This is a genomic window from Legionella santicrucis (assembly GCF_001468135.1).
Lineage (GTDB): Bacteria > Pseudomonadota > Gammaproteobacteria > Legionellales > Legionellaceae > Legionella > Legionella santicrucis.
Genome location: NZ_LNYU01000054.1, coordinates 91,086 through 148,136 on the forward strand (window position 1 = coordinate 91,086; position 57,051 = coordinate 148,136).

The window sequence follows — 57,051 nt, forward strand, 5'->3', positions numbered from 1 at the left end:
TACCACCATTTGTACGATAGAGGTTGCTGCACCACACAAAGCGGAGGTAAGGGTAAACCCTATAATTGATAAAAGAAGGTAGGCTTTTCGGCCAAACCTATCTGTAAAATAACCGGTTAAAGGCATGAAAATGGCAGAAGCTACTAAATAACTGGTTAAGGTCCAGGTTATTTCATCGGGGCTTGCGCCTAATGAACCCTGCATATGAGGCAGTGCGACATTAACTATGGTCGTGTCCAATACTTGCATCAGGGTAGCTGCCATGATGGCTACGGTAATTATCCAGCGTTGTGAGGCGGATAAAGAGTCCGAAGGATTATTCATGAGGTTTTACTCACTTGCTTGGACTGTAAATCGATGGATACCTTGGCTGAAGTGCCCAGGCGCAAAGGATATTGGGAGTCCGGTTTGATGATTTGCACGCGGACAGGGACGCGTTGTGTTACTTTGACCCAGTTTCCAGTGGCATTTTGTGGTGGCATTAATGAAAACGCCGTGCCGCTTCCACCGCTAATGCTGTTGACCACCCCAATGAATTGTTTATGGGGATACATGTCGATTTTAATGGTTGCTCGTTGATTTGGTTGGATGTGTTCCAGTTCTGTTTCTTTAAAATTAGCATCCACCCAAAAGGTGGTGTCATCAATCATCGCAAACAGGGGCTGGTTTTCTGAAACGACATTGCCCACCCTGAGAGACAGGTTGCTCACCCAACCACTTGTTGGAGCGAGCACACGGGCATAGGATAGTCTCAATTTGGCTTCTTTGAGTTTGGCTTCTGAAAGTCTCAAAGCTGCTTTGGCGCTTTTAAGTTTTGCTTTAACATCATCTCCGGCTTGACGAGACATCACTTCGCTTTTGACTAACTCTCGGGTTCGAATGGAAGTGGCTTCGGCATGTTGCAGATTGGTCTTATCAATGAGATATTGGGCCTCAGCTTGTTCCACTGCGACTTCAAAAGGCGTGCGGTCTAACTCAAACAGCAGTTGCCCTTTTTCAACAAATTGATTGTTCTCCACATAGAGGTGTTTTACCGGGCCGGTTACTCGGGATGCAATTTGGACTACATTTCCATTAATATAGGCATCTTCTGTACTGACATACCGTTGAGCAAGAGTCCAGAAATAAATGCTGGCTAAGGTGATTAATGTGAGACTTAAGACGATTAGAAAACGTTTCCATGAATGCGTTTTATTGCGCCACTTGTGCAGGATTGATTTCTTCAGAAGGGTTGGGTTATTCATAAGATTCCTCGGCGGTTTTCTTAATTTTTTGTAGTGTGGCAATACATGCTTCTAATTCTGCTTCAGATAAAGGAGCAAGTAATTCCTTAGAAAGTTCCTCTGCGGTATTTTGTATCTGGTCAAGAGTCAATGTGGCTTTTTCAGTAAGGCAGATGACTTTGACGCGGCGATCGTAGTCTGCATCTTGTCGAATCACCCATCCTTCTTTAGTGAGGCGATCGATTAAACCGACAATAGTCGGCGCCTCAATGCCTAGCTTTTTAGCAAGTTGGATTTGTGTCAATGGGTATTTCGTCATGGAGAGAAGGAGCAATGCCCGCCATTTTGCCTGGCTAAGGCCTAATGGTTTTAAGCGTTTATCAAGTAAATTTCGCCAAGTGGCTGCGGTTTCATATAATACCATAGGGAACGCGTTCATATTGTATAGCCCGTTGTTAACTAATGATTTGTAACTCATTTCATTTAATTCTAAAATTTTCTCTGACTTAGTTAAAAAAGGAAAAAGTATTTCAATTCATTCACAGAGCGAATGACCCCCATTTTTTGCACATTCCTTATTTTTGCTAGTTCATTAATCCACCTCATTGATTCCTAATAAACAAGGTGCACGAGGTTTAAGGATAGAGCCCTCCACCTAAAGCAAGATACAGTTGAATGGTGTCTTGATACCTTTGTGCTTGAGCATTGACATAGCCCAAACGCGATTGAGCATACAATCGTTCCGCATCAAGCACTTCTAAAACGCCAACCACGCCTGCAGTAAAGCTCAATCTGGCCACACGTAGAGACTCTTTGGCGGTCAGCACCGCTTTTTTCTGTAATGCAAGTTCCTCTGCATCGTGTTTTAAGGCATACAACAGGTCGCTCACTTGATAAAATGCTTTAAGTACTATGTGTTGGTATTGAGCCAAAACCGATTGGTAGGCATGGATGGAGGCTCGGCGTTGTGCACGCAATGTCCCTCCAGAAAAAACAGGAGTTGTTAAATTACTCAAAAGACTCCATGCATTAGGAGAAATACTTGATAGAGCGCTGGGAATTACTCCCTCCTGTAAGAGTGTGGCAGAAAGGGTGATGTTGGGATAAAGACGTGCCGTAGCGATTCCAACATCCGCACTGGCTGCATGCAAACTCGCTTCCGCAGCGAGGATATCCGGCCTTTTATGAGCAAGCGTTGATGGCAGTTCTAATGGCAGTTTTTTAGGCAAAGTAAAGTCTTTTAACTGAAAAACTAAATCCTTCTGTGAACGCGGTGGCAGTGTACCTAAAAGAACATTGAGTGTGTTTTGTGCAACACGAAGTTGTTGATAGAGAGAGGGCAATAAAGTTTCATCATTGGTTAACTGGCTTTGCGCGCTTAAAACATCACTTCGAGAAGACGAACCCACACTAAAGGATTTTTGAATCAGCTGTAGATTTTTCTTGTCATCCTGGATAATGTCCTTAAGTACATCGATGCGTGCTTTTATTGTCGCAAGGGTTAAAGACGTTGTGGCGATGTTACCGGTTAATGTCAAAAATGCGGCATCCAGCTCATGTTGTTGATATAAAGCTAATGCCTTTTGCTTTTCAATGGTGCGACGTGTTCCACCAAAGACATCGAGCGTATAAGAAGCATTAGGACCTATTTGATAATAGGAAAAGGGTTCAATTCGGAGATTAACGGGTCCAAATGTGGCAGGACCATATTGTTGCCTTCCGACGGTCGCATTGAGCCCGGCTTGAGGCCATAACTGGCCTTGGGAGGCCGCAACCAACTCTTTGGCTTGTGCCAAGGATTCTCGCATGGCCGCCAGAGAATAATTATGCTGGATGCCTTGCTCCATCAGGTGATTGAGCGCTGGGGAATGAAATTCTTTCCACCAGGTTCGTGACGTTTTATTCTTCAGTGCTACGTGTTGATTGCCCAATTGATATGTTGATTTAGAGGTGTAGGCTTGGTTTCTTAATGGTGAGGGTCTTACAAAATCAGGCCCAACAGTGCATGAGCATAAAGCCATTGCCCCTGTTAACCCAATCAACTTGTGGTAAGCGGATTTCATATGCTTCTCCATTTCAATCTGGAGGACACAGGGTGGATAGGGATTCTCTTACAATCAAGGGATGTTGCCCCAGCAGGTTTTAAGTACGATTTATTCATGACCTGCCCTACTCTGAGTCGCTTAATTGACGTCTCAAAGAGGGTAGGATGCTGCGTAAGGAGCAATGGATTTTTTACCCTTAAGAAGGGGAATAGCCAGGCTCGATGGGCCTGACCAAAATTCAACTGTTTTGAGATTGTATCGAGCAAATAGAGCCAACCAAGGCTAATTTCATGCACTAACAGAGTGAAGCGCCTCATTTCCAAAAACCAATTAACAAACTAATAATTAGCATGCTAACATAAATTAAAATCAAGCGATAGAGGATAAGCGCTTAAAATATTATCTCAATTAGTGAATTAGAGCGGATGGCTTCTTCTTTCTCCGCAAAGCTTTATTTATTTGGATTAAGTAAGCTATGATGCAAGGTGGCTGCGATTAGAGAATTTATTCACAAGTTGCAGTGATAGAACAAGAATTAACTCTTTATTTTCTCGAAAAGGCAACACCTAATTCCATTGCTGGAGCAACAAATTGAATATTTTTCTGGCCATAGGGCTCTTTATCATAGGACTTCTATTGGTGATTTGTTTTGCTGAGAAACTGGTGAAAGGAGCCGTGGGAACTTCGGCCAGTTTTGGAGTTTCTACTTTTTTCATCAGCGTTGTTTTTATTGGTTTCGACCCAGAAAACTTAGCCATTGGAGCCGTCGGTGCGTTTAACGAAATGGCAGGCATTGCCTTAGGTTCAATCATCGGTGCCACCATGGTCGCGATTGCACTAGCCTTTGGCATCACCGCATTAATTGCACCGATGACATTTAAGCAAACACCAAAACGTATTCTTATTTTACCTAACCTAGCTATTCTTCTATGGGGGCTATTCGCATTAGATGGGGAACTTTCGAGAATCGATGGCTTGATTTTATTTGTAAGCTTTATCCTTTCAGTCTTTTACCTCTTATGGCTCCATAAAAAAGGGTATGACATCAAGCCATCTCATGAACTTTCTGAAACCATAGACTCGGTCAAAAAAGAAGAACGGTGGAAATCTTTAGGATTACTTCTCTTCTCTCTAGTAGCCATTCTTGTGGGGAGTGAGCTCATCGTTATGGCATCTAAAACCATGATTCGATATTTTGGACTTTCCGGCACCTTTTTCGGAATGATTATTCTTGCTTTTTTAGTCAGTATTGAGGAAATAGCCAGGGAATTGCCTGCAGCACTTAAAGGAAGAGCGGAAATTAGTTTTGGTAATGTGGTCGGTTCAATTTTTGCATTTTTTTTATTTAATGCAGGTATTATTGCCATGATAAAACCCGTGAAGGTCAATCAGCAAACATTAATTTTCTATCTGCCTTTTTGCTTGTTCACCATGGTCATAATCTCTCTTTTTATGTTAACACAGCGGATATCACGATGGATGGGCGGCGTCTTGGTTTTTTTATATCTCATCTTCGCTGTAGGAGGATATTTTCTTTTTTAAATTTCTACTTGATTATTAATCAATGTTATTTGTCATGGGTTATCAGTCAAGAAATGAAGAGGTCATGTTGTCATCGACCCAAATGGTATTGCCATGATTTTTTTTAGCCTTGTAGCAGGCGTCGTCCGCTTTTTTTAGCACGCTATTGATGGATAACGAGTTCTTGGTTAATTGGGTGATGCCCACAGAACAACCAAGTGATGAATGATTAGGGAGTTTTTCTTTGGTAATCCGAGAAGTCGTTTGAATGATTTTCTGTCCGATAGACTTGGCTTTAGTTAAGGGGATGTTTTCAACCAATACCACAAATTCATCGCCACCATAGCGGGCAATGATGTCTTCTTCTCGAAGTTGTTGTTTTAATAATTGACCAAAGCGCTGTAAGATTTGGTCCCCGAAATCATGGCCATATTCATCATTGATTTTCTTAAACCCATCTAAATCAACAAACATGACCGTTAACTGTCCAGTGTTTAATTTGATTTTTCTAAAGCGATTGTCCAAAATTTCCATTAAATAATGACGATTGAAGCATCCGGTGAGTTTATCGTGTTCTGCATTATAACGAATTTTTTCATATTCTAACTTCAAATTATCCATGGTTTTGATTTTTTCAATCGTTTTTGAACTCAAATAACTCATCCAAAACACATAAAAACCCCCTAATAAAAAAAGGGTGGCGTAAAAATAATTCGTAAAAAACTCATTAATCAAAAGGGTGTAGACAATGACAAAAAGAAAACTGCCTATAAAAAAACAAATAAGCACAAGATTGGCTATCCATTGGTAATGATAATACGATGCTTTTTTGATAAGCGGCCAAACCACGATGGCTCCTCCTAAAAGGAAAAAAATCCCTATAATAATCATAATGAGTGTAAAATACATTTGTCTTAAATCATTAAGTGAATTAATTTTAATATAGCAAAAATAACTTAAATCAGTTTTATGCCAAACAACGTGCGGACTTTGGAATGCACCTCATACCGGTACATTAAAAGAGATTATTGAAAATAAGGATGAACATGGCCGTCGGAAGGAAACAAAAATGGTTATGGGGAATTGTTATTGGCGGTTTATGCCTTATGCTAATACCCATTTTTTGGTATTATTATCACCCCAATCCAATGGGAGAAGGTTTTGCCAGTGGTAATGGGCGTATTGAAGCCGTAGAGATTGATATTGCAACCAAAATTCCTGGACGAATAGAAACCATCCTGGTGGATGAAGGTGACTTTGTAAAATCAGGTCAAGTTCTGGCTAAAATGGATACGGAAGTATTAGAAGCACAGCTTAGAGAAGCCAAAGCACAGAATAAAGAAGCCAAGAGCAAAGTCATTAGTGCCAAAAATCAGGTCATTCAACGAAAAAGTGAAAAAGAAGCCGCATTAGCTACCGTTGCTCAACGCGAAGCAGAGCTCGATTTGGCGCAAAAACGCCTTTCCCGTACTGAAAAATTGGTCACTAAAGGGGCTGCGTCACTGGATAGTCTTGATGAGGCCCGTGCTCATTTCTATAGCGCACAAGCCACTCTCCATGCTGCCAAAGCGCATGTTGCTTCCGCTGATGCATCGATTGCAACTGCTGAGGCAGAAGTTGTCGCCGTAGAGTCCTCTGTCGATGCGACCCAAGCGACCATCGAGCGTATATCAGCAGATATCAACGACAGCACTTTAATCGCTCCCTGTGATGGACGTATCCAGTTTCGGGTTGCGCAACCAGGAGAAGTGCTCAGCGCAGGAGGCAGAGTATTGAACATGGTTGACTTAAGTGATGTGTATATGGTTTTTTTTCTTCCAACAGAGCAAGCAGGTAAAGTACAAATCGGCGCACCAGTTCATTTAATTCTTGATGCGGCACCCAACTATGTGATACCGGCTAAGGTGACTTTTGTCGCCAGTGTGGCGCAATTCACACCTAAAGCCGTAGAAACGGCCAGTGAACGAGAAAAACTGATGTTCCGTGTTAAAGCCCGTATTGCACCTGAATTGCTGAAAAAATATATCGCCTTAGTCAAGACAGGGCTGCCAGGGATGGCTTATGTTCAATTAGATCCCAAAAGCAAATGGCCCGCGGCGTTGGAAGTTAAAATAAATGTCAAATAACAAGGCCTCCAATAATGGGGTTGAAAAACCGGTTTGTGAAATCAATAACCTGAGTTTGTGGTATGGTAAAACTTGTGCCCTGGATAACATTACTCTTAAACTGCCTTCTGGTTGTATTGTTGGCTTCATTGGGCCAGATGGTGTTGGAAAATCCAGTCTGTTTTCACTCATTGCTGGAGCCCGCGTCATTCAACGCGGACAAATTTTTGTTCTTGGTGGCAATATGGCGAGTAGCTCTCATCGTGAAGCCCTCTGCACGCGCATTGCTTATATGCCTCAAGGCTTGGGGAAAAATCTGTATCCTACCCTTTCAGTATTTGAAAACATCGATTTCTTTGGGAGTCTTTTTGGCCATAGCCGTGAAGTGCGACAATACTACATTACCCGTTTGTTGGATAGAACAGGGTTATTCCCTTTTCGAGACAGGCCAGCAGGTAAGCTGTCTGGAGGGATGAAGCAGAAACTTGGATTATGTTGTGCTCTGATTCACACTCCCGATCTGTTAATTCTGGATGAGCCTACGACAGGAGTGGATCCCCTTTCAAGGCGTCAATTCTGGGAGCTCATTGAGACGTTGCGTGCTGAAATGCCGAAAATGAGTGTTCTGGTGGCCACTGCATACATGGAGGAAGCGGCGTGTTTTGATTGGCTGGTTGCAATGAATGCTGGAAAAGTCTTGGCTTCAGGGACTATGAGTGACCTGTTGAGGCAAAGTCGTACTCATTCTCTGGAAGAAGCGTTTGTTGCCCTCTTACCCGAGCAGCAGCGACAAATGCACCCCATGGTAATAGAACCCCGCTCATCCACTCAAAAATCGGAAGTAGCTATTGAAGCAACCGGTTTGACCAAACGCTTTGGTGATTTTGTCGCAGTAGACCACGTCAATTTTTGTATAGAGCGTGGCGAAATTTTTGGGTTTCTTGGCTCGAATGGTTGTGGCAAAACAACGGTTATGAAAATATTAACCGGTCTGCTTCCTGCCAGCGAGGGTCAAGCTTCGCTATTTGGACAATCTGTTGATTCAAACGATCTGATGATACGTCAACGCATTGGCTATATGTCCCAATCTTTTTCGCTGTACACGGAATTAACGGTTCATCAAAATCTCATGTTGCATGCCAAATTGTTTCGTTTGCCCGCCCATAGCATTCCCAAACGCATCAAACAATTGCTCGAAAAATTCTCTTTGTCTGACTATGAAAATGAACGGCCTGACTCATTACCACTAGGTCTTCGTCAAAGGCTTTCTCTTGCTGTAGCCATTATCCATCAACCCGATATACTCATTCTTGATGAACCGACTTCTGGTGTTGATCCGGTTGCTCGCGATATATTTTGGCAATTAATGCTTGATTTATCCCGACAGGATAAAGTAACCATTTTTATTTCTACCCATTTCATGAATGAGGCAGAACGTTGCGATCGCATTTCGCTGATGCATGCCGGTAAAGTATTGGTTAGTGAAAATCCAGTCAAACTCATCCAACAAAGACAAGCCTCTTCGCTAGAAGAAGCCTTTATCAGCTATCTAGAAGAGGCCATGAAGAAGAAGGAGGTGAATCCTTCAGGGCAACATCCTGCAAAACCAATCATGAGCTCTTTATCTGAACACCCCAAAATCATTCCTGCAAAAAAATATTTCAACATCAGACGCATGTTCAGCTACAGCCGTCGTGAAGCGCTCGAACTGATACGCGATCCAATTCGTGCAACTCTTGCGCTTTTGGGAAGCATTCTACTGATGATCATTATGAGTTATGGAGTTACTCTGGATATCGAACAGTTAACCTTTGCAGTTCTTGATCGGGATCAAACGAATGCCAGCCACGCTTATGTTCTTAATATAGCCAGCTCGCACTATTTTAAAGAACTCCCTCCCATCTTGGATTATAAAGAAATGGATCAACGTATGCGAAGCGGAAAATTAAGCTTGGCATTGGAAATCCCAAGTGGGTTTGCCCGTGACATCAATAAAGAGACTCCCGTACAAGTTGGGGCATGGATTGATGGAGCAATGCCTACCCGTGCAGAAACCATTCAGAGTTATGTGTATGGAATGCATCAGCATTGGTTAGTGAATAGTTGGCCTTATTTGACTCATCAAAAATCGGAGGAGTTCTTCAATATTGAGCCTCGTTTTCGTTATAACCCGGATGTGAAAAGTTTACCTGCCATGGTTCCAGCCGTCATTCCTATCCTATTGATGTTAATCCCGGCGATGTTGATGGCACTTTCTGTGGTGCGAGAAAAAGAGCTGGGATCCATCGTTAATTTATACGTGACGCCCATTACTAAACTTGAGTTTCTTTTGGGAAAATTGATACCTTATGTGATTTTGGCCGTATTTAATTTTCTATTGCTAATCGCCTTGTCCATTTATTTATTTGATGTACCGATCAAAGGAAGTTTTTCCATCCTTTTCTTTAGTGCTTTAATCTACGTTACTCTTTCCACTTCGATGGGATTTCTAATCTCCACTTTTATGAAAAGCCAAGTGGCGGCATTGTTTGGAACTGCAATACTGACGCTTCTTCCAGCCACCCAGTTTTCTGGCATGATAGAGCCGGTATCCTCTTTGGAAGGATTGGGAGCAATGATAGGCCAAATCTATCCGGTAACGCATTTTCTTACGATTTCGCGAGGTACTTTTTCCAAGGCACTGAGTTTTCAAGATTTGCTCCATCCTTTTTTATATTTACTCATCACCTTGCCGGTATTGCTTGGGTGTTGTCTTTTATTTTTAAAAAAACAGGAGCGCTAAGTGACAATAAGTAATATTGTGCAACTTGGGTTTAAGGAATATCGAAGTTTGCTTCGTGACCCAATTATGATAGCACTGATCGTCTTTGCATTTACTGTACAAATCTATACAACAGCCACAGCCATGCCCGAAATGCTGCACAAAGCACCGATTGTCATTGTTGATCTCGATCAATCCGCTGTTTCACAACGTATCAGGGATGCTTTTTATCCCCCACAATTTATAAAATACGTGACCACCTCACAAGCAAAGATGGATTCGGGCATGGATGAAGGCTTATATACCTTTGGTTTAAATATCCCGCCTGATTTTCAACGGAATCTTTTGTCCGGGCGAAAGCCAACCCTTCAACTGAATATTGATGCTACACGCATGAGTCAGGCGTTCACAGGAACAGCCTACATTCAAACTATTATTGAGAGGGAGATCAATGAATTTGTCGAACATTATCGTTCTGTGGAAACTCCGCCTGTTGATCTTGCAGTCCGCGTTCGATTTAACCCGACATTAACTAAGATCTGGTTTGGTGCCTTAATGGAGTTGATTAATAATGTAACGATGTTATCCATTGTGCTAACGGGTGCCGCATTACTTCGGGAGCGCGAACATGGAACAATTGAACATTTATTAGTGATGCCAGTCACGCCATTTGAAATCATGGCCAGCAAAATTTGGGCAATGGCTTCCATTGTACTCATCGTTTGTGCTGTTTCGCTTATTACAGTGGTACAAGGGTTACTCTCTGCCCCCATTGAGGGTTCAATTCTTCTGTTTTTGCTTGGTGCGGCAATCAATTTGTTCGCTACAACGTCAATAGGTATTTTTATGGGAACCATCACCCGCTCCATGCCTCAATTTGGTATCTTATTGATTCTGGTACTTCTCCCGCTAGAAATGCTTTCAGGTGGATTGACCCCTCGTGAGAGCATGCCTGAATTTGTCCAGACCATGATGCTGGTTGCGCCTAACACTCACTTTGTGATGCTTGCTCAATCGATTTTATTTAGAGGGGCAGGGTTTGGTATCGTGTGGCCGCAATTTCTGACGCTTGCAATAATAGGCTCTATTTTTTTCATGACCACATTAATGTATTTTCGCAAAAGGATTGTCCTTCTTTCTACATGAAATAACATTGCATTTTTTCCAATAAAAATTTGGGTTAATGCCATGTCCTAAGGACAATCCGCGCTTGCGCGCCATGGTTATTGGTCCATGATTGCCTTCTTTGAAATAACAATCAATGAAATTTGATAATTCGATTTTTTACATCTCCTGACATACAGCTGTATCAATACTACCTGTTCCGATGGTAACTAAAGCAACTTACTCGTCCATTTCTTCCTACTTGATTATTTCAAATGATAAAAAATAGATTTATTCACCACAAGGCTTGAATATTTTCATGTCTATTGGCCAATTAGAAACCCTGAGACAAACACCTGCTAACCAAATCAAATATAATGTTACAGGCGAAACTCGACTTGAAGCTAACCAAAGATTCCCTCAAGAATTACAAAGAAACGGGTATAATGTTGAGTTAATATCACTACCAAGTGGGCATAATGAATTATCAACAATTCATGTTATAACTAACCAGGCACTTCCATTTGTTTGCGCTGATAAACCATACAATAAAGATGAGCAAAGTCAGTTGTCATCGGTTACACTGCAACCATCAGAGGAAGAATTATTAGCAGCACGTGAAAGAATGCAAAATTTTAAAACAACAATGCGACATAACGCTCTTGATCTTACTGCAAATCAGGAGGAAATGAAAAAAGATGATAGTTCTACCCCATTGACAATCACACCAAAGCCACCATGGGAGCAGTAATAGTTTACTCTAATTTTTATCTTAAAAACCATTTCTATGGCAAAAGGCTACAACCCATACACGGCAAGGGTTATGGGTCTCTATAAAAATGAAGTGACCCATTTTGCACACGTATCCTGACTTACCCCATACTGCATTCTCAATCAATCTGCGAGCTCTTGACTGGTTTGTTAAACCGCCGATTCCTTGACGAATATCTGATTAAACAAATAGGACAAGCAAAACGTATCAAAACATCTCAACGAGCACCCCAACTAGGCTATAATTTATAATAAGATTTTGCTTAAAAGAAGGTCTTTCAAGATGAAATTGTGAAATGGATTTATTGAGCAATATCTTGAATGGAGAATGAGATATGAATCAACAATATACCGCACGAATTTATTCCAATGAGAAAATAATACAATATAAGTCTGGCGATGATATTGAGAAATTATATATTTGGATGTTAGCCGAAGTTAGTGATACACCCGGCGACATTAGAGGCGAAATAATTGACAATGCGACGACAAAGGTAGTTCGACATTTTAAAAAAGCACCCGTAGAATAATGAACAAATGCCTATAGTCGCCTCAAAATACGCCACATTTGATCTTTCCTCGAAAAAACAGGACACCAACATTATGCAACCAACCCAAAGTCATTCGGGGTCTGAAACCCTAAAGTTGAATGGATGCGCTGACGATTGTAAAACACTTCAATGTAATCGAATAGAGCTAATCGAGCATCCTTTCTAGTTTTATATTGTTCCCCATAAATCATTTCGACTTTCAAAGTATGATAGAAACTTTCCATAACTGCATTGTCATAACAGTTACCCGAGCCACTCATGGAGCAAATAAAATCATGTTCTTTGAGAAGCGATTGATAAGCATTACTGCAATATTGAGATCCTATATCAGAATGATGAATAACGCCATTAGGTGGGTTATTGCGGTGAATCGCCATGATAAGAGCATCTTCAATAAGGCTTGTAACCAACCGAGTTCCCATGCTCCAACCGACAATCTGTCGATTGAATAAATCTATGCTAGATAAAGCCAGCCCTCATCAGTTTGAATGTAGGTTATATCAGACGCCCAAACGGTGTTAATAGCAACAGGATTAAATGGTCTTCCCAAGATATTTTCGGCCACATGCTTTGAGTGGCGACTATCTGTTGTCACTTTAAAACGCCTTGCCGCTTTAGGTTTGAGTTCTTCCTGCTGCATTAAGCGTTTGATCCTCGCTTTCCCATGATATTTACCCAACTTACGCAATGCCTGTTGTAATCGCTACTGGATACGCCTAATGCCTAACAAAGCTTTTGTACACGATGAAAAGCCGATTGTTCTTTTATTACCGCATATTTCGCTGGCCTTCCTTGGCGAAAAACGCTGCCGCCTTTTTTAAGATTTCTCGCTCTTCTTCCAGCTCCGCTACACGCGCTTTCAATCGCTTTAATTCTAAGTCTTTTTCATTTAATTGAGATTGATTTGGGAATACTTTCTCTTGTTTGAGAAGGTATTGTTTGCGCCAGTTATATAGGTTATTTTCTGCTACAACAAGCTCTCTGGCTACTTGTCTTAAGGGCTTATTACTTGATTCCAGTAGTTCAATAGCTTTAATTTTGAACTCTTTTGTATAAACTTGTCTTACCATGATTACTCCTTGTTGATGAGATTATATCTCTTAAACAAGGTGTCCGGCTATTCGAGAGAAGATCACTTTCACTCTTAGTGATCATAACATTCACTCAGAAGTACAAGCATATTAAAAATAAATCAGGGGCTTCTAAAATATCAATATGATGTGGGAAGTTATTTAGAAGTCCTTAAAAATAAGTTCATAAAATAATTTAAATTTTTTAATATTATTTGTATATCGTATTAGATATCACATGGAAAATAAAAAGAACTTATTGGCCTTCGCATAATTAATTCTGCAACAGTTAATAAATAAAAATCTCTCAAATACATCAATAAATATAAGAAAAGTAAGGTAATTGAGTTTCTTGTTCTTTTCTGATGATGTTTTCTTTGAGATTTGTTGATTTCTAGATCAATAAGGAAGAAAGGATAATTTCTCTTTATAAGGAAATTCTTATGAGCAATACAAATCATGCAATCATTGAACGCATTGGCAATGAAAAAAAATAAATGTCAATTTTCTAAATAAAAACCAAGACGTCGATGAAAAAAGCAAATATATGTATACTGCACTGGAAGAAGAGGAGTATGATGTAATCCGCTCAAGGTGTTGCCCTGTTAGCTACAGGGCCAATAGACTACGCTTTTTCTACTTTGATATCACGAGTACTTTTTTTAGCCTCTTCTTTTTTCGGCAACTCAATGCAAAGTGTTCCTTTTTTAAAAGTTGCCTTAGCCTTATCAACATCTATTGTTGAAGGCAATGAAATAGAACGCTCATACTTCCCATAGCTAATTTCTCGAGAAAGATATTTTTTGTCTTCATTCTTTTTAGAAGTCGACTTTTCACCAGAAATGGTCAATATATTATCCGCTAAAGAAACCTTGATATCTTTTTCATCCATACCGGGCATCTCAAGCTCAATACTGTAATGATCTTTATCTTCCACAACATCCATTGATGGGGCAAGATTTAGATTATCAAATTCCCAATTGAATCGAGAGGGCGAAAAAAAATCATTAAAATCATGAAATACACGATCTATTTCATTTTGAAGTCTTAAGAACGGATTATGTGTATGCTCAATGGCAATCGGGGTTTCTTTTTTCCATTTTATTAATTTACTCATCGTTTCACTCCTTAAATTGATACGTTTGTCATTTCTGACTGATTATAAAGTTGGACTCACAACCTCATTTTGTCAAGTCAATTACATTACAAAACAATCATCTGCAAAATCGATATGTGGCGTTACAACGCTTAAAATCTCAATCCCTTAGAGTATTGAAGATGTCGAAAGTGATTTTTTAAATGTCACAATTAAATTTGAATCTTTCACTTTTGAGCTCATAGAATTGGGATCATAGCCCTGTGGTAATTGGAATGTTTGACTGTAATTACTCTGAGAATAGCTTACACTTTTACTATTATCCTGTTCACGAGTGATTTTTTGCGTTATATTTGAACTAACCACTAATTGTCCCTCTTTAACAGAAACATCAACTTTACTATCCCCACCTTTAGGTAATTTTATTTTATAAACAAGCTCATTTTTACTTTCTTTAATTTCAACATTATTTGTATTACCAAAGAGCATTTGATTGGGTTGTTTTAGAAGGTTAGTGTGCATTTGTGAGAATTGACTCTTCATAAACTGGTCCATAGCCTGTTGCATTTTTTCCATTTGCTTCAAAACATCATAAGGTGATTGAAAAAAGGGATCGTTATCAAATGGATCTAAGGCTAATAAATCTTTACTCTTTTGTACTTGATTATTTTGTTTCGCTTCAAGTGCTATGGCTCCTGCTGACATCATAGTGATAAGAGGAACAGAGATTAAAATAGGAAGTAGTTTCTTTTTCATCTAAATCTCCTTTCAAGATTGGCTTATCAAAAACTCTAGTCACCGTTTTACACAAAGTTTCATAGCTCTAATTTTATTACTTAATAGCCAATATCGGGGCAAATTACGCAGTTTTCAAGGCGCTTCGCTCAGAGCCAAATGCGTTGGCAGGGGTAAAGAAGCATTGGAGTTCTAATCATCATAAGACCGTAAATTATTATTCATCTCTCAGCGCAATAAAATCCTTCTTTAGAATTCATTACAAAATGACATTATAAAACTGTTCATACAAAGGATGCTTTTTAATTGCTTCATTGAACTCATCAGGATCAATAAACCCACATAATCCGATGTTTACGAGCCGTCTTATTTTTTCATGACAACATTAGCTTGTGACTTGCAAACGCCCTATAGAATCATAACCAGTCCAGGTATAAGATGCAAAGTCATCACCAAAGTCTATTTTACATATGGAGCAGCGCCCTTGATTTTTTGCATGGAGTTTATCGATTTGCTTTTGTGGTTTCTTTTGAGTCTTCATTATAGAGCGATTAAGGATAGATAGATGAATGATTATATCAGGATAATTTATTAAGAGGTTGGCCTTTGTAAATGCTTTATGCTGTAAGTAAAAAAGAGTTGGACTGCGAACAAAAGAGAAGCCTGAAGGACTTGTTGCTCAAAGATAACTCCTGGTATCACTATTTCCAGAAGTATAAAGACACGCTACGCCATGAGGTTTTGGAAACAATCTCGAACATTTTAAGTTGCGGGAGCACCTTGCGAGGATTTTCCTGTTATGACTGCCCCAACCCTAAATGCACTCATAGCAAAAAAGTTGCGTTTACCTGCCATAATCGGTTTTGCTCGAAGTGTGGGAAGAAAGCCACCGAGAATTGGATAAGCAAACAAATTCATCTGTTACCCAGTTGTGACTGGCAGCATATTACGTTTACGATGCCACGGGAATTATGGAGGTTTTTCAAAGAAAACTGGATTTTGTTAGGTTGGCTGCTGCCAGTAGCAGCTTCTATTTTGCTGCGGTTAGCGAGTCATAAAGGAGTCTTACCCGGAATGTTTGCAGCGCTTCATAGCTTTGGCTGAGATTTAAAGTTCAATCCGCACGTGCATATCTCGACTACCCAAGGAGGGATAAATGATAAAGAGACACGTTTTGTCACGTTCTACTTCAAAAAGAAAGTGATTATGGAGATGTGGCGTTATCGTGTGATACAGATGTTGAAAAAAGCCTATAGAGAAGGAGTTCTTGTTCTTCCTGAAGTATTAAATGCCCTATGCCCGACACAGGGTCATTTTAGCGCTTGGCTCAATCGTAGACTCAACAAACCGTGGATAGTTCATGTGGCCAAACCACAAAAAAACCCACAGGCGTCAATTAATTATCTTGGGCGTTATATTCGTAGGCCACCGATTGGCCACAGCAGGTTACGGCATTACAATGGCCAAAATGTAACCTTTAACTTCCTGAATCATAAGACGAATCAACACGAAGATTTTCACTGCTCTACGGAGGAGTTTATCCGTAGACTGGTACAACATATCCCTAAAAAGCATTTCAGGATGTTGCGCTATTATGGATTTCTTGTAAATAGAGTACGGAGAGAGAAATTACCATTAGTTCGTGCTTTATTGGGGTAAGAACCTGAGCCCAAAACCTACAATCTCAAATACCCATAGTTGATGCAAAAGACCTTTGGGATTAATCCTAAGGAATGCATTCTATGTCATAGCGAAATGGAACTTGCTTATCGCAAAATTGGTGCTAACGCTGCGTTTTTTATGAAAATCACGAGAAACTGGCACAAAGAAAAAGGCTGGTTGCATAGGCGTTCCCAGGATAGATCTATCTAAAATTTGGAATTATTTTATAACTTTAAGCGTATTGACTTAATTTAATCCGACATAGTGTGTCTCGAAATAGCATCCAGTGTCACCTTAGCACCTTGGTTGTTTATATTTTACCAACACTCCTGTCCCGATTTAACATTGAGATTCCTAAGTATGAACAACAATTTGATTTTGTCTTATTCAATACAGTATTGTGTTTTTTGAATTTACCTTTAGTAGCACTTCTTGAAGCAAAACGGGTTTTAAAGCCCAATGGTAAGCTTATTATTGGTATGATTGATAAACATTCGATGATTGGACAGCAATATGAGGCCACCAAGCAAGATAATCTGTTTTATCGATACGCTCATTTTTATTCGGTACAGGAGGTCTTTGAATTGCTTCATGAAATTAATTTTAAAGAAGAAGCAATTTATCAAACTTTATTCTCTCCTGTTGATACTATATTAACGCCAGAGGAGAGTAAACCAGGCTATGGGGAAGGAGGGTTTGTTGTTCTTTCTGCTTATGTTAAACCCAATCGATTTTCCTATTTAGATTTTATTTGATAGACGTTCTAGTTAAATCAAGTAAGCCGATAATTGAGCAAACTATTTAAAATTTAATTACTCTGTATATTAAGATTGATTTTCTTAACAGTTACACTAGGAAAACTCTAATTTGCAGTGGCGTTGAGATAAATTACCTATTTTTTAAATTGCCTGATTGCTTGATGAGTTCTCCCGACTTGCTATCAATTTTTCTTGGATTCAAGATGTGCTTTATGAGTTTCACCCAGAATTTCAAATGTTTCTTTTATTACATACAGAGCACCTTTCTATCTGCTCCGATAGCAGCTTGATAGCATTCGCAACCCATGTCATTTCCTTTTAAGTGGTTGCTTAGAATCCTTATCAGTCTCTCTGGTATTGGTGCAAGGTTATTTTATGAGTTCATGACAGAATAACGGCGTAACATTAAAGGTTTGGAGTAGATTAAGTTTTAATCAAAGGCATAAAACTTGTCGTAACCCATCATCCAAGGCATTTAAATCTTTATCTGAAAGGTTTCCTGCCACTTTTTTTAAACGACTTTTATCAATCGTTCTTATTTGATCACAAACTGCGGTAACTTGTTTGCCAAGACAAGAAACAGTGATGGTAATTGGTGGTCTGGCTGTAGCAGAGCTTGAAAGAGGAACGACGACAACAGTGCGTCTTGCTTGATTAATCGGTGTTGCTCCAACTAAAACGCAAGGTCTGAGTTTGTTGATTTCAGAGCCTGTAGTAGGGTCGAGGTTTACCCAATATACATCACCACGATTCATCAGTTAATCCATCTTGAACCGTTATATCCCAATCGTTCATTTCATTTTGTAAACCATGATCATTTTCAACAGCTAAAGCGCATTCATAGAGCGCTTTTTCACGTCGTTCAATTTCTTTTTCAATAAGATGAGCAATCACCTTGCTGCGTTGTCGCTGAGGTATTGCTGCTCTCATTCTAGAAGCGATTTGATCGGGTATTGATATTAAAACTTTATTCATCATTATCTCCATCTATATATAATATAATATATCCTATATCTAAAGACAAATTATTCTGATTGTGGAAAATAATTATTCTCTTTTTTTATAATTGGAAGGTGGTACTCGTTAAAAAATAAGCAGCATTTGCTGAGAGTCCTGAGATTGGGATTGAATGGTTGAGTTTTGATTCAGCAATGATCGAACTTGCTTTTTCCGAGGTCTCTTTTTCATAGGTGCTGGATCCTCCATAAAGCAGGCCCATGGTAGTATTTGTTGGTATAGAACATCATGGGTTTGATAAGAGATCAGATAATAACCGCGTTGGTTTCGTTCTTTCACCATGACGCAAAAGTGCTTCAAGGCATCAGAAAAACTTGCAAAGGCAATAATATGGCTTTGCCCAAATCTGGACTTGATACGTCCATTGGATGCGCAGAGTGTCCAGTCACCCAATAAATCCTGTTCCAGGCGAATGACGTAATAGCGCGTTGCCTTTTCAAAACGGACGGCATGATAACATTCCTTGGGTTTAAAATTAAGGTAATGAACCCATGGCAGGGTGGTGAACCAGGGGAATCATCACCAAGATTTACCGGTTGCAGGTTCCGTGATACTCATTTCTGTAAATCCATTGCGACAGCCGGCAATCGATTCGGCTTCATGCATTAAGTCATAGATAGTTTCATCCAGATCCTTATCACTGGTATAGGGAATTTTAAGACTGTATTCCCATCCATCCTTGTCTTTTTTCACCATATCAAAGGCTGAAAAGCAGTATTGCTCGATTTGCCGCCTGGATTCATTTTTTCCACGCACAAACTTATTGTTGTTTTCTACGCGCAGCCAAACTTCAACCACGGCAATTTTTTGAGTTCCCTGGCTGCCTGGAATTGATTTTTCTGGATTATCCTGTCGTTGGGTTTTAAGAATACGATAAACACTGGCAATACCCATATTAAGTTTTTTAGCAATAGCGGTGCGTGTGTATCCCTGATTGATTAACTCCATGACCTCATTAGTTTTTGAGCGTGCTGTGGGTTTTCTCCCTTTGTATTTGCCTTCGCGTTTTGCGCGCTCAATACCTTCCAGTTGCCGCTCACGGCGAAGGTTGGTTTCAAACTCAGCAAAGACACCCAGCATATCCAAAAAGAATTTACCTGAGGCATTAGAGGTATCCACAGGTTGCTCCAATGCTTTTAGGTGGATCTCTTTCTCTTTTAAATAATGCAGTAAAGTCTGTAAATCCAGAATACTGCGGGTTAAGCGGTCAATTCGTGTAACTACCAAGGTATCGCCTTCACGAATATACTCCATGCATTCATCCAGTGCGGTTCGGTTTTTTTTTGAAGTACCACTTTTTTTCTCGGAAAAGATCTTTTTACATCCAGCGCATTTTAAAGCATCAAGTTGAATGTCCAAATTTTGGTCAATTGTAGATACGCGGGCATAACCAACAAGCGCCATGAATTTTCCTATCAATAATATTTAAAATTAGTGATAGTACATTATCATAAATAAAAATCAGATTCTATTGATATGAAAAACAAGGGATTTAAAGGCAAGGCAAAATTTATCACAAGGGTGTACTTTATTGATAGCCCATATAAAATAGAAAAATTGAAAATGTAATGCATTTGTTATACAATTAAAATATCAGTATTTTGGGAGTTACTAAGATGAATAAGGCGGCAACAATTAATGCTCGTATTGAGCCTGCTCTTAAAATGCAGGCAGAAGCGATTTTGCATAAGGTAGGCTTATCTACAGCCGAGGCGATTCGACTGTTCTATAGCCAGGTCTGTCTCCAAAATGGCCTGCCTTTTGAGGTAAAAATACCGAACAAAGAGACAAGAGAGGCCATGGCAGAGCTGGAATCAGGAAAAGGCGAGCGATTTAAAACAATGAAGGATGTATGGGATTCTGTAGATAATGCTTGAATTAGAGTTGGCGACACAGTTTAAGCGTGATTTGAAAAAGATTACGAAGCAAGGGAAAAGAAGGACGCTCTTAGACTCTATTGTAGAGCAATTGCAAAAGGAAGAACCCCTGGATCCAAAGCATAAGGATCACAGTCTTTCCGTAAATTGGGATGGTTATCGTGAATGTCACATTACCCCCGATTGGTTATTAATTTATAAGACCATTAAAGATGATCGCATACAATTGCTGCGATTATCACGAACAGGATCACATAGTGATTTGTTTGGGTGAGTTCTAAAGGTGTTACTCTCTGTCGCAATACCGATCTCTATGGAATACGAATTAATCGAGATGATCTTTATTTTGAGATAAGCCGATACTTGTTCAACCAATTCAAAGGTTAGTAAAATAATCCCAACAAGTATTCTATCGAAATGCTGATTTTTATCTTTTTACCTAGTATGTAGTGCTCAGGTTTTTTTTGTTTTAAAAGCAGTTGTATAGTTGGCGATAATATCATTAGCCTCTAACTTGTATTGTGCCAGATGTTGTTTGACAGCTTGACTGTCTTCAAACTTATTTTCAGTGGCTATAGATCGTATAAATTTACGGGCGTTATTAACTAGCTTTTCTAATAAGCTCTTATTTATTATTTTTATATTGTTACTTGGAGGACACGCATACTCAAAACAAGTAGATAAATGAATCATAATAGGTACACATTTAGCACCATTGCCATAATTATTATTAAACCAAATTTCAGAACCATTCAGCTGATTACAATCGTGTTTGCAAATAAAATCGGTGGTTGCACCATTTTTACATTCAATAACTAAAAATTTTAAATCATCCAACAGCCAGAGATTATCTGGTCCTTTTCCATAATCATTTTCGGGGCGTTGGCCTATAAAGCCAAGAAGGTATGCTAACTCGTTAAAAGCATCCTCAAATATATTTGCAGTACCTTCACTAAATATAAGTTTTGAAAATACTCCCTCTGTATAGATAATAAGTTTGTTTCCATCTTTAAATTTGTCTTTTAAATAGGTAGAACATCGTATTGCTTGTGATCCTGTATGGGTTTTTAATGGTTTATAACTGATGCCTTCGATTGGTTTAAGAACTCTCAAATTATCAGAAATAGCGGATAGTTGGGTTTTTTGCGATTCCACCTTATCGTACTTGTTTATATACTCCGACATGTATTGTTTTAATACGCCTTTTAATAAAAGATCATCGGTTGAGTTATTGATTTCATGTAAAATTCTGTTTGCTGCTTCTTGTGGTTTCCCTGAGCGATCTAAATCGTAAGCTTCTCTTAAAGCGATTTTTATTGAGTCAGATGTATTTTTATTGGAGTAATTTAGGTTAGCCATAATACCTCTACTTAACTCAACCCATTGCGGGTCTCTTTTTAGACAGTAGTTTATTACGGATCTAATTTCCTCAACTCCTTTATCTTTTATTTGATCTGCTACCCTTTCTGACAATTCTAGTTGAGCCTTTGTCGCCGGTGAAAATAGTTCTAAAGTTTCGCCCGTATAAAGCTGAGAAGTAAGATCTTTTCCCATAAGAAAAATGACGCAATAATCATCATTAGATCTAACACCTCTCCCCATCCCCTGTTCTACTTTATGAACGATTTGATTTACTTTGTTCGAACTACCCGCAAGCTCGCTCTGGCGAATTTTATCAATATTATTTCGAGCGGCTGGTAATCCATCTATAACTAACAATCGACAAGCATTTTCGGGCAAATCAATCCCATCATATTTGTTAACTAAAATTGTTAAGCCAATATGAGTTGTTTTAAGTTGTTCAACTCCTTGAAGGATAGTGTCTTTTTTTAAAATGAGATCAGCTGCATCCTCCCAAAACTCCAATCGTTTGTTAGATGGGACAATAACTACCACGTTATATTCTTTGGATAATTTCAAACATAATTCTTTAACATCACTATCAAACATATTTGTGTTGAGAGCTTGTGGTAATAGGATTAATCGATCACCTACATCTCCCGCTGAATCTGGAGTGATAGGGTTATTAAGATATTGAGAGCTAACACCAAAATGGGTCGTTAAGACGCTATCGTCTGATAATGTCGCGGTCATAAATATTTTTCTTGATGCATTACTAATAGAAGGAATCACATCAATTGGAATACAATTACTAGTAATTTCAATGGAATGCTTACTAATAACGCAACTGCATCGCTCTAAATTTTCTTTTATTAATGGCCATTTAAATTTTATGTCTTCATGATTTTTGTTTTCAATTAAAACCTGCATTACCTTACTTAGATTTTCTTGCCAGTTCCAATATGGGATCAGAATGTAAGCAAAGGGGTCTCCCGCTTCAATCTCCAAATATTTTGCTTCCGACTGCCTTTTCATTGCTTCTTCAAAAAGACTAAATAATTTTTTATATGCTGGGTTAGATGATGACACGTTCAAAGTGAATTGTTCTTCGACTGTGTTTACGCACGCATGAGCATCATCAATAAGGAGTGTCTTAATGGGTATTTTTGCTCCCTCATCGCCAACACCAAATACTGATTTCCCGTTAATTAATTTATATATATTAGTTACTAGAATTGCTTTTCCTTTTAAAAAACTCTCATTTTCAGGGTTATCAACGGCATTTAATCCAAGATCTTTGGCTTCGGATAACACTTGTTCTACTAAAAAATTATCTGGAACTATATAAACTACAGGCCCTTTCTTCTCATTCAAGCAACTTTTTAAAATTAAAAGGCCAACCACTGTTTTACCGCCACCAGTATTCATTTTTATAACCAGGTTGCGTTCTTCTTTGCGGTCAAACCATTTGCTCCATACTTGAGATTGCACATCGCGGGGGTAATGGAATTTGTTTGGTTTTTTATTTGGTAAGGCGCTAAAAATTTCTCTTGGCTTTAAGACTGTATCAACAGTTTGTCCTGTACTCAGTTTGGAAAAATCTAATGCCATTTTATATCCTTTAAAAAGTACTGTTATTTGATGTTGGCCAAATGTTTATTAGGCTTGTAATTGCAATTTTAAGTGCATGTTGAGCGCATCAGCGACCTTTACCAACGTTTCTAATGAGGGAATAAAGGAGCTATTGCCGCTTTCAAGACGAGAAATAACCGATTGCTTGGTTCCAATTTTATTGGCCAACTCGGATTGAGTCATATGCCGCTTTTTACGGGCATTCACAATCATGACGGCAATGTTATTAATGATTTGCTCACGCTCATAGTGCTTGGCAAATTCTTCGTCCTTATTGATTTTGTCGTCAATAAACTCATTTAAGGTAAGTGCTTTCATGGTCGTATACCTCCATCATTCGTTTTTCAGCCAGTTCAATTTCTTGCTTTGGCGCTTTTTGTGACTGCTTTTTGTAAGCATGTAAAAGAACAATGATTTCCTTTTGAATACACACATAAAAAAAACGATAACCACTGCGTGATGTTTTAATCTTAATTTCCCAAAGCGAGCCTTTTATTTGCCTGAATTGTACCCTTGGGCTATCAAAACCAAGCTCTTCAACATTCTTTAAACAACCGGCAAGTCGCGCGATTTCATCGGATGGCAAATCATTTAGGAATTCCGCCACAGGGTTTTTGCCTGATTGTTTTTGGTAAAATTTTATTCTCATAGTAATTTATAGCATAAATGTGATATTTTGGAAAGTCTTTAACTAAAGTCTGTCATGGAATTTAGTTTGCTGCTTAACATTTCGGAGTTATTCAAAGACCCTAATTTATCGAGTAATTCCTTGATTGGCCTATTATTTTTTAGTGAAGGAGTCGCCCACAAAAACAAGATATCGTTATCAGATAATATTTTTTGCACAATATCTGGTTTTTCTTCCAGTAAAATCTCTATGGCACAAGATACTAACCATTTGGAGGTTGATAAATCACCTTTTGCGATTTCTTCAATGGTTTTCGGAGAAATACTTTTATCTTTATTAAAAAGGACTATGGATTTTTGGTGCAGTTTTTCTGATTTATTATGAATGGACAATAATTCAGAGAATACCGCTTGTATTTTTAAGGAAACATCCGATTTTACATTTTCAGATAGTCCGAGTTGATTAAGGAGCATCAGGGCTTGCTGCTTTTTGTCATCAGGAAGGCTTGCTGTCTTGATTTTAAGCTGCCCAATGGCTGCACTAATCATGGCATCATAAACATTTAAGTTGATGTCTTCCTCAGAGCATAGCTTGCTTATTTCATCTATAGTACCTATAAAACTGTTGGGTAATTTGATTCTAAAATCTTTTTGTTCGGACAGAGCCTTTGTAGAAAAGTAATGCTCAATAGCCGACATATTGTTCATATAATGCTTTAATTCAATGGTTTCTTCTGGGCTTAATTTATTCCAGGCATCAAATTCATCACAGTTATTGGCTTGAAATGAACCATAGGTTGTTTTTTTATCTGCTGATTGCACATGAACTCTAGGGGGTTTATTCATGTTTGCCTTAACGGCAAATGATAATTTTTTCATTAAATCACCTCAAATGATTTCTAGCCCCCAGCGATTGGAGGCTGGATAAGGTTTAATATTTATAGTTTGGTATTCTTTCGATTATATTATCAATGAACTCAACGAGTTGATCGCAATAAACCCCTTCTATCGCCTCATATGCAGAAACAGGATGCTTAAGCATCTCTGGAACTGTTTTATTTGAATAAAAAGTAATGTTATACAAATCATGTGCCTCATCCAATGTGATGCATACAAACCCATTGAGGCGGTGTGCATGAACTCGTATTGCAAGCATTGTATTGGATACTTTATACCATTTGGACACACCCCACGACCAGACGATCGCTTTATTTGTGTGCAGTAATTGGCGTTGGATAATTTCTGGAATAGTCATGCTGTTCTCCTATGTTTTTACTATTGGTCACTAAGACAAGAACAGTATAACAAGTGCATCTTAAAATATCAACATTTGTAATAAATAAAGTTTATAAAGAAAATTTATAAATAATTTTGACCTTGGGTCGGTTTTTTGCGATACTGTATTTGTTCCTTGAGAACAATAGTAAAAACATAGGAGAACAACATGTTACCAGTATTATCAAAAGATAAATTATTCAAATTAGCGCCATCCATATTCACACAAGCCAGCTCTTATAAAACGAGTACCAAGTACTCGCCCATTTCAACCGAGCAAATCATTGATAAATTAATGTCAGAAGGTTTTTTCCCCACTTGGGCAACCCAGACCAAAAGCCAGAACCAAGAAGCGAAAGTATTTGCAAAACACATGCTCCGTTTTCAACGCCATGATGTCCTGCAAAATAATCAGGGGCTTTATCCCGAATTGGTTCTTATTAACTCTCATGATGGTTTGTCTTCTTATCGCTTAATGGCGGGTCTTTTTCGGGTTGTGTGCAGTAATGGAATGATCGCTGGACAAGCGTATAACGAAATTAGAATTAAACATCAGGGGGATGTTCTTGGGAATGTCATTGAAGGCACCTACAAAGTGATTGAGACAGCAAATAACATGCTTGATGTATCCGATGATATGGCTTCCATTCACTTGAATGACGATGAAAAAATGATTTTTGCAGAAGCTGCTCACTCACTAAAATTCTCTGATACAGAGGGGGGTATTATCGTTAATCCTAAGAGTTTATTGCAACCAAGGCGTTATGTAGATCAAAAAGATAATGATTTGTTTACCGTGTTTAATGTCCTGCAAGAAAACTTAATTAAAGGTGGGATCCGTGGCCATCGTTTAAATAAATACGGTTACACCACTCGAACCAAAACCAGAGAAGTAAAAGCCATTGATCAAAATGTGAAATTAAATCGTGCGTTATGGACTCTTACTGAAAAAATGATGGAAATAAAAAGATAAGCAGGCATTGATGAGCAAAGGAGTATTCCTTTGTTCATCATTCTACGGATGACAAGCAAATCAATCAATTTTAAAGGACAATTATGAAATTAAGATTATATCATGGACGCAATACCCCAGAACAAGAAATGGATGATTGGGGATTTGAAGGCGCAACCCTTAATGATGTTGATGTGATTATATGGACTTATGGAGTACCAAGGATCTTTTTTGTTACTGAGAGCGCATTGAAGGAGGCCATGGATTTAACGGGGTGGGATGAATTAGGGAATGGTTTAGAAATGTGCGTTTATGAGGATTTAATCAAAACCAAAGAGGGATACTTTGGAGATTGGGAATTACTTTGAATTGCAAGAGGTGTTTTTTGCTAGTCTTTATGCCTCATCTTGTTAGTTTTATACCTTGAATATGCTTTGATAATTAATAGAATGTTGATTGATAAGATCACCAAATAATAAAAAATTTGGTGATCTAAAATAAGAACATCCAATTTGTTAATGATTACAGTTAAAGAGCTCTTTATGTAAGAAAAAATAGCTTTACTATTTATCAGAAAAACAATGAATAAAAGAAACGCCAACTTCCGTTTAATTAAAGAAAAACATAAGACTATAGAATGTGCTTTTATTTGAAGAGATCGAATATTCATTTTTAGGATAATACCCTACCTGACACAAGTGCGACTGCTTCTAAAGGTATGATTTTCGACTCATCATCAGCACACTTTATCTCGCTAATTTTTGCGACTATTTTCCCTGATTTATAATCAGTTTTTAAAATGGAATCAGAGATTGCGGTGCACGAAATGGGGTTGATATTTATTTTAAACTGTAATTGATTAGGACTATCAGAATCATGAAAGGGAGCGATGACAAATGCACTAAAAATTTTGCCCATAGGTATGGATTTTGATTCCTTAATCTCCGGTGTTGAAAATTTAAATTTTTTGATGACTACAACTTCCCCCATCTTGCTTGATGGCACATAAATTTTTTTTGATTCTGAGGTAATTTCTTTTTTATGTTCAGACAGTAATTTGAGATATTCATTCTTATTAATAAAAGCGACAGGGATGAGCCAATCCATAATAGCAATTACTGCCTTATCCAGAAAAGTTGGCTCAACACCTCGATTTTTCGCGGCAAGTTCGGATAACTCTTTTATAGTAATATAGGTTTGTTTTTCTTTCTGCTCTAGTTTTGATTGGACTGAATAAGAGTGAAAAACAAATATGCTAATAATAGCTATGGGTACTATGTATTTACACGTTTTTTTAATACTGTTTTTCACTTGAATATCCTTTTTTAAATTGATTATGCTAAAGTTAATTTTTTCTCTTTTCTGTATTGCTTCCATTCTTTGTCTTTAGAGAAAATCATCGTAGATGATTCTTCAAAAAAATGGCTAATGTTATCAATACCAGCCCATAAGCAGTATTCTTTTATTTCTGAGTAAATATCTTTACTGATTTCGATCTTAATTTTTTCAGTTTCAGGTGCTTTTCTTGCGCTGATTAAAGCCATAATAAATCCTCAATTTAATATAAAAATTAGTGTCTTTTAATAACGATTGTTAAATGGATCATAATTGCTGCTATTGTACGTTGAATAATGATGATAATCATTATTCCAATAATTGTCTCTATCGGATGCACTGGAACCAAAAGAATTTCCCATGCTGTCTAAAGCTCCAATCATTGGTAATCCTGTAGCAGGATTAATTTCTGTATTATTTGATTTGGAGCAAGAACGAAAAGAATTCTGTTTAGCATACTTTGCTTTTTCATTTTCAGTCCATTCGCTATATGGTCGAAAATGAATGATTTTAGCAATTTTTTTCAGAATTTTTTTTAATATGCCCATGATATAAATATCCCTGTTCAGTGACACGATTATAGATAAGAGAATCCGTGAATCACAAGTACGCAATTATTATGCGCTTCCCAAAATATTAATTTAAATAAACTATACTAAAATGGCCAGTGAAACACACACAAAAAAAGCAAAACCAAATAAAAAAGAACACACCCCTCGCAATGTTTATTGCTTAAAACATTTTATTATTATTCAGTAGCTTACGTGCGGATTGGCATTTTAAGATCTGCTAACACCCCTATTTTATATAGGTGTGCATCCACTCTTTAATAATAATCAATAAGTTATAAAATATCAACACCTAATCCACACCTATTGAATGAGTAAAAAATATCTATTGAACGAATATACACACCTATTCGACACCCATTATTAAATGATACAATTATTCTAAACCAGGTAAAAACAATGCACAGAACCTGCATTATAAATTTAAAAGAGGATTGTATGCCCAAGGCTTATTGTTATCTAAATCAAAGAATCATTGATCAGCTCGAAACAATTAAAAAAGATGAAGGACATGATTCATCATCCCAAACCATGAAAGAAATGATCGAATTAGGAATTAAGGTATACCTACACAATAAAGATAATCCAGTAATCAGCGAAGATGAAAAAAGACGCTTAGAAAAAGAGGAGGAATTGAATCGTCAACACACGACTCATCTTTTAAGATTACTGGGAATAAGTGCTGATATTTTTCGCTGTGTTTATGATAAAAATAAACTTTCAGGTGAATCAAATAATGCCGAAGAACATATCGCAGAACTTAAGAAGAAAGTAGATAATTTCATTGAAGGATATATCAATAATTAAGTTAGTATTAATGGTATTTACCAGTTAAATTTAAAAATAATATGGCTTATTTTAAGCTTCAAATTTTACTCTGAATAAGTCATTAATTGTTTCATCTGGAAATATGTTGTCAATCCAATTAAAGCAAATGCCACTAATGAAATAGCCAAACTACCATAATAAAATAGTTCATTCCCTTTAGGAAAATGAACTATTCGATCAATGTATATGATAAACATAAAATACAAGAACCAGATTAAAAATAAACATAAAGTCAATCCATTTTTTACATTAAAATAATAGCAATGAATACGACTTAATATTGCTAAAACCATAAAAATTGGAAACGATATAAAGTAAAAAATCATTTGCATTCCAGATGGCTCATAAGCAACCTGAAGCAGGTTATTCACTTTGGTGGAGCACGCTATTGAAACATAGAGATAAATGAGGTAGACCGATGATCCATTTATCAATAAAAGAGAAATTACTCCAAACATTTTTTTCATATAAAATTCCTAGATGCACTGCGTTCAAGTAATTAATATATTTCCATTTCTCCTCGCTGCAGGGTTTTCAGTTTCTCAATTGGATTATTTTTATTTTCAGGAAGTTCGAGATTCATTTGTCGAGAAATGCTCTCAAGACACTTCTTAATTTGATCTTGATTCATATCTATTTTATTAGGGCAGCCAATAAATTTATCGACATTCGTTGCTTTATTTAATATATCTACCACTCCTTGAACCCCACTGCTTTTATTCACATCATTAAAGTCTTTTTGATGTAACGGAATGGCAATTTCTACAGTTTTTCCATGCTGTTTTAATCGTTCAATGGTTTGAATGATTACCTTATCTTCTTTAATTGATTTGCCATCATTATCCATACAAATGACTATTTTATCTGTAAGTAATGCCATATCGATATTTACAAAATTTTCTTTCCCAAGAGTCGCTATAACCCGTTCATTTTGAACTGCATCTCTAACGCTTAATCCGGTTTCCACCCCTTCTGTAATGTAGGTGACACTTTCATGTCCTTTACCCTCGCTTAAAACGACGCCAACGCCTGCTTTTGAGCCATAAGATTTCTTGGGTTTTATCTTCATTATTGCTTTATTTGCTGTTTCATTATCCAGGTATACCACTTCAACGCAGGCCACTTTATTGTCTTTGTCTCGTGCAATATTTAACAGTGCTGGCCTGTAGCGTACTTCCTCAGTATCTTTGGTATAGACATTAGGATGAAATCGAATATTTTCCCCAGATACATTATGTATCTTTCTAATTTCTTTTAAATACCTTTCTGCTATAGTGCCTGATATAGGTTTGGATTCTCGCACCAATTGCAAACCATAATCTGATGTTTTTCTTTTCTTATCAGTGTCTTTCACTTGAAAATTATTGGGGTTTTTGTTTGCTATTTTAATACGTTCCTTTAGGTCATCACCTGTTAATTTGGCGGCATATTCAAGGCTTTCTTTAAAATTTAGATTCAATGTTTTTTGGATCAAATGAAGCATGTTTCCTTTTTCTTGTGTTTCAAAGTTATGCCAAACTCCTCTTTTTTCTCCGCTTAAACAGAGGCTTAAGCTGCCGTGAGTACCATATCGATATTCTGTTTTGGAAGAAAGCGCTTGATTAGGCTGCCCTAGCAATGATTCTATTACCAGCTCTGCCTGCTCGGATAAGTGTTGTGACAGCATATTCGCATCATAACGAGGCTCCTGGTTCTTCATTATGGGCATTCTTTGCGCTGCTTTGAGTGATGTTGATGGTGCATTGGGTATTGGGGGCTTTGTTTGGACATTCAGATGGTTAAGTGATTCCAATGCAGAAGTTTTCTCAGGAGTAACGCGAAGTTGTTTTTGCAGCTTTTTATGATCGTCTGTATAAATCATTGCCTGCAAGGAGCCTCGCGTTACCATAATATAAAACGACCGCAGGTGATTTACTTGCGCATTTTTAGTCTCAGCAACCCCAATAACAAATGGGGATGAAGCTCCTTGAATTGAATAGCTGGTAGCCGTATAACTATAATCCCAATGGGAGTCGCTCATCAATTTTTTTTGCAGCACGTGTTCCACACCACTACTGTCTTTTACGGTAAATGACTCATTATTTACCGCCGTCACCTGTACCCTTTCATTAGCGAATCGACCTAGAGTCTTATCGGATTTTTTAAAATGAATTTTTTCACCAACTGAAACCCTTCCTGGCATCGATTGAAACAATTCAATTTTCCAGTCTTTATTTTCTTTTTCAGGAACAAAGAGGCATTTATTTCCTTTCGCATCGTTTAATACTACCACTTTCGCTGATTCATCTACTGAAACCACTTTGAAATAGTGCTCCGCTTTCTTTAAAAAATACTCCTCTTGCTTTTTTAAGCAATCCCGATATGTTTCGCAATAATAAAGCTCTGCAGTAGTGTAATTAGTGCTTAACAGTCTCGGAAATTCTTTGTTTTCGGAGCCTAAAGTAGATTCTTTCATAAGGGCATCTCTTATCAAACCATTTGCAACTTCCCGTTTTTTATTTTCATGAATGATAACAATCGTGTTATCACGGCATGATGGTGTACGAGATAAATAATCTCCTACAGCCATTTCGATGGGGTTCTTTTGCTTTAATTCTTCCTGGAATGGATCTATTGATTGCTGTTGTGTGTTTTCCAGTTGCAGGTAGTCTTTGGTCGAATCGCCTGTTTCAATAATTGAAGAGGTAATGCTATGGTAAGGACTATCCGCTTTAGTGCGGGTGATTGAGTCTAAGGGTTGATTGGCTAACTGAGCTAAGGCCTTGTCAATATCACCGGCGATTAATGTTTCGATTGCTTTTTTGTATTCGATAACTTGTTGTCTTACCAAATCATCCATACAGGCCACCCTGATGCTTCCCTCTTGAATTAATATCTTACTTGGCTTACCGCTTTCAATACTTTGATGTTGGCTAATATCGCCAAGCATTGCACAACGAGCGCCAGAATGATGAATTTTTTGCATGAGGTTTGCGCAATCTCGATTAGAGACCATGGATGATTCATCGATAAGAACAAGTGTTTTTTTGCTTAATGTCGATTCCTGTTCTTGTTCAATAAGGAAACTCTTTAATGTTTGGGCTTCAATTCCCAGAGCCCTCATTTCTTTTACAGCCTGGTGAGTGGGCGCAACCGCAATTAGTTCAACCTCTTCATGAGTCATTGATTGGGCATGCTTGATGGTATCAATAGCACTGCGAGTCATGGTTGTTTTTCCAGTTCCTGCATACCCCTGAATCATAATAAACTGATCGGATGTAGTCGTGATTAACTCACAAGCTTCTTTTTGGCCTTTGGTAAGATCTGTCAGTTCTAGTTGTTTTTGCGCTTCATCACTGCTCATCAATGGCTTAAGAATGTTAATACCCGCTTTAACATTCTTTATAATCGATTCTTCAAATGCCACCGCTTCTTTGGTGGTCAAAAACTCGTTCCCTCCAGATATTAAGTCGCCACTGTTTATGGCATTACCCAGGACGTTATCTATTTCATTAAGACCTGCTTTTCCAATAGCCTGATGAACGGCCACTTCAAGTAAATCTGATCGAGTAAAGGCTGCCTCTCGTTCTGAAAGGTGAGCAATTGCAAAGTGCAGCGCTTTTTCCGCATCACTTTTTTGGGGTTTTTTAGCGGTTAATAGGGTTAAGGCCTGCTCTAGTGAACTGAGTAGATCACTCGTGGTTCTATGGTCAATAATCTGTGCACCATGATTTGTTTTGGCGGCATCCAAAGTCAGCGATATCGCGGAGGATTTTGTCGCACTTTTCATGGCAAATCGATTTGCCTTGTCCACATTATCCGTAATAATCATTACGTTTTCTTTACTGGATTCGCATAAAAGCGACATGGTATTTTGTTTGAGCGCATAGGCTGGCAGTGTCATAATGGTTTGTTTCACGGGTTTAAGATCATCGGAATACATGGTTTTGGCATAGGCATGGCTCAATGGGAAATGCTTTTCGTTACTCGTGATAAGATGAATGCTTCTTTTCCCATCTCTTATTTTTATTCCATGTCGGGTAAATGCAGTAACCTCATATTGGTTTCCTATTTTTAATCCTTCAAAGGATAAACTGGCAGTGGCCACTAATTGATCCCCGATTCCTACCGATAAAGGTGTTTGTTCATAAATCTGCATGGAATCTGTAATATTTTTAGCAGCAAGTAGTGATCTTGCCCCATTGGAATTACGAACAATCAATTGATTGTCTTTTTCATTAATACCGAGTACCGTGAATTTTTTTGATTCCGTACGGGTGTTATGGATTAATATCCAATTGGACTGATAACTTTTAGCCAGTTTTTTTTCACTGAGGGTCAAGGGAATACGGGTTAATGTATTTATAGTCTTTTCATCTGATGAAATCTCTCCCTGCTCTTTTAACTGAGTACGGATTGCTTCATTGACTTCTTTAGCTTCGAGCTTTGAGACAGTAAAGACTTTTGTATTTTGCCTCTGGATTACTGGCAAGTTACAGTACATTTGCGCTGTTTTAAGAATACGTCCCTCAACGGTTTGGGCTTCTATAAGATTGATGCTGGTGGCCGGCACCTTTCTGTCATCAACCTCAAATGATTTTATACAGGCTTTATCAAGCAAGTCGGGAATATCGGATTTAAAGCCAGACAGAGATTGTGATTTTTCCAGAAAAATGACCTTGGCACATCGCTTATCGGCAATAGATAATAAAGTATTCATCTCGTCAGGAGCCAGGCGCTGTGCTTCATCCACAATCAGTACTTCGCGCTCCTTTTTACTATGAAAAAAGGGCAATTTATGTTCTGAACCATGACGATAATTAAAGCCTGCTACTGTTTCACACAAATCCTGTTTCCCAATAGATAAAATCCATTGCCACAGTGTAGGCGCTGATTTGGCCATATCCTTATTGATTGTATTGGCAGAAAAAGCAGAGGGACAAAGGATACGAATTATTTTGGAATCCTGTGAATAATCAATTAAAGTACTTAAAAGCTCACGCGAGGTAGCGCTTTGCTGCTTGATGCGTACAACTCCATCTTTATTAAATAAGGCTTGAGTTACTGCCTTTTGAATGGACTCATTATCGGTGAGTTTGCACACTTTATCCATATTTCGTTCGATGCCTTTTTTTTGGTGTGTGAAGTTCACGATTTTTTTTATGAGCTCTTGTTCTTTGTTAATGAGCTTACTCGTTGTAAAAGAGGAGTTTTCTGCATTAAGAGCAATCAGATTTTGTGCATCAATTTCTTGATCAATCCGTGACATCAGCGCTTCAAAGCCCTGTTCACCTAAGGAAAAATAGAGACTTGTCTGTAACACTTCCTGATAGGTAAATGTAAGTTTTTTCTCTTCTAAATGCGCAATTGCATCAAGAACACTTCTATCGAGTTCTTGATTATTGGACATGGCTTCTTTAGGCGTATGCGATTCTTTGGTTTTATCCTTTAAAGTGGCCAGATAGGTGGCAGGATTTACTCCCAGCGCTTCACTTTCTGCTTTCCATCGCATGCGTAATTCCTCTGGGGAAACCACTTCCTTTGACTTTCTTGAATCCAGAGTTGCTCTGTCATATGCTTTTAACGAATTTGAGTGCATCCCTTTAATGTGTTCTTCAACCTGGGTACGGCGTTTAGACATTCGTTCCAGCAATGTCTTATCAAAATGTTTGATTTCAAATAAACCATGGGCATCGCCTGTATGTTCTATTTCGAGCCCCATTTCTTTTAAACCAAGAGCAATTTCAGACCGGTACACAAGCCCTAAAAAGATTTGGTTGTCCATAATCCATTCCATAGTGCCGTGATTACGACTGATATCAGAGGCTAAAGCACGCCACTTGCCATCAAGACGTTCAGTAAAATTCATCAAAAGTGCATGCACATGGAGCTGAGGATCAAGCTCTCGGGAGGTGTCATGGAGGATGGTCGCAAAACACAGATTGCCAGTCTTTTCATACTCCATACCCTCTTTTCCTGATTTGCGTGCTTCGGCAGCTTCCTTCTCAATGAGTTTTAATACCGTTTTTACGGCATTTAAATGCAAATCAATAAACTCTTTATGGCCACAAACCAAACCAAGATAGGACACCGATTTAGGCGCGGAGAAGGTCAGATCATATCCGCCACGATGCTTGATTTCGCCGGATTGGGTTTTGAGGCCAATGACATCGCCGCTCGGTAATGCACCACGAACAACGGCCTCAAGGGATAGTACGTTAACCTCTCCAGAAAGGTTTTGTCGCTCAGCACTTAACCCCACCCATTCGGTGGTCAATTGATTTGAAAAGTAATAATTTTCCTTATCAAAATAATAACCTGGCATTTTAATCGGTTTAACTCGCAGACTTAACATAATTTATTCCTCTATCAAAAAATAGATTCAATCTCGTATTCACCTTGGAAACGCTTGGAATTAGTCGACTCTTGCGCATTAAAGCGACTGTCTGAGGACTCATTAACAACAGGCACATGTTTAATGCTGGTATTAGAAACAGGAAGAGACGGTATGGCACGAGGTAGAAAACCTGAAGCCTTCGCGCTTCTTTTTTGATAATGAAGCTCCAATTTTGTTATAGGATATTGACCTGGCAATCGCAGATAACAAGTAAGCGGATCAAGCCCCATAATTTCAGGATAAGTCACCAAGGGTCGTGTAATACGGTTTTTTCCTAAGGAAATCCCATCACGAATGGAGTTAGCTCCATAAGAATAATTTTCTCGGGTATCATCAATTTCCTCATCCCCAAGTTCCTTACTGACAAGTTGCGCCATTTCATGACTTGGACTTGCAAAAAAGGCTCGGGTATTCAGCAAGTCAAAAATTTCAGCCGCCCCACTACGCCCATATACCTTCTCCAATTGACTAAAGCTCTGCATTCCCAGCAGAAAACAGCCGCCAAATTTCCTGACTTCAGCAATGGTTTCACCCAATAAGGGTAATTTGTGCAGGCTTGGTAATTCATCACAAATAAACCAAATTCGCCTGTTCGCATCTTCTGGCAAGCTCAAAAGTGTCAGGGATGCCATGGCAATCCACATCGAAATCAATGGTTTTAAAGATTTATGCTGTTCCCCATTGCTTGATATAAAAAGCCAGCCCTCCAAATCTTTATTTAACAGATAATCACGAATGGAAAAGGAAGGCTTACCAGATTCATCAAGCCCACTTAACGACTGCATTGATTTAAGGTAGGTTGTGATGACGGAGCGAATGGAGATGGCTGTTTTTTCTATTTTATTACTGACCAAAGTCGCTGCAGCCGTGCCGTTGAGATAAGGTTCCAACTCACTAAACTCGCCCGTTACCAGTAACCCTAACAGCTTGGATAGGGAACGTTCCTTATCCTCACGCATTTGACTTGCAAGACAGGCAAACACGGTGCGTGCTGCATTAACCCAAAATGGATCGTTTTCTCCATGCATGGGGATGAGGCTTTCTGCCATGTTTTCCAGTAATTCATCTTTTGGGGCTTCCAGCCATAAATCCCAATTAGCACAGCGTGCATCAAAAGGATTAAGTAAAACATCATGATCTTCCTGAAAATAAGCCTGAGTAAACGTGCATCCCTTGTCATAGACAATGACTCGGTCGCCTCGTGCACGTAAACAATCCATCAATTTCATAATGAACTGACTTTTCCCCATCCCAACCGTGCCATGAACCAATAAATGCTGCACCTCTGCACCTTGCAACAGGGGAAATCCATCAAGATGTAAATCAGATGCTTTTCTTTGCTTTATGATCTGTTTTTTAAGTGTTTCTGATGGGACTAAACTAGCCCCTCGTATAAATTGGTTTTGTGTTTGTACCTTTCCTCGATAAATGAAATATCGGCTCACCAAAAGTGCCACAATCAACGATAGGGGAAAACTCCATAGAGTTGACTGTAACAGGAGTGTCAGTAAACGATCGGAGGTAGCAGAAAAATAGTGATTGTGGAGAAGCTGTTCGACAGTTTGTGATGCATACCCCCCTTTAACAGGGATAGAAAATACATGTGGCACCCCTGCCAGGTGATAAAAATGAGCCGCATGATAGGACACAGTCTGTCTTATCATTCCATGTGGCGCAAAGATACAGGTCATTACAATGCTTAACCCTGCCCAAATGAATAAGTAAACATGAAAGAGCGCTTTGTTAATCTGAAACCACATCCGCAGATTATGGAATGAGATCTGGCCGCCCCGTGTATAATGTTTGTAATTGGATTCATGGCGCATTATATCTTCCTCCAGCTTGTTTTGGGCAAAGCAGCGGCTTCCACTGCTTGTATTTGTGGTTAAAAATTATTCTTTTTGATGTGTTTTGTTTATTTTAAGGGTATTGCCGCACTGGCATTTTTGTCCTTATCAAAATAATTCTTTATGAGAGTAAACAGCACGCTGATGCCTATCCTATTGAGCTCCATTTCAACAAGGATGCTCGTTAAAATCCCGCTGATGAAAAACGCGCCAAAGGATATGAAGAAGGCAGCACTGGGAAACAAGAACAGTGAAGGAATCAAAACAATCCCCGCAAATATTCGATAGGCTATAGTTCCAGCCCTTCTTATTTGTTTTACAATCAATGAGCCTGTTCTTAGTTTGTGTTTCAATTGATAGTCAATCAAAATGTATTGATTTAATGTGCTGTAAATGAATAGAAAAACAAAAAGGCATAGTCCTAGAGCCATTAATGGCAGCCAGAAAAACATGTAGATGAGCTCGTGCGTTGAAATCTCCACCATCAATACGTTCCAATAAAAAGGGAGTGGAAGTAAAAATCCTAGAAGTATTGTTCCATATAGTTTAAAAAAAACATGCAAAAACAAACGCCTGTTCGCCTGGTAATACTCCTTGGCCGGCATAATATCCACGTCCAATGTTTTTAATGTTTCTATATCCAAGGCGATGGCCTCTTTTAATTCTTGTGAATTCATTTCTTCATTATTCATGGATAAGCTCCTTCTTTGGGGCTGATTTATCATGATGATCAACCCATTTAGTAAAATAGGCGAGGTATAACTGCGTTGACGTTACTTTGCCCCAGTTTTTTCCCCTCGCCTACATCGTTGTTCGTTGTTTCAACCGCTTGCTGGTATTGACTCTTTAAACGCCCTCCTCCACTGCTTGTTTTATTTACCGCCGCATCGACCTGATTATTAATTTTTTGCTGCATGCTTTCGGCTCTTGATGCATCCATGCCAACTCCCAGAGTCCTTCCAGAATCCTCCAATGCATTACTGTTTTTGTGGTAGTCCGCTCTCATTTGTGACTCTTTGGTACTTAATGGATTTGCTGCATCCTGATAAAAGGAGTCAATCCGAGCATTTTTAGAAGCATTGCCGTATCGTGCGATTAAACCTTCTCGTTGTTCACTGATAAACTCATTAGCTAGCATTTGTAATTGTTTTAATGAAGCCAGATCTGAAGGATTAGAATACAATTCATCTCGTGCCTTTTCTCCAATGCGGTGTGCCACAAAGCCAGGAAATGCCTGATTAAGATCGGTTGTAATCTGATCGGAGTTTGATTCCACATAACTCCTGGCCGTGCTAATGCGAGCGGCTTTAGACATCGAGGCATCGTAGTTTTGACTTGCCGTTTGTGCTTCCCGCAAGTCAGTACCCATTTGATTCGAAAGGCTTGCCCCTTCCGAATGGCTGTTATCAAAATGATGGTTTTGTGCAAACTGGCTCACGTAATTAAGCGCCTGATTAAAGTCTTCTGCTTCCTTCGCTGACATGCTGCTGTCCGTACCCTCATGGTAACGATCACTACTCGTTGATGACCTATCGAACTTGGCATGACTATCAGCACCTCCTGTTGCTCCAAAAGCAAATCGCCCAATACTTCCCAGCATACTTTTTTCACTTGCGACTCCGACGTGGGCATTTAATCCAGCTGAGGTCATATGAGCCAGCGCATCCTCTTGGCTTATCCCTTCGCGCTTAGCTACATCCGAGGCAATATGCGTCATGGTCGATAAGGCCTGGCTGTATTGACCGGATTCGCTTTCAGATACTCCATCGCCTAAACGCATATCATGTCCCTGCATTTTCGATAATTGTACGGCACTGTGCGCAAAACTGGATAAGGACGTTTGATAATGCTGGCTTTCATTGGCTGCAGCCTGCCTGGATTCCTCAAAAGCCTGATTTAAAGAGCCACTTAAGGCCTTTGTATCTGAAATGTGTACGGGTCCTCGTGACATCCCAGGACTTACATCAAAAACAGCATCTCCATGGCCTGTGGTCGTCTTAAGCACTCCACTTCCCAATTGTTCCGTGTGCATCCCATGCATGTTCGTCCAATTGGTATCGTGCTTGTTAGCCGAAACATTATTGGCGCTGGTATTTTCATAGTTCATATTCCAACCGCTGTAACTTGCCATTGAGATGTTACCTGCAGCTGCAGATTGTGCTTCACTGACTGACAAAGATTGTGCCATACCACCAAAATGCTGGGAGGAGGTACTTAAAATCTGTCCCAATCCTTTCGTGATGTACAGGGCAATAACAGGAACACTTGCCGCCAATGCGCCTGCCGTATAGGCGAAATTACTGTGCATGCTCGCTAATGAATCGATATTAGAGAAGGTCACACCTCCGGTTTTTTGACCAAACAAAGTAATGGTAGTACTTGAGGCCATAGAAACAAACCAATGAAAAATAATAAACATCGGCGGCCATGACCAAAGGTAGATTTGAGATTGTACCCACAAGAAATAAGCGTTACTCAGGGTCGGGAAAAATGAAATTAAAACAACTAATGGAAAAATACACAGCGTTAGCATCCACATCACGGTCATATAGTAAGGCAGGCGAAATCCTGCAAGCCAAAAGCTATTGGCTTCGGCAATGTGCATTTTTTGAGTGCTGTCCGTATTGGTGTAATTCATGAGTGCCGCATCAGCTCCTGAAAAAGCAAAAGCATCGGCAGCAGCATCTCGGGTCGCATTAATTAAGATATTCTGCGTAAGTGTTTCAGCCGCATCTTCGGTAATGTTCATGTAATATTTGTGAGCAGCTTGCAGCCGGTCACCAAAAGTCTTTTCGCCTGGTAAAGAACTGCTGTCCGTGTTGCGTGATCCTAAAGCACCTGTGGTTACCAGATGATTAAGACGCTCCAACTCTAATTTGGCTGCAACGGGCAATCGAGTTTTTAAATTGGCTGCTGCATCAGCACAACTTAAATTGTCTCCATTGTGCAGAATCACCCGATAAATAGGCGATGGGCTCTCAAAATAGGTTTTAGATAGATGAGCACTTTGGGTAAGCTCCTGAGGGCTTAATTGGTGACTTGCCAAAAGTTTTGCCGTAAACACGCATTGACGGATATAGGACGATAGGTCTTGTGCCAAATCAGGCGACATGGAGAGCCTTGTCTGGGTTGCCGCAAGCCAGGTTCTTGCACCAAAAATCATTCCGGTTTTGTTGTACTCCAGGCTATCTGGCATGTGAAATACATCACTAAAAGCAGTTGTTATTCCGTACCCCATGCCACTAATGACTGCTGCAGGTAATGCAACACCTAAAGGCACATGATCAACTGTTAAGGCCTCTCCTGCTCCTTCGGCTGTCTGCATGTCAATTATAGCCACAGGCACTTTAATGCCTAGCACGCAATACATGACTAAAAAGGTGGTCAGCACAAAGCGAGTTAATGATTCGAGCTTTTTCCCCATCACGTACTGATAACCGACCATACCAACGGATAGAATCATGATAATGTCACACGCCGTACTAAAGGTAGATTCAGTAAGCAAAGCGGCCATACCATCAAGCAACTCTTTTAAATAAATCCCATTTTGTGGGGTGTAGATTAATAATGGGCTCATTGTGCCCCTCCGGTATATGATTTTCTTAAGATGGGATTAAGGGCATTAAGCGCCTGCTTCACGTTGTTTTGAACCAATTGATTGGTGGTCAGTGCGGCATTAAAACGTGCTCGTGATTCGCTATTAAAATTATCTACAAATTGTTGGGCTACCTGCAGGTTTTTAAATAATTTCTCTTCATGATCACTACCTAAATCACGCCCTGCAAGGGATGCTCGAATCACTTCAAGTGAATTTGCAAGATACTGGGCAAGCAAATCCGTTGCTACACTCTGAGCAAGTTCATAACTGCTTTGTATGCCGATATTCTGTTGTGCACTGGCTGAAATGAGCTGAAATACAGACGGCTGGGTTAGTTCAATTAACCCTTTTTGTTGTGGCGTTAAGGCCGTCCCTGATTTGATATTCTCATAAACTCCCTGCAGGATGGCTTGTACCTGAGAAACCAGAGCATCTTTGCTGCTGATCTCCTGGCTTCCTTTCACATTGATGGCAACACATTTTATGGGTTTGTTTGAATCAGTGCACTTATAGCTGGGTAATTTGCCTCCATAGAGCAAGGCTTTTACAAAATCCTGATTAGTCGCTAAAGAGGGATACGTTTGCATCCCTCCTTTGGCATCAAATACCAGTGTTCCTGAAATCGACATATAGACTTCTGAAATTTCTGTATCTGATTTGATGAATTCATTCAGTTGTAATGCATCCCAAACTACGTTGGTATTCAAAAGAGCCCTGTCTTTATATTCTGAATCGTTTTTTGCCTGTTCCAATCGCTTTTCAATCTCCCCTCCTGTCGAACATTTATGTCGGGCTTCTGCCCAATCGGTGTATACATTACGATTACGCCCGATGTCCTCACACAAACGCTGATGTGCCGCTCTATTTTTGGGATAAAGCGCTGCAGTCAGGTTTTCTCCCATCTCACACGAATTAAAATTTGTCCCATTAATGTCATTTGCCAGCTTTTGCATGTATTGCATGGCATGAGCAATTTCAGGCAGCTCGGTCTCCAGTGCAAGGTTCATTGCATAGCCTGCCCCGTTACTTAAAATATTCTGCATGAAGGAAACAATCTGCTCTGATTTAATAAAGGAAAAACCACCTGCAAAAATATCAATTCCGCCACATCCTGAGCGAAACCCAGGTACATCAACGTGAGCTATCTGAATGGAACGCACCTGATTTCTGGCATAGACAGAGCCTAATGATGCAAATCCTGCTGCCTGTGATTCATAGGAATGGCTACCCGTGACATTCGCAGAATAACCAAGATTATTAAAAAAATGATTTAAATCGGCACTGGCTGATGCATGAACACCATTTCCTGTCACGCAAGTAAAAGACGCAACAACGGTTAGCACAAGAGCTCTAATCATTAAATTTCTCCTCAATGTGTTGCTTTAATTCATGTACTCTTTGTGCCAGCTGATAAGGAGTTGCTTCTCCAAACAAGACAGCGTAGGCCTCCAGGGTATGTCGATTGACTAAAAACAAGGCGGGAACCGTAGGCTTATACCCTCCTGATACATAGAATGTTTGAAAAAGCTCAGGTGTTAATGGTGTGGTATCGAGTCCATCCAGGGACTCTCCATCCAGGCTAAAAGCACGAACCTTAATATGGAATGTTTCTGAAAAATCCTTTAAAACAGGGGAGAATTTTTTACAATGTGGGCAGGTGCTTCGATAAATAAATGCAAAATAATAATTTTGGGATAAATCTTTAGCTTCAGCTGATTCCTTCTGTGCAAAAGCTTTAGGGGCTTGCTTTTTCAATAACAGTGCATTGAGTTCTTCAACTGCCACATTGGCGTGCAATGGATTAATTACAGAACAAAGCAGTAAAAAAATGATGCGGACAATCATGCTTCAAACCCCTCATAGCTGTATCGTTTGTAATGAGTCGCCACATCCAGCAGGCGTTCTTTTAACTCGGTTGTGGAGACGAAACCATAAGATAAAGGCGACATTTTTTGTGTTTTTAAATCAACAAGAAACAGTGCGGGCATGTAGCGTGACTGTAAATTCATTGTTTTTTGTATTTCATGAAGAGGTATGTTTTTAGGATTAGGCAAACCTTCAATGGGTTGTCCATCTGTTGTGACCGAAATCATTGAAAAGTGGGTCTGATTGACGAATGGCACAAGATGAGTGATGAATTTTTGCGAAATGGAACTGTTCCCTTTGTAAAAAAGGATTAATCCATAACGTTTAGCCCCTTCTCGGACTACCCTCTCCATTAAAAGATTCATTGAATCATTGCGAATGGCCACAGCCGTATTGTCAGTTGGAAAATTTAAGGAATGATCCAGCTCAGGATGAGACAACAGCACCTGTTGCCAGTACTGGACAAATTTCTGATTGTTTTTGGCATACACCTGCTGGGCTTTCATGTACTCATAGGTTGCATCAAATGATGGGGCAATTAATGCCGTTGCGAGCTTATTCATGGTGGCTTTGCGGACTTCCATGAGCTCTTCATATGGAGTCAGCGCAGGCTTTGACACCTTTGGAATTTGAACAGGTTTCATCTGAGGTTCTTTGTTTTCTGTACTGTACCAATGAAACCCATGAGCAGGTGGACTTACTAAATCAGCCATGGCCGGCATGGAAAGTAACATTAAAATAATAGTAAATAATCTCATTTTTGTTCTGCCTTTTTCTGGACTCGCCGTTTGATTTCATCCATTGCTTTTGAAGCGTCGGGGCTATTTAAAACGACATCGCCTACAATTCCTGCTTCTTTTGTTGGTTGTCCTTGGGGAAATGGATAGACAGGGTTTAAAAAATCGATGCGCCCCATGTCAAGGCTTTGTAATTCATTCACACTGAGCCCCGCGCAGCGTGTATGCTCCGCATCTCCTAAAGCATTGGGATTTAATTGTCTTAAACGTCCTTCGGCCTGGATAATGCGCGCCATTTTGCTGTCAAAGACACAATAGGTGCGTTTGTGCTCCAGACAGGTGCCAAAAATGGGATCTTTCTGACTGCAGAATTCGCCTACGTAATGAGCCAGATAATTGAGTTTGGCTTTGCCTAAAGCCTTATCTTCTTCACGACACAAATCGATATGGAGTTTGTCAGCCCAGCCTTCATTCGAACAACAATCAATAATGTCCCAAACCCAGATTTTGCACTGAACGGGATGGCCTGAAAATAAGGTGGCCTGCGTTTTACCAAACTCAGCGCCAGCAGCTCCTGCAACGGCCATGGGTGCCATGGCCTCTCCAAAACCATCATTCTGAGTCGCAGCATGTTCCGTGCAGTCTCCATCGGCACAAAAGAGATCACGCACACAAGCCACAGGCTGTGGGCAGACTGTCTCATCGCAACGATATACCTGCTCATAGAGTGAACAGGCATTATTGTTCATTAATGTACAGCGCGAGCTTGCCTGTAAGCATCCTTTTTCACGTTGCGTTTTACATTCATCAGCTGCAGCGGATGCGCATTGATATCGTGCATTAAGCTCCCAGCAATCGCGGGTGACGGGCAGGCCATTAATGACACGGGTTGGATTGGAATCAGTACACTGCTCTTGTGTTTTTTGACATAGGTTGTTTGTCTCAAGAGCAGCGCATTCATTATCCCAGTGCTCTTCTTCCACATAGGATTTAGAATGAGCATTAATCGTCAATGCCACTTGAATTGGGTAATAGCGACTGAACTTATCTGAAATATACAGGGTGATTACTCCTCCATTCTGGCAGGTTGGAAGTCCCACAACACGCACCCAATGAGCAGAACCACCATTATTTAGAATGGAGTGTACTGTGGCTTTCATCTCCTCGCAGGGATGATTTAATTTAACAGGATTGGTTAAATGTCCTCCTGCGCTATTGGTCATCGCACCCGTTATAAGATTAACCGCTATGAGTCCAGTCCATTTTTTATGAACCCATACCTCAAAGTCAGCTCTTTGACTCCATCGTTCTGTGTTCACGGTTACTTTGCGTTTTTTTAAACACTGTTGTTCTGGTAATTGCCTTGATGTATGACAGATTTCCTCATGCGACTTAATCTCACAAGCCTGTGGCTTTTCATCGCATTTAATCCGCTCATTAGATTGTCCATGGGTAATCGCATAACTTTCTTCTTCAATTAATTTGGCGTTTTTAATCGCTTCATTTTTAGTATTGATTTCAAACTGGCGCTGACCAAAATGCTCGGTCACAGTATGTCCACCGGCATCATTTTTTAAGGCATTCGCAGCCAAGGTACTTAAATCCGTTTTTTCAGTTTCAACCCCCTGATAATGAAGCGATTGCGAGGGATTTTCCGTATAGTCTTTGAAGGTATTCTGGGGCTTAAATTCATTCATGGCGCTCAGTGGCTGATTCCCCAAAGATTTTGCGTATTCTTTTAATTTCTGAAAGTCCTGCGCTGTTGTATTGGCAGCTGAGAACGTGCCAAATCCAAAAATACAGACGATGGCCAACATGCATCTAAACATGGCCTTTCTCCAATATGGTGGCCGCTAATGTGGCTCCTGCATCTCCTTTCTGGGCGATGAGCTCCAGTCCTTTTTTTATGCTTGCATTGCCATAGACTACATCAAAGGGTTGATTGGCACAGAACTGCCCTGAACCGCAAGACTTGGAGGGCTCTGTGACTACAAGCGCTGGAACCGTTGTAATGTGGAATTGACTAAACCAGACCGGATCAATAGAAATTCCCTTAAAGTTTAAATGCTGCTTTTGAGCTTCGCTATTAAGGCGTTTAAATGTTTCTATGGTTTGTTTAAAATCACCATCCACTAAGCCATTAATGACCACGGGAATATGAAACCGTGCTGCTTCATCGCTCAATGCAAATAGAAGTGAGTCGGGCATGGAAAAGGATACAAATAAAATGGCACCTTCTACTCTCTGCGGTTTTTGATTGCTTTGTAAACCGTCCGCGCTGCGTTGCATGAGTGTATCAATCAATGATTGGTGCTCTGATTGATTCCGTGAGGACGTACGATTTAGCATTTCGATTGTCTTACTCGAAATGGTTGATACTTGGTGAGCCCCCTCCTCTTGATACTGCCTTAATTCATCATTAGTGTTTGCAAAACATCCGCCAATCCCGGTCAGAAACAGGATAATGATTTTAATGTAGTGCGCCATTAAAGGCCTCCTTATAAAAAACAACAATTTCTCTTGCGCCAAATCATGAAGCCAAAATTATCCCCATCTCCAGGGTAGGTATGTCCGGCCTCCCAGGTAATGACTGAACGGCCAAAGGGCTGGCAGCGTTTCGCATCAGGTAATGTATTGACTAACTGGTAGCGATACCGGCTTTTAGGCAAAATGGAAGAGTGATAGGTGCGACAAAGTGCAGGCCAATCTTTACCGACCGAATCTTTAATTGCTCCAAGGCGATGAAGCTTAAAGTCGGTGCGTTCTGCCAGGAGCGTTGCGGCACTGATGGGACTTGCCTGATTTGCCACAAAACCATTGAGCGGATAGGTAGATCCTTGAGCGCCCTGGCACCAGAATAGAGAATCCATGGCCGTTCCTGCCAATGCTTTGGTTGCATCTGCTGCACAAGACGCCCGTACTGGCGATGTGGTAAATAAGGTGGCCTCTGGATTAAGAACAAAAGCAAACTCAGAGTCATTCCATGTTGGATCAAGTTCACTCAAATACATCACATCAAAATCTTCTGTCTCCATACAGCCGATGGATGTAAGTACCTGCAGCCAATACATCAGAGGGTATTTGTACCAATGCACGTAATAAAATGCGCCTCGCCCATCCGTATCGGGCATTTGTGAACCACCAAGACCCTGGTCTTTAATATGTAGTTGCACCCCAAGATTCACCATGCAATATGGCTTTCGTGTCACATCGACTAACGCAAAGGGTTCCCAATAACCTATAGTAACTCCTAAAAGTTGTAATTTGTTTGGGCAGGAACAGATAGGGTTCCCAGGATTTTTAGTATCAGGATACTGGCTTTTTACTACTTCGGAGGAACCAATGGTTAAAGGGAACAAACAATCCCAGCAAATGTCGGTAATAGGATTGACAAAATGCCCTTTACACTGCGATGCGTGCAATGAACAGATGAAGAATAAGCCTGCAGCAATTGAACAGAAAAGTCGTTTATTCATCATTCACTCCAATTTCTTTAATTTGCCAATCAAGACCTACCTGACTGACTATGCTTGGAACGTGTTGAAGCTGCAGCCGAGATGAAATGATGCCGTTCACATCAAAATAAATTCGACCAAAAAGCTCTGCAGCAACTCGAACATCACCACCGGTTAAAATGAACTTAACGTGCTTAAAATCGGTGTAATGGTTCTTAACCCAGGCAACCTGTCTTGCATCATCCGCATTAAAGAAAATCAGGGTTTTGAGGAAGTGAACGCGCTCAAATGGGTTTATCCGCGTTCCTGCTTTTGCAATTAAATACCCATCAGGAGTCCAGATATCATGAGATACAGTCACTGCCGGTGAGATGCGAAACGTCTTAGGCGTGCGAGTCGTGCTCAATGCCAAAGGGTGTGGTCTCATCGCCTGACGCGCTGCTTTCTGCTCTAAATCACGCTGAACATGCTCTAAATCACCACTTTGCTGTAATGCATTGAGTTTGTTCATAATGACTTTTCTTATATCCTCTTCTCTAACAGGGAATGTCTGGCCATACTGACCAATATTTTTTGCATGACTTACAGGCTCTAATAAGAAGGCCAGACCAAGAATCAGGGCTAAAAACCGTTTGTTAGTGCGCTTCATGCTTTATCCTTGCTATGGTCAAAGCAATGAGCTCGTCTGTTACATCCACTTGGGAGGGTTTGTAACCAGTCAATACAGGTGCACTGACTAAGGTTACCCGGTGAGACCTTCCATAGTCCTTGATGACTTCTGGAAGGGCTCGTGAAAAGCGATCCATAATGTTTAATTGTTCTTCATGAGTCAGTTTAGAACGGGCAAGCAGCACCGAAGGTGCCTCTATGGCACGATTCATATCAACCACCAAAAGAGGTAACGGCTTAGGCCACATCATAAACATACCCGCCAGGACTCCAATGAACCCACAAACTCCTGCAATGACCCAATATGTGGTGTTTAAGCGATTAAATGGCATAACCCCTCCCATAATGCAGTTCTGCGACATGCGATACCGCATCAAGAAATGCAATCCCTTGTGCCACATAATTAATGACCGCCTGATAATCATCTCCATCAGAAGATAAAAGCACGCGAGTAAATGGATCAACGAACAAGCGATGAAAGGAGGAAATACCGTTGGCGCGCAACAAAACTTGCGAAAAACCAGCTTCTTTCGCTATTGGGAATGATTTCAGAATAGTCATCTCGTAGTCCGAAAAAGTCTCATGCTTTTTTTGATGCTCTAAAAGCGGTGATTCTTCTTGTAAAAAAACAAGCTTTAAAGCGGAGTTCTCCCATGCGGCACGAGCTTCTGAAAATTCAAAATAATCCTCAATCCCCTGAGTAATCGTGACAAATGATGCTTTATGCCGCCGACCAGTACGAAAGCCTTTGGTAATAAAGTTCACTGCAATTAAATCCCCTGTAAAAAAAGACCAGGCTTCATCAATGATGCACATCTTTTGTTTGTTCCTGTCCGAGTTGAACATACGTCTTTGAAACTGAGAAATAACGGACAGGAGAACCGGTGCGCGAATGCTTTGATTGTCTTCAATTTCCTTCAAATCAACTACAATTATGCGGGCATCAGGCGATAACTGGGATGGTTCATTAAACGCCTTTCCATGCTCTGAGGCAGAACAGTAACGCTGAAGGTTTTTAGACAAAATGCGCGCTGTAGGATAGGTTTCGCGGTCGTGCTCGTACAATGACAATAAGACTCCTGCAACCTCATCAATGCGCGTTTGATTCTGAGTTGTTCCAAAAGCGGTTAAAATGGCTTCTCTTAAAGTGCCTCTGTCGTCATCTGTAGCACCGCTGGTCGGGCAAGTTAATAATTCAAACAAGGCAATAATGTCATCAATCTCTCGTAAAATGTCCGTAACATGGGTAAAGGGATTCATCGCCAAATTGCTGTATTCAAGATAAGTCCCACCAAGCGCCTCACACAGTTTTCTGTAGCTTCCACCTACATCAATAATAAAAATATCCCCGCCATTAAATAAAATATTGAGCATCAGCATCTGAATGAAAAAACTTTTACCACCGCCCGATGTTCCGGTTACAGCCATATTGTAATTGCTGCCAAATGCACCCGAGAAAGGATCGATGCAGGCAAACTGATCGCGCATGGTGGGCAACAAAATACCCTTGCCCACCCCGCGCCAGTCAGAAAGAATTGGCATGTATTGGGTTGCATTCCATGAAGAAATTGGCCACATCATGGTTGGAAGAGAAAAATCCTTAGCCAGATTTCCTGTGAAAAAAAACGGCATCGAGACTAAAAAATACGGACATTGCATACGTTTACACAATGCCAATTTAATGTCATTGAACGCAAATACCGTGCGAGCAGCCTCCACATCACGCTCTTTTTCATGAGGTCTTGAAAAAAGAACCACGTTATAAAGCATCTTTACAGAACGAGTCTTCTGTGAGGATAAATCATCTCGAAAAGTACGCCATACTCTTGCCTGCTCCTCAGTTCCCGCTACATTCAAGGCATAATCACTTTTAGATTTTTTATCCAAATCACGGGTCTTGCGGTTCGCTCTACCCTGAGCACGTCCCTGCTCTTCAACCAGATAGATGACCGAGATGATGTGATTACAGGATATTCTTTTATCAGGATGAAAAATGTTGCTGGTATTATTGATGTTCTCCCATAAACAATACTGACGAGGGAGGCGATCAATGGTCAGAACAGATACAGCTGTTTCATAAGCATGTCCAGTTTCATTAGCCCCTTGAATTACTACTTCATTGTTTTTAATTTCAATATCAAAGTCATGAGACAGTGCCTGCTCTTTAAGTAATTTGGTTTTGTCGTATATAACAGGGCGTGGGGTAATTGCATCAGGGCAATTATCCAGATAAAACTGAAGCAAATGCAAAAAATCAGTCGCATCTGCTTGCTTAAATCCAATTTTTGCAGCACTTAAGGATGCTTCAAATGAAACGCGAAACTGGCCAAAACAGGCTTTTAAATCGTTCTCAGATTCTTTTTTGATTTTATCAATGACGATATAGCAATCCGTATGCGTTAATCGAGGTGCAAGCATCGTGTTGGTTTTAAAACCGTGTATGGCGGCTTTTTGATAAAATGCCTTAAGGTTCTCTCCTAACAGGCTTAAATTTTCAAATTCGCTTTTTGTGAACTGCGAAGTAAATGCCTCAATATCTTTCCCTACCTGATTGTGTTTGACGCAAATCAACTGCAAGGTGAACTCATGAGACACTTTAGATTGAAGCAGCGCATCCAGCTGCTCTGCTATGTGTTCATTCGCACCCGTTAAAGGGACAATGCGATAAATTAAACCCGCATTGTGTTCATTAAAAAACAGCTTCGATTCCTCATCAAAATATTGATAAGGTAATAGCTCCTCAGTAAAAGAAGGATATTGATGCGCCTTGAGGTCAAAAGCGGCTCCGTTATCGGCTAGCCCTTTGTCATTCCAGGTCTCCTTTAGCAACTGATAAGTATCTTGAACCCATTCTATAGCGTTTGTAAGCATTGCTTCTCTCCTGTATTCGTGCCAGCGCCTATTTATAATCTGAATACAGATCTTGAATTCTTGCCTGCTGCACGAATTGACCATCGGGTGTATAGCGTTTTTCCTGCACCATACGATTCACCATTTCCATACTTTGACAACCACCCCTGTCAGAAAAAGGACATCTTGCATCCTGATTGTCGAGGATGGATTTCGAGCAGGCACATAACTGCGACACTAAGAAAAGGGTACTCAATAAAAATAGAGGTTTAGTCATGAAGTGGCTCCTCATTTTGTACGGTTGAAAATAATGGGGTAGAGGGTTGTCCTGGTTGATTTAAGAGGGGATTCTCAACAGGATTAACGGTTTGAACCATGGGCTCTTGATTATTGGACTGCATCAATGAAGCGCCATTCACAGGGTGTGTATTTAATTCATAGGCACGGCTTACAGTGGTTGTAACCCCAGACTCGTTTTGGGCATGTCCTTCATTGATAGCGCGTCCTGACTCGTACACCTGATGTTCTTTGTCTATCCAAAAGCCTTTAGTAAATAAAACGGACACACGACGACCAGCACGTGCCACAACCAGTGGATGATAAATATCAGCAATGCGCATTACATAGTCTGAAATACGATTGGCAGGATTACTAAGCGCACCACCAGCAGCCGATTGAGCAAGGGTTGATGCCTGCCCGTAGGTCGTAATGGTGCCAGCCCCCGGATTGATTGTTTGAGCGGTATTTAAATTCTTTAAGCCATCACCAAATCCTGCCAGCATGCCTGCCGCTGCCGAATAGGTTAAGAGCGGCTTTGTTTTTAGAATGGATGTTCCGCGTAAATCCTGCATGGCATCCAAATCAAATACAGAGCCGTAGGCCTTTTGTTCAAAATTGATGTTGTTTCCTGCGCAAGACAGTGTTTCTAAATGCATCACCACGGAACTTCCTGATAAATCACCATAAGTGGATACCAGGGCGACACAGTCTTCCAGATGAGAACGCTGATTGTTGGGCATGATTCCTCCGCTGGTAAGGCGGATTAAAGCAGTTCCCATGTTTTTTGAGCCGTTTATTCCTGCATCACCTAAAACCCCAGTCAGCAACACCCCTTCAACAAAGGTTCCCGCCCAAACATAATTTTTAGAGGTTCGCACTTCCTTGTTTTTTTTCTTCCGGTTGTTAAATTGCACTGTTTCCAGTCCTGATTTTGCGAGCAGTTCGCGCTCTGCCTGATGCTTTTTCTTTTGCTGTGCTTCCATTTCTTCACGAGTTGGCGGCCTAACGGTGACCAGGCTTGCCTGACGGGTAGAAACCAGTGCAACCTGTAATTGTTCGTTCATTTTTTTATTTTCTTCTTCAAGGTGTGAAAGCTGTTCTTTCATGGCCTGGATCAAAGCTTTTGTTTCCGAATTTTCTGTTTTCACAGGTGCTGCTTCCTGCTGTTTTTTATGATGTTCTGCCACTAACTCTTTTAAAGAATCAATTTGTTGCTGCTGTTGCAGAAGGAGTGCTTCGTCACTGCCCTGATTAAAAGTACTTTCAAAAATACTCTCGAACGGAGCTTCTTCCTGGTGGACTGGTTTTTTTTTCTCAGCTGATGAGTAACAATAAAATCCATAGGATGCCCCACCCACCAGTAATAAAATGGCTGCGTGCTTCAATTGTTCCTTTTTGGCCAGTTTATTGGCGTTTTGAGGTTTTAGCGTCAACCATTGTTTTATTTTTTTAAACATTACCTACTCTCCTTCCAACTCATTTTAAGCAGCTTCTGGTTTATCCCTGATTGCTGTATAACCCATATAAATAAGCGATTTTTTTAGGTGGGAGCGCCTCATCACTTAATGACAGGGATTCTGCGTCCTTATGGGCAAATAAGGCGGTTGTAAGCGCCAGCTCATGATTTGATGTATTTTCTAACCGATAGATAAAGCCGGTGAAACGCTTCCCCTGATATTGTTTTTCAAGAGTTACCTTAATGTTTTTTTTAATGTAAAAAGAACGTGGAGTAATTCGTTTCTCATTAAATTCTTTGGGGGTCTCCCCTGCTTTCATGGCAGCGATTGCCTCATCTACTTCACTGGCATCAGGGGTATCCAGTTTCACAAATTTCAATTTTGTTTGAGCGCGCGGCACAAGCCTTAAGGTTTTTCCAACCGATTCATCAGGTGTCAGGGTAAGTGATACGTGATGTCCTTTATCTGTAGTTAGGAACAGGGTAATGGGAACTTGAAAATTGGGCTTTATATACACCGAAGAATCCGTGCTTTCAGGGTTATCCATCTCACTTTTATCTACTGTAATAGCATGCTCTGGGTAACTTAATTTAGTGATCGATTCCCCTTCAACAAACACACGATTAAAGTTAATACTCGATAAGGTCAGATTAAACTGCTCTCCTTCTTCAAAAGCGATGACCGAAGGAGCTGTGCTTGCACAAACAATTCCTGAGCACAAACAACTTATAAGAAGAATGTTTTTTTTAACTTGATCATAAATTGAGTTAGTCATGGTGTATCTCCTGAATGGACACAAGATTTAAAAGGCCTGATTGATGTGAAAACTGCACTCGATACATTTTGTGTTGTGGCTTTAATTGAAGCCCATGGCTTGTGCGATACAATTGCCCTTCGATTTGACCTTGATTTTTAGAGACATCCACGGATACTTTTTCAACATAAAAAACTGAGCTTACATTTTTTTCATGTACTGTTTTTCGCTCGGCATCCAATAGTTTGGAAAACGATTCCTGGTATTTCGCTGGAATCAGATGAGACAGCATGGTGTAGCGTGCATCAATGGTCTCAGGATTGTAGGTCAGGCGTAAGTCAGCAGCTTTCTGCGTCATTTCTTTCAGGTATTCGGGTGAATAGCCTTTATCACCAATGCTAAACTCTAGACCAGTACACACTGGAAGCCAGTGAACCTGCTTATGCAGTAAGGTATAAAAATTTAAGGCGCAAAGGACAATAATTGCAAACGTACTCGATAGCGCCCAAATCAGTGTCAGCTTGAATAACAGTCTGTTTTTTGCAATCGCATTATCACGAAATGAAGTATCCATTAAATCACCTGATATAAATTCGGTTGGCAGAATCGGGAAAAGCTCGAAATACAAGGGACGTTAACCTGTGAGGCAGCGACCAGTATACGATGGCAAACAGACTCCGCAGAGGCAGTCCTCCATACTTGATATGCATCGCAACGCTTAGGGCTGCGCCTATCATAAAAAGCTGATAGGCAAGTCCTGTTAAAAGCCCAATTCCCGTGAGTAAAAAAATGGGCAGGCCTGTGGTAACAGGAATACCCGCAATTTTAGGCTCATCAGAGAGCATAAAGGTTTGGTAGTTGCGAGCCATTATTTCAATGCCCAGTGAGTAAACACCATCAATACAGGAACACCCGCAAGGACTGCGATATTTTTGGTTTTGATGTAGGCATAAGCCCCTGCAAGCCCTTCTGCTAACAAAAGAAAATAAGGGAGATCTGAATCCGCTCCAAAGGTTGCCTTTACTTCCTCTTTTAATCCAGAAAGCCGATTCTCAGCAGCAAAACAGGAGTCTGGCATCAAACACAACAGTGCCAAACCAATCATTAAAAAAGGGAGCAGCTGCCTGGCATACAGATATCCTTTAATGCTCAAATCGTTCATTGCTGTTCTATAGTTCATCACATTCTCCTTTTTTGGTTAAAAAAATCCCCCTGAGCCCCAATTTGTGCTCATTTTTTATTCTTTTTATTTAATGAATCGTGTTTTTGTGGTTTTATAAAGAGCGCTTATCCATCCATGGTTACTCCTTTATCAAGCATGCTTTGACTTAATAGGTGGTTGTTCTTTTTAAGTTCAACTAAAATTTGCGTCAGTAGGTGATTTGCAGAATCCAGTTTTTTGAACAAAGCCACATACTCAACTGCTTTTGCTATGTCAGGAACCTCCTTATCCATTGCTAGCAAAAGCGTAAAAAGCGCTCCACTGGAAAGAATGTGTTTAAAATATTCGACATCCTGTTCATCATTTTCAGTTGAAACGGCAGTCAGATTCTGATTAATCTTAAAATTGTTTTCAGGCAGTGTTGTGGGCTCTGCATGAATAACTCCACTCACAACGATGAGGGTCATCGACAGCATGAGTGTTTTAATTGGGTTCATTGAGCGCTCCTTTTATTTTTGTTATGAACTTAAGCTTTTAAAATTAGTCCGATGTTTGGTCTGTTTCTGGTATGTTGATGTTCTCAAGTTCACTTTTCATCACAATAACTCGTGCAAGATAGGGTTTTACCTTCGGTGATAAATGTGTACAGTAGCTTCTTACATTGCTGATTGCTTTTAATTCATTGTATCCATAAGCCATAGAAACAACTGCACTGTCTTTTTTATGATGCTGCAATTGGGCTCCTGCTGATTCCAGGTAGGCTGCAGCAATTGCGACATCTCCAGAACATAAATCGGAATTGTTTTCTTTGGCAATCTGGTTGAGTTGATAAGACGTATCAAAAATTGGTCTTTCTAAATCGTAGTGATTCGAACTGGTTGCAACAGCACAGGGTGAACCCAGTGCGGTGATGATAAGTCCTGCTATTACATTGATTCTCATTACTATTCCCTCTTTAACTCATTATTGTTTTTTAAATCCTATGCACTTTTTTCATGAAGCTCTAATCAGGCTGCATCAAAAAATGCCCGCTAATGTTTTTACCAGACCTTGTTCCAATGCGGGTCGTGCTTCTGCAAAACTCAGATTGACTTTATCGGCATTGGATACCACCCGCGTTCTATAGCGTTGGTAATCACTGTGTTTGCTCAATGTCTGTGTGGTTCCAGATGCAGTGCCATTTTGAAGGTTGGAATTAAACTGCTCATGAACAGTACCTTTTCCAACGCGCTCAGAAATTTGTACATCGGTAATCATCGTGTAATTCACTGCCTTGACTAGAGAATCTGCAGCCAAACCAATAATTCCCCCACCAATACCTGCACCAATCATGGTGCTTGAATGACCGCTTAATGCACCCAGTGCAGTTCCTGTTGCTGCCCCTGCCAATGCACTGCCATACCCGCCACCTAGCGCGGATTGGCTTGCAGACGCGCTCATTTTTCCCACCTTAAGAATATTGGCCTGCAGCAGGTAATGGGCTTTGGATGGATTTCCAACCACTTTATAGCCATGTTCTTCTAATGCCTGCTTTAGTGACTTATCAATGGATAATGACTCTTGAGAAGTATTCTTAATTGTGATGTAAATCGTTTTTTGACTTTGAGCCACAGGATCAAGAAAAATCGTTTGGCTGAGTTTTGTATCTGTTTCTAAGTTACGATGTTCGATCACTGTTGATGTTGCAGCACAGCTCACCAACAGGGCAAAAGATCCAGTTAAAGCTAAAGTGGTAATTGCCTTTTGTATCTGGTTAATGCATGGTTTCATATTATTCCCTTAACTCGTTAGTATGGTGATTTGAATGGTTAATGAGTCTGTACGCCCCGTGCTTCCTTCCACTGACCAGGCTTATTTAAAAACAGAGATTGTTCTTTTTTAATTTTTTGATGTATTTCCTGACGATGAATAATTACATCTTGTGGTGCATCGAACCCTAAGCGGACTTGATTACCCTTAACACCGAGCACGGTGATATAAATGTCATCATTGATTAGTACGGTTTCGCCTATTCTACGTGTAAGTATTAACATGCTGTGTTCCTTTTATTGGTTAGTGAATTGAATATTCTTTTTTTTGTGAATCAATCTCGAATCGAAGCGCTTCGCATGCCAATCGTGCCTCCATTGCAATGTGCCAGAAATCGCATTCAGGGATTTCCTGATAGGCCAGAGCTAATGACTCAGAGCAGGCGTTTAAAAGACAGTACAGCTCTTCCTTTGTAAACAGTTTTAAACATGGAATTTGTTTCATCATGCAACTCCCAATAACTGGCGAATTTTCGCAAGGTGTGTTGTTGCAATGTCTTTTGATTGAGGCAAAGTGCACAGCACCTTCTCTTTAATTTCCGGGATCTGGTGTCCTTGTCTCATTAAATGACATACCCGTTCATATGCCTCTTTAAATACTGCAAAAGAATGGCCTTCATTATCAATTTCCAGAAATTTAAGCCCCAGTCTTTTGGCAGTAAATTTAACCACTGCATGACTCCAGTTTGGGTTCGTTGAATAAGCGCTGTTTAAAACCTCCCTATGCGCCTCGGCAGCAGAAGGCAGGCGCAAATCACTATAAAAGCCAAGACACAAAGCTCGAAACTGCAGGCAATTGGGTGGAAATTCACAAAACTTGTCGCCTTTACTCAATGTCATTAATCGCTCCACACCACTGTCTAATGCTTTTGGAGTTAAATCTTTAAGTGCAGCAAACCAAACTCCTGTATCATTCACTCCATGCTTACTGATAAAAAGTTGCCCGTATATTGCAGTCAGCTTCATCCAGAGGCTGGACAAGTGTTCCTTCGATAAATGAACCGGAGTTGAGTTCATTGCCTGAGGTGTCCCAGAGTGAGTCGATTGAAATGCCATGATGTTCGCTGACTCGCTCAAGTGCTGTTTGGTTAAGAGTGCTTTGATTTGTACCACGCTCATTGTGATGACTCCTTAATTGTCCTTGTGCCTTTTGTAGTTGTTTTTGCATGTATTGGGCATCTCGCTCAAGCCAGTTAATGAATACTGGATTAAAGTCAGCCCATAGAGTGTTTTGTTTTTTGTTGTGCTTGATAAACGCCTGAATTTCTTCTTTGTCAGTTACTTTGGTTAGTCCCATGGAAAATGCCATTTCGATGGTTTTTGTGTTTGGGTAAAAGT

63 protein-coding genes and 1 pseudogene (1 of these 64 cut by a window edge) are annotated in these 57,051 nt (G+C 39.9%); 14 read left to right on the forward strand and 50 right to left on the reverse strand.

Translation table 11 applies throughout. The annotated features are described in order from the left end of the window. The 4 genes from Lsan_RS11500 to Lsan_RS11515 all read right to left on the reverse strand — a co-directional run. A partial coding sequence (locus Lsan_RS11500; RefSeq protein ID WP_157068305.1) for an MFS transporter occupies window positions 1-324 on the reverse strand: 324 nt, incomplete at its 3' end. Then, window positions 321-1,244 (reverse strand): HlyD family secretion protein, encoded by a 924-nt coding sequence (locus tag Lsan_RS11505; protein ID WP_014845102.1) that lies wholly within the window; start codon window positions 1,242-1,244, stop codon window positions 321-323. The genes Lsan_RS11505 and Lsan_RS11500, both read right to left, overlap by 4 nt. Next, window positions 1,237-1,647, reverse strand: coding sequence for a MarR family winged helix-turn-helix transcriptional regulator (locus tag Lsan_RS11510; protein WP_231294697.1), 411 nt, complete (start codon window positions 1,645-1,647; stop codon window positions 1,237-1,239). Before Lsan_RS11510 ends, Lsan_RS11505 begins: the two co-directional genes overlap by 8 nt. Window positions 1,648-1,858: 211 nt before the next feature. Continuing rightward, the gene (locus Lsan_RS11515; RefSeq protein ID WP_014845104.1) at window positions 1,859-3,286 is read right to left on the reverse strand and encodes an efflux transporter outer membrane subunit; all 1,428 of its coding nucleotides are present in this window, start codon (window positions 3,284-3,286) and stop codon (window positions 1,859-1,861) included. 573 nt (window positions 3,287-3,859) lie between these two features. On the opposite strand from Lsan_RS11515, the gene Lsan_RS11525 reads away from it, so the two are divergent. Further along, window positions 3,860-4,810 carry a sodium:calcium antiporter gene (locus tag Lsan_RS11525; protein WP_014845105.1) on the forward strand — a complete coding sequence of 317 codons (951 nt, stop codon included), beginning with the start codon at window positions 3,860-3,862 and terminating at the stop codon, window positions 4,808-4,810. A gap of 42 nt (window positions 4,811-4,852) precedes the next feature. Here the strand turns inward: Lsan_RS11525 and Lsan_RS11530 are convergent, their stop codons facing one another. Continuing rightward, window positions 4,853-5,638, reverse strand: a complete 786-nt coding sequence (locus Lsan_RS11530) for a GGDEF domain-containing protein (RefSeq protein WP_230304804.1) — start codon at window positions 5,636-5,638, stop codon at window positions 4,853-4,855. 197 nt (window positions 5,639-5,835) lie between these two features. Between Lsan_RS11530 and Lsan_RS11535 the strand changes: the two genes are divergently transcribed. From Lsan_RS11535 to Lsan_RS11555, 5 genes are all read left to right on the forward strand, one after another. Further along, window positions 5,836-6,915, forward strand: a complete 1,080-nt coding sequence (locus tag Lsan_RS11535; RefSeq protein WP_019350448.1) for an HlyD family secretion protein — start codon at window positions 5,836-5,838, stop codon at window positions 6,913-6,915. Continuing rightward, window positions 6,905-9,676, forward strand: a complete 2,772-nt coding sequence (rbbA, locus tag Lsan_RS11540; protein ID WP_014845108.1) for a ribosome-associated ATPase/putative transporter RbbA — start codon at window positions 6,905-6,907, stop codon at window positions 9,674-9,676. The genes Lsan_RS11535 and rbbA overlap by 11 nt, the downstream gene beginning before the upstream one ends. Then, entirely contained in the window at window positions 9,677-10,801 is a 1,125-nt protein-coding gene (locus Lsan_RS11545) for an ABC transporter permease (protein WP_019350447.1), read from the forward strand. 277 nt (window positions 10,802-11,078) lie between these two features. Further along, entirely contained in the window at window positions 11,079-11,510 is a 432-nt protein-coding gene (locus Lsan_RS11550; RefSeq protein ID WP_014845110.1) for a hypothetical protein, read from the forward strand. A gap of 355 nt (window positions 11,511-11,865) precedes the next feature. Next, window positions 11,866-12,060 (forward strand): hypothetical protein, encoded by a 195-nt coding sequence (locus tag Lsan_RS11555; protein ID WP_014845111.1) that lies wholly within the window; start codon window positions 11,866-11,868, stop codon window positions 12,058-12,060. 71 nt (window positions 12,061-12,131) lie between these two features. Here the strand turns inward: Lsan_RS11555 and Lsan_RS22095 are convergent, their stop codons facing one another. The 6 genes from Lsan_RS22095 to Lsan_RS22105 form a co-directional block, all read right to left on the reverse strand. After that, window positions 12,132-12,503 (reverse strand): IS3 family transposase, encoded by a 372-nt coding sequence (locus tag Lsan_RS22095; protein WP_019350446.1) that lies wholly within the window; start codon window positions 12,501-12,503, stop codon window positions 12,132-12,134. A 32-nt stretch (window positions 12,504-12,535) separates the two neighbouring features. Further along, the gene (locus Lsan_RS22100; protein ID WP_133134234.1) at window positions 12,536-12,760 is read right to left on the reverse strand and encodes a hypothetical protein; all 225 of its coding nucleotides are present in this window, start codon (window positions 12,758-12,760) and stop codon (window positions 12,536-12,538) included. Window positions 12,761-12,848: 88 nt separating this feature from the next. Continuing rightward, a complete protein-coding gene (locus tag Lsan_RS11565; protein ID WP_014845112.1) occupies window positions 12,849-13,151 on the reverse strand; it encodes a transposase in 303 nt (100 codons plus the stop codon). A 625-nt stretch (window positions 13,152-13,776) separates the two neighbouring features. Beyond that, entirely contained in the window at window positions 13,777-14,268 is a 492-nt protein-coding gene (locus Lsan_RS11570) for an Hsp20/alpha crystallin family protein (protein WP_014845113.1), read from the reverse strand. 147 nt (window positions 14,269-14,415) lie between these two features. After that, window positions 14,416-15,003, reverse strand: coding sequence for an Hsp20/alpha crystallin family protein (locus Lsan_RS11575; RefSeq protein WP_014845114.1), 588 nt, complete (start codon window positions 15,001-15,003; stop codon window positions 14,416-14,418). Between the two features lie 364 nt (window positions 15,004-15,367). Next, complete coding sequence (locus Lsan_RS22105; protein WP_154080667.1) at window positions 15,368-15,523, reverse strand: hypothetical protein; 156 nt, start codon at window positions 15,521-15,523, stop codon at window positions 15,368-15,370. A gap of 71 nt (window positions 15,524-15,594) precedes the next feature. Here Lsan_RS22105 and Lsan_RS23550 point away from each other — a divergent pair, with 71 nt between their 5' ends. The 3 genes and pseudogenes from Lsan_RS23550 (at window position 15,595) to Lsan_RS11585 (ending at window position 17,399) form a co-directional block, all read left to right on the forward strand. Continuing rightward, entirely contained in the window at window positions 15,595-16,086 is a 492-nt protein-coding gene (locus Lsan_RS23550) for an IS91 family transposase (RefSeq protein WP_051009158.1), read from the forward strand. A 12-nt stretch (window positions 16,087-16,098) separates the two neighbouring features. Further along, a pseudogene (locus Lsan_RS11580) lies at window positions 16,099-16,641 on the forward strand (IS91 family transposase); the annotation flags it as partial. Window positions 16,642-16,910: 269 nt separating this feature from the next. Further along, a complete protein-coding gene (locus Lsan_RS11585; RefSeq protein WP_014845116.1) occupies window positions 16,911-17,399 on the forward strand; it encodes a class I SAM-dependent methyltransferase in 489 nt (162 codons plus the stop codon). Between the two features lie 437 nt (window positions 17,400-17,836). Here Lsan_RS11585 and Lsan_RS11590 read toward each other — a convergent pair whose 3' ends face one another. The 4 genes from Lsan_RS11590 to Lsan_RS11605 form a co-directional block, all read right to left on the reverse strand. Continuing rightward, window positions 17,837-18,157, reverse strand: coding sequence for a type II toxin-antitoxin system PemK/MazF family toxin (locus tag Lsan_RS11590; protein ID WP_014845117.1), 321 nt, complete (start codon window positions 18,155-18,157; stop codon window positions 17,837-17,839). Then, the gene (locus tag Lsan_RS11595; RefSeq protein WP_014845118.1) at window positions 18,144-18,377 is read right to left on the reverse strand and encodes a hypothetical protein; all 234 of its coding nucleotides are present in this window, start codon (window positions 18,375-18,377) and stop codon (window positions 18,144-18,146) included. The genes Lsan_RS11590 and Lsan_RS11595 overlap by 14 nt, the downstream gene beginning before the upstream one ends. A 108-nt stretch (window positions 18,378-18,485) precedes the next feature. Beyond that, on the reverse strand, window positions 18,486-18,917 hold the full coding sequence (locus Lsan_RS11600; protein WP_223499742.1) for a WGR domain-containing protein: 432 nt from the start codon (window positions 18,915-18,917) through the stop codon (window positions 18,486-18,488). Window positions 18,918-18,938: 21 nt separating this feature from the next. Beyond that, window positions 18,939-19,823: a recombinase family protein gene (locus Lsan_RS11605; RefSeq protein ID WP_014845120.1), complete on the reverse strand. Its 885-nt coding sequence runs from the start codon at window positions 19,821-19,823 to the stop codon at window positions 18,939-18,941. A 212-nt stretch (window positions 19,824-20,035) separates the two neighbouring features. On the opposite strand from Lsan_RS11605, the gene Lsan_RS11610 reads away from it, so the two are divergent. Next, the gene (locus Lsan_RS11610) at window positions 20,036-20,296 is read left to right on the forward strand and encodes a type II toxin-antitoxin system RelB/DinJ family antitoxin (protein ID WP_014845121.1); all 261 of its coding nucleotides are present in this window, start codon (window positions 20,036-20,038) and stop codon (window positions 20,294-20,296) included. Continuing rightward, on the forward strand, window positions 20,289-20,570 hold the full coding sequence (locus tag Lsan_RS11615; RefSeq protein ID WP_014845122.1) for a type II toxin-antitoxin system RelE/ParE family toxin: 282 nt from the start codon (window positions 20,289-20,291) through the stop codon (window positions 20,568-20,570). The genes Lsan_RS11610 and Lsan_RS11615 overlap by 8 nt, the downstream gene beginning before the upstream one ends. A 179-nt stretch (window positions 20,571-20,749) precedes the next feature. On the opposite strand, the gene Lsan_RS11620 is transcribed toward Lsan_RS11615, so the two are convergent. The 5 genes from Lsan_RS11620 to Lsan_RS11640 are packed head-to-tail and all read right to left on the reverse strand — an operon-like array spanning window position 20,750 to window position 25,151. After that, complete coding sequence (locus Lsan_RS11620; protein WP_014845123.1) at window positions 20,750-23,248, reverse strand: DEAD/DEAH box helicase family protein; 2,499 nt, start codon at window positions 23,246-23,248, stop codon at window positions 20,750-20,752. A 48-nt stretch (window positions 23,249-23,296) separates the two neighbouring features. Beyond that, window positions 23,297-23,587, reverse strand: a complete 291-nt coding sequence (locus tag Lsan_RS11625) for a helix-turn-helix domain-containing protein (protein WP_014845124.1) — start codon at window positions 23,585-23,587, stop codon at window positions 23,297-23,299. Further along, window positions 23,565-23,918: a type II toxin-antitoxin system RelE/ParE family toxin gene (locus Lsan_RS11630; protein WP_014845125.1), complete on the reverse strand. Its 354-nt coding sequence runs from the start codon at window positions 23,916-23,918 to the stop codon at window positions 23,565-23,567. The genes Lsan_RS11625 and Lsan_RS11630 overlap by 23 nt, the downstream gene beginning before the upstream one ends. 38 nt (window positions 23,919-23,956) lie before the next feature. Continuing rightward, entirely contained in the window at window positions 23,957-24,775 is an 819-nt protein-coding gene (locus tag Lsan_RS11635) for a hypothetical protein (protein WP_014845126.1), read from the reverse strand. A gap of 52 nt (window positions 24,776-24,827) precedes the next feature. Beyond that, the gene (locus Lsan_RS11640) at window positions 24,828-25,151 is read right to left on the reverse strand and encodes a hypothetical protein (protein ID WP_014845127.1); all 324 of its coding nucleotides are present in this window, start codon (window positions 25,149-25,151) and stop codon (window positions 24,828-24,830) included. A 189-nt stretch (window positions 25,152-25,340) separates the two neighbouring features. Here Lsan_RS11640 and Lsan_RS11645 point away from each other — a divergent pair, with 189 nt between their 5' ends. Next, on the forward strand, window positions 25,341-26,144 hold the full coding sequence (locus tag Lsan_RS11645) for a DUF932 domain-containing protein (protein WP_014845128.1): 804 nt from the start codon (window positions 25,341-25,343) through the stop codon (window positions 26,142-26,144). Window positions 26,145-26,227: 83 nt separating this feature from the next. Beyond that, the gene (locus tag Lsan_RS11650; protein ID WP_014845129.1) at window positions 26,228-26,491 is read left to right on the forward strand and encodes a hypothetical protein; all 264 of its coding nucleotides are present in this window, start codon (window positions 26,228-26,230) and stop codon (window positions 26,489-26,491) included. A 304-nt stretch (window positions 26,492-26,795) separates the two neighbouring features. Here the strand turns inward: Lsan_RS11650 and Lsan_RS11655 are convergent, their stop codons facing one another. The 3 genes from Lsan_RS11655 to Lsan_RS11665 are packed head-to-tail and all read right to left on the reverse strand — an operon-like array spanning window position 26,796 to window position 28,072. Beyond that, complete coding sequence (locus Lsan_RS11655) at window positions 26,796-27,434, reverse strand: hypothetical protein (protein WP_014845130.1); 639 nt, start codon at window positions 27,432-27,434, stop codon at window positions 26,796-26,798. 23 nt (window positions 27,435-27,457) lie between these two features. After that, the gene (locus Lsan_RS11660) at window positions 27,458-27,667 is read right to left on the reverse strand and encodes a hypothetical protein (RefSeq protein WP_014845131.1); all 210 of its coding nucleotides are present in this window, start codon (window positions 27,665-27,667) and stop codon (window positions 27,458-27,460) included. A gap of 36 nt (window positions 27,668-27,703) precedes the next feature. Further along, the gene (locus Lsan_RS11665) at window positions 27,704-28,072 is read right to left on the reverse strand and encodes a hypothetical protein (protein WP_255464430.1); all 369 of its coding nucleotides are present in this window, start codon (window positions 28,070-28,072) and stop codon (window positions 27,704-27,706) included. 393 nt (window positions 28,073-28,465) lie between these two features. On the opposite strand from Lsan_RS11665, the gene Lsan_RS11670 reads away from it, so the two are divergent. Next, window positions 28,466-28,834, forward strand: coding sequence for a hypothetical protein (locus Lsan_RS11670; RefSeq protein WP_014845133.1), 369 nt, complete (start codon window positions 28,466-28,468; stop codon window positions 28,832-28,834). A 65-nt stretch (window positions 28,835-28,899) separates the two neighbouring features. On the opposite strand, the gene Lsan_RS11675 is transcribed toward Lsan_RS11670, so the two are convergent. From Lsan_RS11675 to Lsan_RS11805, 27 genes are all read right to left on the reverse strand, one after another. Beyond that, on the reverse strand, window positions 28,900-29,322 hold the full coding sequence (locus Lsan_RS11675) for a hypothetical protein (RefSeq protein ID WP_019350439.1): 423 nt from the start codon (window positions 29,320-29,322) through the stop codon (window positions 28,900-28,902). A gap of 32 nt (window positions 29,323-29,354) precedes the next feature. Then, entirely contained in the window at window positions 29,355-35,189 is a 5,835-nt protein-coding gene (gene traI, locus Lsan_RS11680) for a conjugative transfer relaxase/helicase TraI (protein ID WP_014845134.1), read from the reverse strand. 14 nt (window positions 35,190-35,203) lie between these two features. Then, a complete protein-coding gene (gene traD / locus Lsan_RS11685) occupies window positions 35,204-37,057 on the reverse strand; it encodes a type IV conjugative transfer system coupling protein TraD (protein ID WP_014845135.1) in 1,854 nt (617 codons plus the stop codon). 89 nt (window positions 37,058-37,146) lie between these two features. Next, window positions 37,147-37,770: a hypothetical protein gene (locus tag Lsan_RS11690; protein ID WP_014845136.1), complete on the reverse strand. Its 624-nt coding sequence runs from the start codon at window positions 37,768-37,770 to the stop codon at window positions 37,147-37,149. Window positions 37,771-37,817: 47 nt separating this feature from the next. Then, window positions 37,818-40,655, reverse strand: a complete 2,838-nt coding sequence (locus Lsan_RS11695) for a conjugal transfer protein TraG N-terminal domain-containing protein (RefSeq protein WP_014845137.1) — start codon at window positions 40,653-40,655, stop codon at window positions 37,818-37,820. Next, complete coding sequence (locus tag Lsan_RS11700) at window positions 40,652-42,034, reverse strand: conjugal transfer protein TraH (protein WP_014845138.1); 1,383 nt, start codon at window positions 42,032-42,034, stop codon at window positions 40,652-40,654. The genes Lsan_RS11695 and Lsan_RS11700 overlap by 4 nt, the downstream gene beginning before the upstream one ends. Continuing rightward, window positions 42,027-42,521, reverse strand: a complete 495-nt coding sequence (trbB, locus tag Lsan_RS11705; protein ID WP_014845139.1) for a type-F conjugative transfer system pilin assembly thiol-disulfide isomerase TrbB — start codon at window positions 42,519-42,521, stop codon at window positions 42,027-42,029. The genes Lsan_RS11700 and trbB overlap by 8 nt, the downstream gene beginning before the upstream one ends. Further along, window positions 42,518-43,300, reverse strand: a complete 783-nt coding sequence (gene traF, locus Lsan_RS11710) for a type-F conjugative transfer system pilin assembly protein TraF (RefSeq protein ID WP_014845140.1) — start codon at window positions 43,298-43,300, stop codon at window positions 42,518-42,520. The genes trbB and traF overlap by 4 nt, the downstream gene beginning before the upstream one ends. Continuing rightward, window positions 43,297-45,108 carry a type-F conjugative transfer system mating-pair stabilization protein TraN gene (traN, locus tag Lsan_RS11715; RefSeq protein WP_014845141.1) on the reverse strand — a complete coding sequence of 604 codons (1,812 nt, stop codon included), beginning with the start codon at window positions 45,106-45,108 and terminating at the stop codon, window positions 43,297-43,299. Before traN ends, traF begins: the two co-directional genes overlap by 4 nt. Continuing rightward, a complete protein-coding gene (trbC, locus tag Lsan_RS11720; protein WP_101901819.1) occupies window positions 45,101-45,766 on the reverse strand; it encodes a type-F conjugative transfer system pilin assembly protein TrbC in 666 nt (221 codons plus the stop codon). Before trbC ends, traN begins: the two co-directional genes overlap by 8 nt. 11 nt (window positions 45,767-45,777) lie before the next feature. Then, the gene (traU, locus tag Lsan_RS11725) at window positions 45,778-46,755 is read right to left on the reverse strand and encodes a conjugal transfer pilus assembly protein TraU (RefSeq protein ID WP_014845143.1); all 978 of its coding nucleotides are present in this window, start codon (window positions 46,753-46,755) and stop codon (window positions 45,778-45,780) included. Beyond that, window positions 46,748-47,383, reverse strand: coding sequence for a type-F conjugative transfer system protein TraW (traW, locus tag Lsan_RS11730; protein ID WP_014845144.1), 636 nt, complete (start codon window positions 47,381-47,383; stop codon window positions 46,748-46,750). Before traW ends, traU begins: the two co-directional genes overlap by 8 nt. Further along, complete coding sequence (locus Lsan_RS11735; protein WP_014845145.1) at window positions 47,370-47,735, reverse strand: TrbI F-type domain-containing protein; 366 nt, start codon at window positions 47,733-47,735, stop codon at window positions 47,370-47,372. Before Lsan_RS11735 ends, traW begins: the two co-directional genes overlap by 14 nt. After that, window positions 47,725-50,274, reverse strand: a complete 2,550-nt coding sequence (gene traC, locus Lsan_RS11740; protein ID WP_014845146.1) for a type IV secretion system protein TraC — start codon at window positions 50,272-50,274, stop codon at window positions 47,725-47,727. Before traC ends, Lsan_RS11735 begins: the two co-directional genes overlap by 11 nt. Window positions 50,275-50,302: 28 nt before the next feature. Beyond that, window positions 50,303-50,530, reverse strand: coding sequence for a hypothetical protein (locus Lsan_RS11745; protein WP_014845147.1), 228 nt, complete (start codon window positions 50,528-50,530; stop codon window positions 50,303-50,305). Then, window positions 50,523-51,989 (reverse strand): TraB/VirB10 family protein, encoded by a 1,467-nt coding sequence (locus tag Lsan_RS11750; protein ID WP_014845148.1) that lies wholly within the window; start codon window positions 51,987-51,989, stop codon window positions 50,523-50,525. The genes Lsan_RS11745 and Lsan_RS11750 overlap by 8 nt, the downstream gene beginning before the upstream one ends. Before the next feature lie 40 nt (window positions 51,990-52,029). Further along, complete coding sequence (gene traK / locus Lsan_RS11755; RefSeq protein ID WP_014845149.1) at window positions 52,030-52,764, reverse strand: type-F conjugative transfer system secretin TraK; 735 nt, start codon at window positions 52,762-52,764, stop codon at window positions 52,030-52,032. Next, window positions 52,757-53,317, reverse strand: coding sequence for a TraE/TraK family type IV conjugative transfer system protein (locus Lsan_RS11760; protein ID WP_041174155.1), 561 nt, complete (start codon window positions 53,315-53,317; stop codon window positions 52,757-52,759). The genes traK and Lsan_RS11760 overlap by 8 nt, the downstream gene beginning before the upstream one ends. A gap of 4 nt (window positions 53,318-53,321) precedes the next feature. Continuing rightward, on the reverse strand, window positions 53,322-53,612 hold the full coding sequence (traL, locus tag Lsan_RS11765; protein WP_014845151.1) for a type IV conjugative transfer system protein TraL: 291 nt from the start codon (window positions 53,610-53,612) through the stop codon (window positions 53,322-53,324). Beyond that, window positions 53,612-53,923 (reverse strand): type IV conjugative transfer system pilin TraA, encoded by a 312-nt coding sequence (locus Lsan_RS11770; protein ID WP_014845152.1) that lies wholly within the window; start codon window positions 53,921-53,923, stop codon window positions 53,612-53,614. The genes traL and Lsan_RS11770 overlap by 1 nt, the downstream gene beginning before the upstream one ends. 107 nt (window positions 53,924-54,030) lie before the next feature. Further along, a complete protein-coding gene (locus Lsan_RS11775) occupies window positions 54,031-54,402 on the reverse strand; it encodes a hypothetical protein (protein WP_014845153.1) in 372 nt (123 codons plus the stop codon). 43 nt (window positions 54,403-54,445) lie between these two features. Then, entirely contained in the window at window positions 54,446-54,847 is a 402-nt protein-coding gene (locus tag Lsan_RS11780; RefSeq protein ID WP_014845154.1) for a hypothetical protein, read from the reverse strand. 75 nt (window positions 54,848-54,922) lie between these two features. After that, window positions 54,923-55,675: a complement resistance protein TraT gene (locus Lsan_RS11785; RefSeq protein WP_014845155.1), complete on the reverse strand. Its 753-nt coding sequence runs from the start codon at window positions 55,673-55,675 to the stop codon at window positions 54,923-54,925. A gap of 38 nt (window positions 55,676-55,713) precedes the next feature. Continuing rightward, window positions 55,714-55,938 (reverse strand): carbon storage regulator CsrA, encoded by a 225-nt coding sequence (gene csrA, locus Lsan_RS11790; RefSeq protein WP_014845156.1) that lies wholly within the window; start codon window positions 55,936-55,938, stop codon window positions 55,714-55,716. Window positions 55,939-55,957: 19 nt separating this feature from the next. After that, on the reverse strand, window positions 55,958-56,161 hold the full coding sequence (locus tag Lsan_RS11795) for a hypothetical protein (RefSeq protein ID WP_014845157.1): 204 nt from the start codon (window positions 56,159-56,161) through the stop codon (window positions 55,958-55,960). After that, window positions 56,158-56,631, reverse strand: coding sequence for a hypothetical protein (locus Lsan_RS11800; RefSeq protein ID WP_223499707.1), 474 nt, complete (start codon window positions 56,629-56,631; stop codon window positions 56,158-56,160). Before Lsan_RS11800 ends, Lsan_RS11795 begins: the two co-directional genes overlap by 4 nt. A gap of 7 nt (window positions 56,632-56,638) precedes the next feature. Further along, a protein-coding gene (locus Lsan_RS11805) for a hypothetical protein (protein ID WP_014845159.1) crosses the window boundary here: on the reverse strand, window positions 56,639-57,051 show its end. Its footprint extends 565 nt past the window's final position; only the last 413 of its 978 coding nucleotides appear in the window; its start codon lies off the right edge, out of view; its stop codon occupies window positions 56,639-56,641.

Excerpts from the sequence above, each read along its gene's own strand:
- Lsan_RS11505 (WP_014845102.1), bottom strand. The coding sequence starts at position 1,244 with ATGAATAACCCAACCCTTCTGAAGAAATCAATCCTGCACAAGTGGCGC.
- Lsan_RS11510 (WP_231294697.1), bottom strand. The coding sequence starts at position 1,647 with ATGGTATTATATGAAACCGCAGCCACTTGGCGAAATTTACTTGATAAA.
- Lsan_RS11515 (WP_014845104.1), bottom strand. The coding sequence starts at position 3,286 with ATGAAATCCGCTTACCACAAGTTGATTGGGTTAACAGGGGCAATGGCT.
- Lsan_RS11535 (WP_019350448.1), top strand. The coding sequence starts at position 5,836 with ATGGCCGTCGGAAGGAAACAAAAATGGTTATGGGGAATTGTTATTGGC.
- rbbA (WP_014845108.1), top strand. The coding sequence starts at position 6,905 with ATGTCAAATAACAAGGCCTCCAATAATGGGGTTGAAAAACCGGTTTGT.
- Lsan_RS11550 (WP_014845110.1), top strand. The coding sequence starts at position 11,079 with ATGTCTATTGGCCAATTAGAAACCCTGAGACAAACACCTGCTAACCAA.
- Lsan_RS11555 (WP_014845111.1), top strand. The coding sequence starts at position 11,866 with ATGAATCAACAATATACCGCACGAATTTATTCCAATGAGAAAATAATA.
- Lsan_RS22095 (WP_019350446.1), bottom strand. The coding sequence starts at position 12,503 with ATGGGAACTCGGTTGGTTACAAGCCTTATTGAAGATGCTCTTATCATG.
- Lsan_RS11565 (WP_014845112.1), bottom strand. The coding sequence starts at position 13,151 with ATGGTAAGACAAGTTTATACAAAAGAGTTCAAAATTAAAGCTATTGAA.
- Lsan_RS11570 (WP_014845113.1), bottom strand. The coding sequence starts at position 14,268 with ATGAGTAAATTAATAAAATGGAAAAAAGAAACCCCGATTGCCATTGAG.
- Lsan_RS11575 (WP_014845114.1), bottom strand. The coding sequence starts at position 15,003 with ATGAAAAAGAAACTACTTCCTATTTTAATCTCTGTTCCTCTTATCACT.
- Lsan_RS22105 (WP_154080667.1), bottom strand. The coding sequence starts at position 15,523 with ATGAAGACTCAAAAGAAACCACAAAAGCAAATCGATAAACTCCATGCA.
- Lsan_RS23550 (WP_051009158.1), top strand. The coding sequence starts at position 15,595 with ATGCTTTATGCTGTAAGTAAAAAAGAGTTGGACTGCGAACAAAAGAGA.
- Lsan_RS11590 (WP_014845117.1), bottom strand. The coding sequence starts at position 18,157 with ATGAATCGTGGTGATGTATATTGGGTAAACCTCGACCCTACTACAGGC.
- Lsan_RS11595 (WP_014845118.1), bottom strand. The coding sequence starts at position 18,377 with ATGAATAAAGTTTTAATATCAATACCCGATCAAATCGCTTCTAGAATG.
- Lsan_RS11605 (WP_014845120.1), bottom strand. The coding sequence starts at position 19,823 with ATGGCGCTTGTTGGTTATGCCCGCGTATCTACAATTGACCAAAATTTG.
- Lsan_RS11610 (WP_014845121.1), top strand. The coding sequence starts at position 20,036 with ATGAATAAGGCGGCAACAATTAATGCTCGTATTGAGCCTGCTCTTAAA.
- Lsan_RS11615 (WP_014845122.1), top strand. The coding sequence starts at position 20,289 with ATGCTTGAATTAGAGTTGGCGACACAGTTTAAGCGTGATTTGAAAAAG.
- Lsan_RS11620 (WP_014845123.1), bottom strand. The coding sequence starts at position 23,248 with ATGGCATTAGATTTTTCCAAACTGAGTACAGGACAAACTGTTGATACA.
- Lsan_RS11625 (WP_014845124.1), bottom strand. The coding sequence starts at position 23,587 with ATGAAAGCACTTACCTTAAATGAGTTTATTGACGACAAAATCAATAAG.
- Lsan_RS11630 (WP_014845125.1), bottom strand. The coding sequence starts at position 23,918 with ATGAGAATAAAATTTTACCAAAAACAATCAGGCAAAAACCCTGTGGCG.
- Lsan_RS11635 (WP_014845126.1), bottom strand. The coding sequence starts at position 24,775 with ATGAAAAAATTATCATTTGCCGTTAAGGCAAACATGAATAAACCCCCT.
- Lsan_RS11640 (WP_014845127.1), bottom strand. The coding sequence starts at position 25,151 with ATGACTATTCCAGAAATTATCCAACGCCAATTACTGCACACAAATAAA.
- Lsan_RS11645 (WP_014845128.1), top strand. The coding sequence starts at position 25,341 with ATGTTACCAGTATTATCAAAAGATAAATTATTCAAATTAGCGCCATCC.
- Lsan_RS11650 (WP_014845129.1), top strand. The coding sequence starts at position 26,228 with ATGAAATTAAGATTATATCATGGACGCAATACCCCAGAACAAGAAATG.
- Lsan_RS11660 (WP_014845131.1), bottom strand. The coding sequence starts at position 27,667 with ATGGCTTTAATCAGCGCAAGAAAAGCACCTGAAACTGAAAAAATTAAG.
- Lsan_RS11670 (WP_014845133.1), top strand. The coding sequence starts at position 28,466 with ATGCCCAAGGCTTATTGTTATCTAAATCAAAGAATCATTGATCAGCTC.
- Lsan_RS11675 (WP_019350439.1), bottom strand. The coding sequence starts at position 29,322 with ATGAAAAAAATGTTTGGAGTAATTTCTCTTTTATTGATAAATGGATCA.
- traI (WP_014845134.1), bottom strand. The coding sequence starts at position 35,189 with ATGTTAAGTCTGCGAGTTAAACCGATTAAAATGCCAGGTTATTATTTT.
- traD (WP_014845135.1), bottom strand. The coding sequence starts at position 37,057 with ATGCGCCATGAATCCAATTACAAACATTATACACGGGGCGGCCAGATC.
- Lsan_RS11690 (WP_014845136.1), bottom strand. The coding sequence starts at position 37,770 with ATGAATAATGAAGAAATGAATTCACAAGAATTAAAAGAGGCCATCGCC.
- Lsan_RS11695 (WP_014845137.1), bottom strand. The coding sequence starts at position 40,655 with ATGAGCCCATTATTAATCTACACCCCACAAAATGGGATTTATTTAAAA.
- Lsan_RS11700 (WP_014845138.1), bottom strand. The coding sequence starts at position 42,034 with ATGATTAGAGCTCTTGTGCTAACCGTTGTTGCGTCTTTTACTTGCGTG.
- trbB (WP_014845139.1), bottom strand. The coding sequence starts at position 42,521 with ATGATTGTCCGCATCATTTTTTTACTGCTTTGTTCTGTAATTAATCCA.
- traF (WP_014845140.1), bottom strand. The coding sequence starts at position 43,300 with ATGAGATTATTTACTATTATTTTAATGTTACTTTCCATGCCGGCCATG.
- traN (WP_014845141.1), bottom strand. The coding sequence starts at position 45,108 with ATGTTTAGATGCATGTTGGCCATCGTCTGTATTTTTGGATTTGGCACG.
- trbC (WP_101901819.1), bottom strand. The coding sequence starts at position 45,766 with ATGGCGCACTACATTAAAATCATTATCCTGTTTCTGACCGGGATTGGC.
- traU (WP_014845143.1), bottom strand. The coding sequence starts at position 46,755 with ATGAATAAACGACTTTTCTGTTCAATTGCTGCAGGCTTATTCTTCATC.
- traW (WP_014845144.1), bottom strand. The coding sequence starts at position 47,383 with ATGAAGCGCACTAACAAACGGTTTTTAGCCCTGATTCTTGGTCTGGCC.
- Lsan_RS11735 (WP_014845145.1), bottom strand. The coding sequence starts at position 47,735 with ATGCCATTTAATCGCTTAAACACCACATATTGGGTCATTGCAGGAGTT.
- traC (WP_014845146.1), bottom strand. The coding sequence starts at position 50,274 with ATGCTTACAAACGCTATAGAATGGGTTCAAGATACTTATCAGTTGCTA.
- Lsan_RS11745 (WP_014845147.1), bottom strand. The coding sequence starts at position 50,530 with ATGACTAAACCTCTATTTTTATTGAGTACCCTTTTCTTAGTGTCGCAG.
- Lsan_RS11750 (WP_014845148.1), bottom strand. The coding sequence starts at position 51,989 with ATGTTTAAAAAAATAAAACAATGGTTGACGCTAAAACCTCAAAACGCC.
- traK (WP_014845149.1), bottom strand. The coding sequence starts at position 52,764 with ATGACTAACTCAATTTATGATCAAGTTAAAAAAAACATTCTTCTTATA.
- Lsan_RS11760 (WP_041174155.1), bottom strand. The coding sequence starts at position 53,317 with ATGGATACTTCATTTCGTGATAATGCGATTGCAAAAAACAGACTGTTA.
- traL (WP_014845151.1), bottom strand. The coding sequence starts at position 53,612 with ATGGCTCGCAACTACCAAACCTTTATGCTCTCTGATGAGCCTAAAATT.
- Lsan_RS11770 (WP_014845152.1), bottom strand. The coding sequence starts at position 53,923 with ATGAACTATAGAACAGCAATGAACGATTTGAGCATTAAAGGATATCTG.
- Lsan_RS11775 (WP_014845153.1), bottom strand. The coding sequence starts at position 54,402 with ATGAACCCAATTAAAACACTCATGCTGTCGATGACCCTCATCGTTGTG.
- Lsan_RS11780 (WP_014845154.1), bottom strand. The coding sequence starts at position 54,847 with ATGAGAATCAATGTAATAGCAGGACTTATCATCACCGCACTGGGTTCA.
- Lsan_RS11785 (WP_014845155.1), bottom strand. The coding sequence starts at position 55,675 with ATGAAACCATGCATTAACCAGATACAAAAGGCAATTACCACTTTAGCT.
- csrA (WP_014845156.1), bottom strand. The coding sequence starts at position 55,938 with ATGTTAATACTTACACGTAGAATAGGCGAAACCGTACTAATCAATGAT.
- Lsan_RS11795 (WP_014845157.1), bottom strand. The coding sequence starts at position 56,161 with ATGATGAAACAAATTCCATGTTTAAAACTGTTTACAAAGGAAGAGCTG.